Consider the following 56017-nt stretch of genomic DNA (forward strand, 5'->3'; position numbering starts at 1 on the left):
TTAATCGCCAGCTTTTGCCACAAAAACGGCTGAATATCCTCTGTTAACGTCAGCGGCCCCAGTGCCGTATCCATAGCGGCAGTTACGGCATTGCTGTGAGCCTGTGCGGCGCTGTTTAGCGGTGCCAGTACACTCTGGCCACAGCCGGTATGTAATACGCTGTCAGCTTGTTTTAATGCGCCGTGGGTGGTAGTTAAAAACCATAAGCCCTGCTGTGGCGCCAACAACGGCAGCACCTGCTCTATACTGCCCATGCCATTGTGGCTCAGTACCAGTTGCGCATCGGCGGTTAAATGCGGCAGTAGTGTTGTTACGGTTTCTAACACCGCATAGCTTTTTACCGGCACGAATACGGCGCTAAGCGGCGGCGTAGCCGGTAAGAACTGTATCGGCTGCTGTTGAAACTGCATATCGATAGTCGCAGGCTGGCGCAGCCATAACCTTACCGGGTTGCCGGCCAGTTGTAAGCGGCAGGCTGCCAGTAAGCCAATGGCGCCCCGGCCAACGACTGTCCAGCTTAGCGCTGACGACGCGGACGTATTTGGTGCCACAGGGCGCGTACCAGGTAAAAACATACTACGCCGGCAATATCGGCCAGCCAATCCCACCAATCGCCGTTACGCCGGGTAAAGTTGTGCTGGGCTAATTCTACCGCACCGCCATAAATACCCAATAACAGGAATGCCGGCCAGGGGCTGAGTTTAAAGCCTTTCCACAGCAGGGCAGTGAGAACAGCAAAGATACCGAAATGGGCAATTTTGTCCATGTGAGCAAAACCGCCGCCAATCCGGTGACCGCTAAGCTCAGCCAAAAAGCCGGCCGTAGCCAGCACAAAGCACAATACGCATACCCAACGATAAAAAACCTGCGACACAGCTACCCCCTGTCAGAAACGGCGCTCGGATTGTAGCAGTTTTCTGGTTATAATCACCAGCAGACAGAAAGGCTTATGTTAAGGAGACTTTTAATGCCCTCATTCGATATTGTGTCAGAAGTAGATCAGCAAGAAGTGCTGAATGCAGTGGAAAACGCTAACCGTGAATTAACCACCCGCTTTGATTTTCGTGGCGTGCAGGCAGAGTTCAGCTTGAAAGAAAAAGTCATCACCATGAAAGCGGAAGCAGAATTTCAGCTGCAACAAATGCTGGAAATTTTTCTCGCCAAAGCTGTTAAGCGCGGTTTGGATGTGCGCTCATTTAAAGAGGGTGATGTAGTACACTCCGGCAAAACCTACAGCCTGAGCGTCAGCTTGCTGCAAGGTATTGAGCAGGATATGGCGAAAAAACTGGTGAAGCTGATTAAAGATAACAAAATGAAAGTGCAGGCAGCCATTCAGGGCGACCAGGTACGGGTAACCGGCAAGAAACGCGACGACCTGCAAGAGGCCATAGCGCTTATTCGTGGCGCAGAATTAGAACAAGCCTTCCAGTACACCAACTTCCGTGACTAAGCAACGCTCAGGATGTTTTAGCCATCCGGAGCGCTGTTGACTTTTATATTCGCCACGCTAAACTGCACGCGGCTCCGACAGGGAGCCGCTTTTTCTGGTGCTGCAGTGAACTGCAGGTAAACGGGAATCTGGTGTAAACCCAGAGCTGCCCCCGCAACGGTAAACAACTGAGCTGTACTCAGAGCCACTGTCGAAAGATGGGAAGGCGAGTGCAGGCGTAAGCAGGTTGTCAGCCCGGAGACCGGCCGGAAAAATCCTTCAACCAGACTAAATGTGCGGCGGGCACGTTTTCGGAGCTTACATGTTTAAACCTGCTTTGGCGGCCGTATTGGTCGCATCCTGTTTTCCGGCTATTGCTGAGAACATCGAACATATCAGTATTTATGCTAACCGCACCGCCACGCCGCAACAAGACGTGCTGGCCAGTGTAACAGTGCTGGAGCGCGATGATATCGTTGCGCGCCAGGCCAGTGATTTACCGGCCCTGCTGGCGCAACTGCCGGGTATTAATTTATCCCGCGACGGCGGTCGGGGCCAAAACAGCGGCTTGTATGTTCGTGGCGGTAATGCCGGCCATACCTTAGTGGTGATTGATGGCGTGCGCAGTGCTTCTGCTACCCTGGGTTATAAAACGCTGTCGATGCTGCCGCTGGAGTTGATTGAACGTATTGAAGTAGTGCGGGGGCCGCGCGCTGCCTGGTATGGCTCTGATGCGTTATCGGGTGTTATTGCTATTACCACACGGCGCGCCGGCGCAGTTGAACTGAATGCCAATATTGGCAGCTATGGCCAGGCCGGTACCGACATCAGTGTAAGCCATACCTCAGAGCAACTGACATTGGGTGCCACGGCCGGAGTCAGCCGTGCTGATGGCTTTAATGTGCGTGAAGATGCCGATCCGGACCATGATGGCTACAACCAAAAATTTATTAAAGTAGCGGCAGATTATCAAACCGGTCTTGGGCTGTGGACTGCGCAGGCCGATGTTAACTCCGGTTTCTACCAATTTGATACAACCTGGGGCAATGAAGATGAAGCGGATACATTAAACCGCGCGTTTTTACTCGGTTGGCAGCACCAATCGGGGCAATGGCAGCACCAGGCTCAGTTAAGTCGTAATCTGGACAGCGACACCACCTTTGGTCCGGACTCACGCAGCCCTTTTGTAACAGAGCGCGATGAATTTAACTATCAGGCCGCTACGGACCTGACGGATAAGTTAGGTTTTGTTGGCGGTGTCAATTGGTATCAGGAACAGGTGGATAAATCGGCTACCGCTTATGAGCAAACCAGCCGTATGAACCGTGCGGTTTTTGCCGGCCTGAATTATCAACACGACGCCTTACAGCTTGAAGCGGCGGCACGCCGCGACGTGATTAACCAATATGGCGGCCAGAATACCTGGCAATTGGCGGCCGGTTATCAGTTAGCAGAGCATTGGTTAGTAAGAGCAAGCCGTGGTTCGGCGTTTAAAGCGCCGACCTTTAATGCCCTTTATTACCCGGGGTTTGCCAACCCGGAGCTTAAACCGGAAGAATCTGTATCGGATGAAATTGCCGTGGTTTATCAAGCTGATGCACTGATGGTGCAGTTGGCATGGTTTGACCGCGATGTCACCAACCTGATCCAGGGCACAGAGCGGGCGGAAAACGTGCTGTTAGCGACCATTCAGGGCTTTGAATTCAGCCTTACTCAACAATGGCAACAGTTTAGCAGCCGGTTCAGTTACACCTGGCTTGATACGGAAAACGGTACTACGGGGAAAAAGCTCGAGCGGCGGCCGGAAAATACCATCAATTGGCGTGGCAGTTATGACGCGGATCTGTGGTCGGTATTTATTACCTCTGATTATCAAAGCTCTACTTATCAGGGCGCTTTTGTCAGTGTGGCGGACTTAGGCGGCTATACGTTGTGGGGTTTTGGCGGCAGTTATCAGCTTACACCGCAATTGGCTGTCCGTGCCAATATTAACAATTTGTTTGATAAGCAATACCAGAGCAGCGCCGGCTATGCCACTGCAGGTACTAATTTTGCTGTTAGTGTCAGCTATACGCCGCAGTAACAGCGGTAGTCGTTAACAAAGCGTGCTGTGGCCAACGTGGTCCGGCGCGCTTTTTTATTGGTCTACATATCCGGATAGTGCAAATAGTCATAATAACGCTGTGGTTCTATAGTGCGGCCAAGCAGTTGCCATAGCTGCTCTGCCAAAGCCGGATGGCGCTGATAAAACCCTTTGCTGAACACCAGATAACCGGTGGTTTCATACAGCGGCGGATACACCAGCTGCAGCGGTTTACGCAAGCTTTGCCGATCAGCACCGGCCACGCCGTTTACCTTACACAGTGTAGTGGTGGCATCAACCCGACCGGACAACACCAGCTCTAACGCCTGCTGCTGCGAATGCACCGGCACTACGCTGACGCTGGCCGGATAATCCGGGTTAGAATGGCCAAGCGGTCTTGATACCACTAAAGTACTCTGCGGTTGCGAAATCTTATGCTGAATATCGTTATCTGCCCGATGCACCAGGCAAGTAGCATGGCTGCTCATGGCGCGGGTAGGGTCCGGTTTACCGTCTGCGCCGGTAGGGTAAACGGCAAAACGGCGGCGCTGTGGTAAATAAGTCGCTACCAGCGCATCTACGGCATTTTGCTCCAACTTTTGCAGGCAACGGCGCCACGGAAAGCGAACGAACGCCAGCTTGATATTACCGGCTGCTGCGGCACTGGCTTGTAAATGTTCAATGGTCACGCCCGGCAAATAGGCCGCGGTATGGCCTTCGCCGGTGTAATAGGGCAGCAGTTGTTTATCTTCGTAGCAAAATGTCAGTGTGACATTGTGTTCTGCCCGCGGCATAAATGACAGCAGCGGACCAAGACAGAGCAGCAACACCATACGGTAAGTCATAGTATTCTCGTTTATTGCCAACTGGCATTGCGCTGTGCCGTTGTGTCATCAGGGCTTTAGTAATTTAGTATAGTGCTGCCTGAATTTTGCCATCTTCGGGGCCACCACCAGTTGGCAATAGCCTTGCTCCGGGTGCTGTAAAAAGTAGCCCTGATGATACTCTTCTGCCAGATAAAAAGCGGACACCGGACTGAGCTCCGTTACAATTTTAGCGTTAAACACTTGTTGTGTAGCCAGTTCGGCCAATATTTTTTCTGCGCTTTGTTGCTGCTGCGTATTGTGATAAAAAATTACCGAGCGGTACTGGCTGCCGACGTCATTACCCTGGCGATTCAGCTGTGTCGGATCGTGCAGGCTGAAAAACACCAGACACAATTGTTCAAAACTGATAAAGCTGTCATCAAATTCTACCTGTACCACCTCGGCGTGGCCGGTATTACCATCACAGACCCTACGGTAATTGGCATCGTCAGCGTTGCCGCCCATATAGCCGCTTAATGCCTGAATAACACCGTTAAGTTGGTTCATTGCCGCTTCCAAACACCAAAAACAACCGGCACCAAAGGTTGCAGTTTGTATCGCCATTGTGTTTCTCCGCTGGTAAAACATTGAATGTACCTTAATCGTCGCAGATGCACCAGTATGCTGTCCGGCTGCTACAGATAGTGCAGCGGGGGGGGGAGGGGGGGGCGCCGGATTGATCCCGTACCCGGGCTGCAGCGTAAACAGATGCTATAACCTTTTAAACAAGAACTGTATTGTGACAACGGCAATTATCAGGCCGCTATGCCCGGCGGGCCAACCAACTGTGTCGGCGGCAGCAGCATGAGCGCGGCCATAGTAGTAATTGGTGCCGGCGGGGGTATTGGTTTGGCGCTGGTGCAGCATTATTTGCAACAAGGCAACACAGTGTATGCGTTTAGCCGCAAGGCTGCGCCGCTTGCGCTAAGTGTTGATAAGCTGCATTGGTATCGCGACAACGCGGGGGATAGCGCAGCAGACACAGAGCGCAGAGCCGCGTTGTTGGCGCAGATTTTCAGCCAGGTTGTCAGTTATGTATTTGTCTGCAACGGTGTGTTACATGACGATGGCACTATGCCGGAGAAAACTATCCGCCAGCTCGATACTCAGGTATTGCTGACACGCTTACATAGCAACGTTGCGGTACCGGCGATGTACCTGCAGCAGTTATTTCCTTATTTGTGTAAGAGCCCTGCTGTACGTGTACTGGTGCTAAGCGCTAAAGTCGGCAGTATTAGCGATAACCGCCTGGGCGGGTGGTACTGTTACCGGATCAGTAAGGCGGCGCTGAATATGTTGGTAAAGAATGTCAGCATTGAAGTGGGCCGGTTAAATAAAACCGCCGCTGTGGTGAGTGTGCACCCGGGCACGACCGATACCGCCTTGTCACAGCCGTTTCAGACAAATTTGCCTGTGGGGCAACTGCAAAGCCCTGCGGCAACAGCGCAGCGCCTGGCGCAAGTGGCGGCTAATGTGCAGCTGGAACAGAGCGGTGCCTTGCTGAATTGGGATGGTACAGTGTTGCCATTCTAACGGCGATAAAATAATAAAGGCGCCGTTTGGCGCCTTTATACATCAGATAAAACACATCAGGAAGGATGCACCTCATCAGCGGCATGTTCATCCGGCGCTTCGTTCTCCAGCCTATGCAGCTTTTGTTCTAAGCGCTTGGGAGAGCCGGTATTACGTGCGATAACCATATAGGTTACCGGTACCACGTAGATGGTCATCAGCGTGGCCAGCGCGACACCGGAGAAAATCACCATACCAATTACCATCCGGCTTTCTGATCCCGGTCCACTGGCTACTATCAGCGGTATGCTGCTCATAGCAGTAGTAAAGGCCGTCATCACAATCGGTCGTAAGCGCTGCGTGGCAGCTTGCTGGATTGCTGTACTGAACTCCACTCCGGCGTCACGCAACTGATTCGCAAATTCAACGATTAAAATACCGTTTTTCGCCACCAGGCCAATCAGCATCACCAGACCAATCTGGCTGTAGATATTTAGCGTCATACCACTGAAATGTAAGCCTGATAACGCGCCCACCAGCCCCAGCGGTACTGTGATCAGGATCACCAGTGGATGAATAAAGCTTTCAAACTGGGCGGCCAGCACCAGGTAAGTGATCAGTAAGGCCAGGATAAACACCATCAGCGTGGAACTGCCACTTTCCTGAAACAGCAGCGATTCACCTTTATAATCGATGCCTACCGTGTCCTGAATTTCCGTTTTAACGATATTCTCCAGATATTCCAGTGCCTCACCCAAGCTGTAACCCGGCGCCATACTGGCGGTCAGCGTAATGCTGCGCATCCGGTTGTAGCGGTTTAAACTGGACGATGTTGCCTCTTCACGCAGGGTAACTAAGTTATCCAACGGGATAAGCTCACCGGAAGTCTCCGAGCGCAAATACACATTGGTAATGCTACCGGGTTCGGCGAAGTCTTCATCCAAACCTTCCAGAATCACGTCGTATTCTTTACCACGGTCAAGGAAGGTTGTTACCCGCCGCCCGCCGAGCATGGCCTCCAGCGAGCGGCCAATAGCACCAACAGATATGCCCAGATCGCCGGCACGCTCGGTGTTAATTTCCACCAAAACCTGGGGTACCGTCTCTTTGTAATCGTGATCCAGCATCAGAATATTCGGGTTCTCCGCGGCTTTGTTGATTACAATGTCACGCCAGCGCGCCAGTTCTTCGTAGGTATTGCCCTGCAAGACAAACTGGATCGGCCGGCCGCCACCGCCGCCGCCGCCCAGGCCGCTGCGCATAAAGGTAAAGGCGCGAACGTCGGGGATCTCATTCAGCTTTTTGCCCACTTCACCCATTAATTCCTGGGTACGGCGTTTACCGTTGTGCCAGTTTTCAGTGCCGACAATAGCTACGCCGCCGCTGTTACCCCAACCCGGCACCCGTACCAGCAGTCGGTTAAATTCGCCCTGCTGATAATAGGGCATTAAAACATCTTCAATCAGGCGCATATTGCGGCTGTTGCTGGTATAGCTGGCGCCTTCTGCCGGGCTCATCATAACGAAAAAGGTGCCGCGATCTTCCACCGGTGCCAGCTCTGCCGGCAGCAGTTTTACCAACATATAGCTGGCAACAAAGCATAACGCCACTACGACCATGACCGGCCAACGTGTACCACAAACTACATCCAATTGCCGACGGTAGGCGTTTTCCAATTTATGAAAGGCGGCGTGCAGCCATAACCCCAGCTTGCTTTCCCGCTTTTGATGGGTGAGTAGTTTGCTGCACAGCATAGGCGACAATGTCAGCGCCGTGACACTGGAAAACGCTACTGCAGCGGCGATAGCCAACGCAAATTCAGTAAACAGTTTACCCAGCTGGCCCTGCATAAACACCAGAGGGACAAACACCGAAATTAATACCAGGGTGGTGGCTATAACCGCAAAACCCACTTCGCGCGCACCGCGGTATGATGCCACCAGCGGATGCTCGCCCAGCTCAATACGGCGGTAGATGTTTTCCAGCACTACGATAGAGTCATCCACGACCAAACCAATGGCCAATACCATGGCCAGTAAGGTCAGCAAATTAACGGAGAAATCCAGCGCAAACAGCACGGTAACAGCAGCTACCAATGCCACCGGTACAGTGATTGCCGGGATAAAGGTGGCGCGGATATTGCCCAAAAATAAGAAAATAACCACCACGACCAAAAACATGGCGATGCCAAGGGTTTTATAGACTTCCTTAATTGATTCGGCGATAAATAATGATGAGTCGTAACCCGGTTCAATAGTGGTGCCGTCCGGTAAGCTAGCCTTAATGCGCTCCATTTCGGCGCGAGCGTTACGTACTACCTCCAGCGTATTGGCTTTTGACTGTTTAATAATACCAATACCCAGCAGGTTTTTACCGTCGCCGCGAAACTCGCTTTCTTCGTTTTCGGCAGTTAACAGTACTTCGGCTACTTCACCTAAACGTACCAGGTAATTATTGTCGCCGCGCTTGATAACCAGCCGGCGAAAGTCTTGCTGAGTTTTATAAGTGCGTACCACGCGTACGGTAAAGTCGCGTTCTGTCGACTTAATATTACCCGCCGGCAGCTCAACGTTTTCTGCGCGCAGCACTGCTTCAATATCTTGCACGGTGACGCCGCGGGATGCCATCGCATCACGGTCCAGCCAAATCCGCATAGCGTAATCACGTGAACCGCCAAGTTGCAGACGGGCCACACCGTCGACCACGGAAAAGCGCTCAACAATGTAGCGGTCGGCGTAGTCGGTCAGCTCCAGCGACGTCATGGTTTCACTGTTTAACACAAACCAGGCAATGGTATCTTCATCATCGCTGGCCTTAGACACTTCCGGCGGATCAGCCTGATCCGGCAAGTTATTCAGCGCCCTTGATACACGGTCGCGCACGTCGTTAGCGGCTGAGTCGATATCACGCTCGACATTGAACTCAATTGAAATATTAGAGCGGCCGTTACGGCTGGTGGAGTTAATGTTTTTAATGCCTTCAACACCGCTGATGCGGTCTTCCAGCAACTGGGTAATTTTTGACTCGACAATCTCTGCCGAAGCCCCGGGGTAATTGGTACTGATGCTGACAATAGGTGTATCAATATCGGGGTATTCACGCAGTGGCAGCATGCTAAAGCAAACAATACCAAACACGATAAGCAATAAGTTAACAACCGTAGCAAAAACCGGCCGTTTAACCGAGGTATCAGATAGCCACATAATTAGCCTCCGACACGGTTAATGGTGACACCGGAGCGCAGTTTCTGAATACCTTCTACTACCACTTCGTCGCCTTCTTGCAAGCCGCTGAGAATTTCCACCCAGCCAGGTTCGCGCTGGCCAATAGTCACTTCCACTTGTGATACGGTGTTGTTGTCAGCAACCAGATAGACAAACTGTTTTTGTTGTTGCGGTACCAGTGCCTTTTCCGAGATTTGCATTGCCATGCGGTTGTCCAACTCAAGTTTGACATTCAATAGCATGCCCGGGCGCAGGCGTACGTCTTTATTTGCCAGGGTGCCATGCACCGTTACGGTGCGGGTAACCGGGTCCAGCCGGGTGTCAATGGCGCTAACCTGACCACTAAAACTGATATTGCCGTATGCGGCATTGGTTACAGTAAGTGGCATACCCGGCTTGATATCCGCCAGATAGTGTTCCGCTACGCTAAAGGCGACGCGCAGAGTATTTAAATCGTCCAGAGTGGTTATAACGGTACCGCTATTGATATAAGCGCCTTCGCTTACCTGGCGTAAGCCAAGATATCCGGCGAACGGCGCGCTGATGGTCATTTGCGCCAGTTGTGCTTTGGCACTGTTTAACTGGGCTTGGGTAGTATTAACGCGGGTAATTTGCTCATCCAGCAGGGACTGCGCGGTAGCCTGGGTGTTGGCCAGATTTTTTAACCGGTCTAACTGGCGTTTTTGCTCTGACAGGATGCCTTCCAGTTCTGTTACTCTGGCGCGTTCATCAACATCTTGTAATTTGGCAATAACTTCGCCACGCTGCACCGCTTTGCCTTCACGAATGTTCAGCTCGGTAATAAAGTCGCTGGTTGGCGCAATTAACTGAATAGACTGATTGGCAATACCGGTGCCCAGCGAATTTACGCTACGGATCATCGGTTTGGTTTCCACTTTGGCGGTGCTGACTGCCACGGCAGTAGCTGCGCGTCGGTTGTCAGTTTGTTGTGCCGGTAACCAATACAAATAACCGATAAACACCAATAGAGCGATTAAAATCACCCAAATTAATTTTGAATGTAATTTTGCCACAGTAACCCCGTGTAACACCTGATAATAATTTCTGCCTTATTGTATGGAAGAAACACCCTATTAGATTTCCTGTTATCGCAGTAGCAGCGGTGTTGGTCGATTCATAGCCGTCACTTTGCACAGATAGCGGCACAATTTAGCAGCAAAACGCTGAAATATTGTGCAAAGCGTGCCATCATAAGCAGTATCAGCAGCTACGGGTATAGAGCAGATGCAAGCTGTGAAAATTCAGGGCCAGACCAGCCGCGGCGGTGCAAAACTGATGCTGTTCAGTACACTTGGTTTAGTTATGCTGCTGCTGAGCCTGATGTGGGTACAGCAGCTTGGTGTAATGCATGCTATTGCCTTTGTTGCGGCCTTATTGGGCATTTTTGCCGGCTGGGCCAAGTTGGCAGAGCCGCAGTATTTTCTGCAGTACGATGACAAGGCTGTACACTACTTCCATCGTCACGGTAGCTGGAGCTTGCCGTGGCATAGTTTTTTATACAGCGGAGTACCGCAGTACCAACAGCAGCGACTGGGTTATATTGGTTTTAAAGTAACTGATTACGATAGTTTTTTGGCGCAGTTGCCACTGCGGTTGGCGGTGCGCCTTATGACCGAACAACGGGCTCTGTACATAGAGGCTGTACGGCAAAGTTGCAACAGCGGCCAATGCGCCGGCGAATTGTTGGCAGAAAACAGTCATTTTCGTACGGCAGAGCAACAATATAACGGTATTAAGGCGGCGTTTGCATGGCGCATGCAACGTTTATCTGCTGCTACAGGCTTCGATGTTTTTGTGCCGGTAAGCTTTGACGGTAACGACAGCGAAAATTTGTGTCGGCAGATTAATCAGGCCAGACTACAATTAATACAAAATACAGTCACCTAGACACTCCGGGCTGTCTGTATCATAATATTGGCATTATCGGATATTACGTAGGCTAGTGAATGAATAATTACGAAAAACCTTTTTTGGTTAGTGGTCGTAACACACTGATCCACAAAAATAAAAAGTTGGATTTAGTGTTAGTAAATGACGATGATGATCCTGCTGTTATCGTGACACGGCATGGCGTTAAGATTTTTACTGAAAGCGTACCGGCCAATCGCGGTGAAGCCAAGGACCGCTATATGGAAGTCGTGGACATCTCCAGCTCGGACGTATTTAGCGAAGTGAAAACGTTACTGTTTATCCAGGCGATCAATAATAAAGAATATAAAGTTGATTACAGTAAAAAAGGCACAGATTTGTTTATCCGTATCCATCAGGAAAACTATATCTGATCTTTCCGGCTGTAATAGCCCTGCAACATTAAACAGGGCTTGCCTTTAGGGCGGTTATTTGTTTCATTAGTTGAGCTTTCTTGCAGTAAACAAAAGTGTGATGCCCTATGCAATTTACCGAGCACAATAATAGTATAAAAATAACCGTGCCTGTCACCTCAGACGCGTTAAGCGCCCATGACGTAGCAACTCAACTGCAAGCGGCAGGTTTTGGCCGCTGTCTGGTTATCCAAGACCAAATAACCAATCTGCTGGTGGAATATCAGCAAATTCAAAAGAAAATTAAAGATAAGCTGCAGCCGGAAGGCACCTCGTTAACTTACCGTATTGCCGAGAAGCGTGATGCAGAGCTCAGCTTTGATATTGCTGAAGACGCTATGTCTGCTGCGGCTGTGATCACTGCTGCCTGGGGCGGTGCGCCGGTGTCGGCCAATGTGCTGGTTAAAGGCGCACAGGAGGCCGGCATAGTATTTGGCTTTAGCAAAGAACATATTATTAAATTGGTAACCCATGCCAGTAAAGGCGATCCCGGTAGCAAAGTTAAGCTGGTTATTGCCCGCGGCCGCAATGTGGTCAATGGTGAGAATTCCCGCTTTGAGGCGTTAATTCCTGATATGGAAAGCCGGCGCAATAAGCCGCTGTTACAATCTGACGAAAAAGCCGATTTGCGCGATTTTGGTGTGATACCGGCTATCCGTGCCGGCGAGCCGTTAATGCGGCGTCACCCGCCCACTGCTGGCGTCGATGGTATGACCGTAACCGGTACGGCGTTACCGGCAACGCCAGGCCAGGTTATAGACTGGAATATTGCCGAAGGCAGTGAGTTATCTGCAGCAGACCCGGATGTATTACTGGCGGCGCGGGATGGTTTACCCAGGGTTATTGAACACGGTGCTACGGTTGATGAAGTTTTTACCGTAAAAAATGTTGATTTAGCCACCGGGCATATTATTTTCCGCGGCTCTGTGGTGGTAAACGGCGATGTAACCGAAGGCATGAAAGTGATAGCCGGCGGCAATGTATTTGTTAAAGGCTTTGTTGAAGGTACGCTGATAGAAGCCGGCGGCGACATTAAAATTGGTGGTTCAGTTATCGGCCATCAACTGCCAACAGCAGAAAAAGACAGCGAATACAGTACAGAACTTAAAGCCAAAGGCGATATTCAGTGCAATATTGCCCAATATGCCCGGCTGACGTGTGATGGCAATGTGTATGTGAATAAACAGATGATGCACTGTGCTGTGGAAGCCGCCAAGGTGTATGCCGGGCCGGAAGATAACCCGAACGGTAAACTGATCGGCGGATATTTTTATCTTGATTACGGTATCTTTACCGGCAACTTGGGCGCGCCGTCCAGCAGTAATGTACTGGTTGAGCTAAACCGGCTGATTGATCCGATAACAGAGAAGCAAGACGTATTGCGCGCCAGTATATCGGCAGCAAAAACTGATATGCAGGATATCCGCGAGCAGTTGGAAAAGCTGAAAAAAATTGAAGGCAATGCCCAGATTGAGCTGCGCCGGCAACAGTTGCAAACTGACTTTGATGAACATAAAAGCGTTGCGCTGGCGCTGATTGAAGACGTGAAGCAACTGGAGCAACAACGCAAAGAAAAACTGGCGGCGACGCTGATAGTGGTTCGCCAGCAGCTGTTTTCCGCTGTAGAGGTGCACTTTGGTAAAGATTTGATCCGTAGCCGGCGCGAATATGGCCCGTCTAAGGTATTGCTGATTGACGGTAGTCCTGCCATTGAGCCTTTCTTCTAACTCTGTTTCGATAGTTTGCAGCTTAGCTGCGGCATGGCGCAGTGCCTTTGCCGCCGCACTGGCTTAAGCTTTAACCGAACAAGCAGCCGGACAAAAGTGGTGAAACGTTTTTATATCCTGATAATACTGTTATTAGCAGCGCCGCTGCAGGCGGCAGAGTGCAATATGGCTTTTGCACACGGTATTCTTATCGCGCCTGAACATATCCGTATTATGCAAAATAACCGCACTCATGTGCAGATTAACGCCGATGAACAACTGTTTATCCGTGGCGAATGGATAACGCTTAACGCTGAAGAAACGGCCTTACTACAGCGTTACAGCCAGGGCTTGCGTAAATTTGTACCGGAAATTGTTAGTATTGCGGTCGACGGCGTTGAACTGGGGTTATCCAGTATTGAAGCGATGTTTACCGGTATTGGCAGCAGTGCCCAGCAAGCGGAGTGGCGCGAGCTGGTGCGCGAAACCACCTTTCAATGGATGTCGCGGTTTGTCCGCACCAACGAGCATTTCTATTTGGCCCCGCAAAGCCTGAACGAGCTGGATTATTTTTTACACGGCGAGCTGAAACCACAGTTGGATAATTTGGCCAGGCATACAGTTGGCGCCGTATGGGGTGCCCTGCGTGATGCGCTGCGCCATTCTGATAATAACTTTGAGCGCTCAGACAACCAGGAATGGCAAGCGGTGGGCGCGCTGGTGAATAAGATCAACTCCGGGCTGGACGCCAAAGCGGTAGAGCTGGAAGAAAAATCGGCGCTGTTTTGTCAGCGGATGCAGGAGTTGGATAAGATAGAGCTGCAATTGCAGCAGCGGGTGCCGGCGCTGCTGGATTACGATGTAGTTGCAGAAAAAGACTAGCGCTTAAACTACGCCATATTCTTCGCCCAGCACCGGCGGCATAGCGTTATCTACTTCGTCGTTAATCGCATCGACGGTTTTTTCAGCTTCTTCCAGTGAGCTGACTTCGGCGACATGAAACAAGGCTTCACCTTCATTTACCAGCGGCAGGTTGTTGCGGCCGATAACAATACCGTCAAAGCTGGCGTGTACGGCTACTTCAAAATCAGAGTAGGGCGAGTAAATATGCGCCAGCACATCGCCGGTTTTAACGGTTTGCCCCAGCCCGACATAGTAACGGGCTATGCCGTCATGCTCGGCGCGTACCCAGCTGCTTTTCTTGGAAAACAGCGATTTGGTATTCGGCCGCTTGCGCCCGGCCCGCAGCATACCTAAATCTGTCATTACGTTTAAAATACCGCGCACACCAACATTAATCGACTGCTCATCAAAGCGCAGTGCTTCGCCGGCTTCAAACAGTAGGATAGGAATGCCGAGGTTGTTGGCGGTGCCACGCATAGTACCGTCGCGGCTGGCGGCTTTAATAATAATCGGCGCATTAAACACTTCAGCCATGCGCAGTGCGACCTTATCCTTGGCGCTGGCCCTTACCTGCGGCAGGTTAGAGCGGTGGATAGCACCGGTGTGCAAATCAATGGCATGGCTGCAGTTTTGCAGAATTTTGTCGGTAAACTGAAATGCCATCCGGCTGCCGAGCGAGCCTTTTTCACTGCCGGGAAAACTGCGGTTTAAATCGCGCCGATCGGGTAAATAGCGCGATTGCTGCACAAAGCCGTAGGTGTTTACTATCGGCACCACAATTAAGGTGCCTTTGAGTTGATTCAGCCGTGGCAGCTTCAGCAGGCGGCGGCAAATTTCCACGCCGTTAATTTCATCGCCGTGCAAGGCTGCCGTAACCAGCAGCACCGGGCCCTCTTTACGACCATGGATCACATGAGCGCCGATATTCAGCTCAGTGTGGGTGTACAGCTTACCAAAAGGGATATCTACCACGGCACGGCTGCCGGGCGGAATACTGCTGTTACCTAAGGTAAAAGGTGCTCTGCTGCTGGTTTGCATTAGCCGGTTCCTTTGGTGTTCAGTTTGCGCCGCGTTTTATGGCTGGCTACTTTTTGCTCCAAAAATTCAATGCTCAGGCTGGCAATGTCTTTGCCGGTAGCCGCCTCAATGCCTTCCAGCCCCGGTGAGCTGTTCACTTCCATCACCACAGGGCCATGGTTAGAGCGCAGTAAATCTACCCCGGCCACATTTAAGCCCATGGTTTTAGCTGCCCGAATAGCGGTGCTACGCTCTTCTTTACTCAGGCGCACCACAGACGCTGAGCCGCCGCGGTGCAGGTTAGAGCGAAACTCACCGGCTTTAGCCTGACGTTTCATCGCGGCAACTACTTTGTTACCCACCACAAAGCAGCGGATATCGGCGCCGTTAGCTTCACGAATATATTCCTGCACCAAAATATTCGCGTTTAAGCCCATAAAGGCTTCTATTACACTTTCCGCGGCGGTACGGGTTTCTGCCAGCACCACACCTATGCCCTGGGTGCCTTCAAGTAACTTTATCACCAGCGGCGCACCGCCTACCATGTCAATTAAATCGGGGATATCGCCCGGTTTATCGGCAAAGCCGGTGACCGGCAAACCTATGCCCTGGCGCGCCAATAGCTGCAAGCTGCGCAGCTTGTCGCGGGCGCGGCTGATGGCTACCGATTCATTTAAGCTGTACACCCCCATCATTTCAAACTGGCGCAGTACAGCGGTGCCGTAAAAGGTGATGGAGGCGCCAATGCGCGGGATCACGGCATCAAAGCCGGTTAGCACTTCGCCTTTATGGTGAATAGAAGAATTGCTGCGGTTAACATTCATATAGCAGGTAAGCGGATCTATTACCTGGACTTCATGGCCGCGGGCTGTGGCTGCTTCCACCAGACGTTTGGTGGAGTACAATTCTGCGTTGCGCGATAAAATCGCAATTTTCATGCGCTCTCCGATAAGCGGTAATCTAAGTGGCTATTGTAAAAGTGTCCGCCGCGCCGGGCAGCAACAATACTGCTGTTTAAACTAAATAATTCAGTTGCTTTTTTCGGCCACAGCTAAACCGGCACAGCTATAACGCTACAGCTGTGTCGCTGCAGCTAGGCCAGCAAAAATAACGAGCCTAAGCCGAGAAAGGCAAAAAAGCCAATGACATCGGTAACCGTGGTCAGGATCACTGAGCCGGACAGGGCCGGGTCTATATCCAGCTTTTCCAGCCAAATCGGGATCATTACACCGGATAAGGCAGCCACCACGATGTTTATCACTATCGCCATGCCGATAATGCCGCCGATAATCCAATCACCAAACCAAAAATAGGTAATGGCGGCGATCACCAGTGCCCAGAGTACGCCATTAATAGCACCAACCCCCAGCTCTTTGCGCAGCAGCGTCATATAAGTTTTCGGTGTAATTTGCTCCAGTGCCAGGCCGCGGATCATCAGGGTCAACGTTTGGCTGCCGGCAATGCCGCCCATGCTGGCCACTATCGGCATAAGTACCGCCAGCGCCACAACCTGCTGCAGTGTGGCTTCAAATAATCCTATGGTCCAGGCGGCTAAAAACGCTGTTAACAGGTTAATGCCCAGCCACAATGCACGGCGTTTGGCACTGTTAAATATCGGTGCGAATAAATCTTCCTCTTCGTCCAAACCGGCGGTGTGCATAAACTGGCTTTCGAGACTGCGCCGCACGTTTTCCAGTGCTTCACCTATGGATAGCCGGCCCAGCAGCTTACCTTCGGCGTCGGTGACCGCCAGCGCGGTATAACCGGAGCGTGAGACAATATCCGAGCCTTGGTCCAGCTCCATTTCACCGGCGACTACCGGCGCATCTTTATCAATAAAGGTTTCTACCGGCAAATGGCTGCCCAGACCCAACAGCTGGGTGGCATGCACCAGGCCAACATAGCGGCCGGTGCGGTCTACCACAAACAGGGCATCATGGTATTCAGCGTCCTCCGCCAATTGACGGAATAAACGGATAGCGTCACGTACTTTGGCATTTTTATTGATGATCAACATGTCGTGGTCGGCATAACGGCCACATTGATCTTCGTCATACGCCAGGGCGGTATCTAGCCAGCGGCGCTGGCTTTCGTCCAGCCGCGAACAGGCATAGTCATAGATGCGCTGCGGCAGCTCGTCCAGCAGCTCAATCAGATCATCAACTTCCATGCCTTCAACCAGACTGCGCAGTTGCTGCTCGTCCAGTTGTTTAAAGATGTTTTCCCGCGCATCAGAGCGCATATAGGTTAGCGCAGCTACCTGATCATCCGGATGCAGGCCCAGCCAAGTGCTTACCCGTTGTTCAACCGGCATTGCCTCCAGCGCTATGGCAATTTCTTCCGGTTCCAGTTGGCTTAGTTTGTCGCTCAGTTGTTCAGCTTCATTCTCATCAAAGCTGTCGCGGACAATTTCTTCAATATCCAAAGCCTGGTTTTCAGCCATATACAACTCCCTGGTCCGTGCTTACTGTGGTTACCACCAGCCGCGTATTTTAAACCAAATCAGCCCGCTAATGCCGCCTAAAGCCATAGCAGTTAATACCATAAAATAGCCGTTGCTCATTTGCAGCTCCGGCATATAAATAAAATTCATGCCGTAGATACCGGCAATAAAGGTCAACGGGATAAAAATAGTGCTGACAATGGTTAATACTTTCATCCGTTCGTTAATCTGGTGCGAGGTCGTTGACAGATAGCCCTCAACCAGGTCGCTAAGCTGATCGTAATACAAATCGGTCATGCTGTGCAGCCGTTCAAATTTCTCGTAAAAGTCGCGGATATCCGACGTGTTAAAATGACGCAGCAGCGGATTTTGCTCTTCATACATAGCGTCGGAAAATATGTCTTTCTGATAGGCCAGATTACGATTAATTTTGCGCAGCACCGAGCGGTATCGCATTATGCGCGCCATATGCTCATCATTGCCACGGTGCAGCATAACATCTTCAAGCTCGCTCTGTTCATCTTCAAAATTAATCAGTTTTTCCAGATAACTGGCCGATACCGCCAAAATCAGTTGTTTTACCCAATCAGCAACGACATTGCTGCTGCCGTTGCTGCTGAGTTGAGGTTCCAGTTGCCTCAATAACTGCGGGTTATGACAATGCATGCGGCTGATTAAAACTTGTTTTGAATACAATAAATTAATCTGGGCGCTGCTGGTGTATTCAGTAAAATCGGCATCGGCATAGCCGCGCATAATCAGCAGGCTAAAGTCCGGTTGCGCTTCCAATTTTGGCGGGTGGCGCTGGCGGCTGAAATCTTCCGCCAGCGTAGGGGCTATGGCAAAGTGCTGTAACACCTGTTGTATTTCTGCGGCGCTGGCATCGTTCAGGTTTATCCACAGCCGGGCATCGGCCGGTAACGGTGCCGCCAGCTGAGCAGGCAGTTGTGTCACAGTGCTTTGCTGCCAGCTGTTGGTTTCCGGTTCAAAATAGCTAAGTAAAATCATACTGTTTCTCCAACTTCGGCCAGCGTTCAGGCTTATGTTACAGCATATGCATAAAAGCCTGTTACGGGCAAATACGTCAGGTGGTGCTTTTTCTACGCCGGTTAGTACAGTGCCGGGCAAAACCGGCGGCTAATAATCGCTATAATGCGAATCATTCTTTTTTGAGCTTTGGATTGTTGTATGCAAAAGCTGCTGTTGTTGTGTTTATTGTTGGTTACGCTGCCTGGCGAGGCATCGGATAAGTTAATTCAACTGATTGAGTATATCGGTGCTGATTATAAAGAGGCAGTGCAGCAAGGCGAGGTGGTTAATGCCGCCGAGTTTGCCGAGATGCAGGAATTTGCCGCGCTGATCCCGGCGCAGTTAGCGCCGGAGCAAAAGGAGCTGCAACAACAAGCTGTGTTACTGCAGCAACTGGTGGCTAACCATGCCGCTGAAGCTGAAATTCAGCAATTAACAGCCACAATGCGCAAAGCGGTTATTGCCGGCATGCCGGCTATTGCACTGCCACAGCAGGCGCCGGACCGCACCCGCGGTAAAGCGTTGTATCAGCAAAATTGTGTGGCTTGTCATGGTGATACCGGCCATGGTGATGGCCAGGCAGGTGCAGCGCTGGACCCGGCGCCAACCGATTTTCATGACACTGAGCGTTATAACGCCCGCAGTTTATTCGGCTTGTTTAACACCATTAGCCTGGGCGTGGCTGATACCGGCATGCTGGCCTTTTCACATCTGGATGCACAAAGCCGCTGGGATCTGGCGTTTTATGTCGGGGCTATTGCCAGCGAAGCCAAACCGGCCAAAGCCGTGCCGTCGGTGCTTATCAGCAAAACCGCGATCGCTAACTTATTAACGGCTACCCCGCATGATGTTACTCAGCAATATGCAGAGCATGGTGACGCCTTAATGGCGTTATTTCGCTCTCAACCAGAGCAGTTTTTTAATGCTGCTGAGGCATCGCCGTTGCAAATAGCCCACGACAAGCTGGATTTATTGCCGCCACTTTTACAACAGCAGCACTACACAGAGGCATATAACCTGGCCGTATCGGCGTATCTGGATGGCTTTGAACTGGCAGAAAACAATCTGGCGGCGGTAGACAATGCGCTAAAAGACCAGATTGAACAGCGTATGCTGCAATTGCGCCGGTTAATTAAGCAGCAAGCCGCAACTGCGATACTACAGAGAGATATCAGCGAAATACAACAGTTGCTGCAGCAAGCACAGCAGGCACTGGATGAAACCGAACTGGCGCCATTTAATGTGTTTTTACTGGCACTACTGATTTTATTGCGCGAAGGATTGGAAGCTTTGCTGGTTGTCGCGGCGATATACAGCGTGGCTGTTAAAACACAACAACCACAACTGAAACGTTCTGTGCATTACGGCTGGATAGCGGCATTAGCGTTGGGGGCATTTACCTGGGTGCTGGCCAGTTATGTTATTACGCTCTCCGGTGCCTCACGCGAGCTGACCGAAGGCTACACCGCGCTGCTCGCAGCCGCCATGCTGTTTTATATGGGCTTTTGGATGCACAGTAAAACCTCTGCTGCGCAGTGGCAGCAGTTTATCGGCCGCCAGGTGAATAAGGCCATGACATCGGGTGCGTACTTCGGCCTGGCCCTGGTGGTTTTTTTAGCGGTATACCGCGAGGTGTTTGAAACCATCCTGTTCTATCAGTCTTTGTGGCTGCAGGGCGGCAGTGCCCATCAATTAGCTTTTGCCGGCGGCATTGGCGCTGCATTGTTGGTGTTGCTGGTGGTGGGGCTTGCCTTGTTTAAATTTGCACTTAAACTGCCGTTAAAGGCCTTTTTCGGCAGCACAGCACTGCTGATGATAGTGCTGGCGATGATAATGGTGGGTAAGGGCGTTATGGCGTTGCAGGAAGCCGGCACTATGCCAATAAGCCCTTTGCAGCTGCCAACCGTAAGCTGGTTAGGCATTTACCCAACCGCTCAGGGCATAGCAGCGCAGGCAGTATTGCTGTTGTTGGCACTGGTATTGCTGCTGCAGCAGCGTTATCAGCGTAATGTCTGAGCGTTTGGCCGGGCACCGTAGCGGCAGATAAAGCATTTTATTTACAGCAAATTAACGGGCATAATGCGGCGCTTTGTAGTTAAGAAACAAGGAACACCATGAAGTACCTCGTTAGCGCCCTGGCGTGCTGTTTAGTAACAGCCTGCTCTTTTATTGATACGGACGTTGAATTTAAACCTGAACAAGGCGAAGAGCGGCGCTACCAGGTATACAGCACGGCAAATATCAGCGTGGATACCGGCCGGCGTACTGAAACGCTTAAAACAACCGCGCACCAGTTGCTGCGTTACAAAGTAACCGATACCGGCGCAAACAGCCGCTTTGAAGTGCATATCGATTATATGCAAATGCGCGACGGCCAGAGCAGCGGTGTCAGTAGTTTAGACCCGGCTGAGCGAAACCCGGAGATGCATGCCATTTTCTCGCAAGGTTTTGAGTTTACGGCCAATTTAAACAGCGGCAACGTAACCGGCTTTAGCGCGCTGAATAAACCGGTGTGGCAGGCATTGCTGGCTGATCGCGGTGCTGAGCTGGAGCAGGAAATGAAAAAGCTGTTTGGCTCAGCGGCGTTTATCAGCAAAGTGCCGGCAACGGTTGGGGCCACAGTAAAGTTGCCTGCTTATCAGGGGCAGACCGATGCTACTCTGACTGTGCTGCAGCTAACCGACACTCATCTGCTGGCTAAAGTAGAGAGTGAACAGGCTGACGGCAAATTTTACGGCCATATGCTGCTGGAGCGCGAGCGCGGCTGGTTGGTGCGCTTAGCCCTGGTAGCCGAGGTGCCGTTTGAACGTTACGGCTATAACGGCACATTGCGCAGCAATGTGCTGATGCTGGAGCAGCAGGTGCACACGGGAGATCTGAGCCAACGCTTTAAGTTTGAACATGACTTTGCCCCCTTTGAGTATGAACAACAGCCGGCGTTGCTGGCGGATGAAGCTAATAAAGCCTTAACGCCTGATGCGGTATTTCCGTTTGATGCCGGTTACTTTCAGCAGCAGGAACATCAGCTACATCTGGTGTATCAGCATGATTTTACTGAGCCGGCTGCTGCAGGAGAGTTTAGTTTAAGCAACATTGTGGCCCGTAATGCAGAGGGCGTTGCGCTGCCGTTGCAACTGGGCGCAATGGGTAGTTACAGCTACCCGGAGCAGGATGGTTTATACAAATCTGTGCGGCAAAACCTGCTGCTGGGTTGGAATGCACCGGATGAACTGCTACAGCAGGTTACGCAGTTTAGTGCTACCGCAGAGTATACAGCGGCCAAATTGGTGCCGCTGAGCCTGGTGCCGGATCCGGCCAAAATGGTGACGGCACAGTACGAAGATTTGCAACTGGAACTCTCTCCGGTACCGGGCGAGCCGCTCAGTTACCGCTTAGCCATCCGGGGTAGTGATAAGCATTGGTTGCTGCGGCGTTATGACGGCGCCGAAGGGGCCAGCGTACAGTTTGCCCGGCCACAGTTTTCCCGACAGCAGAGTGCAGCACCGGATTGGCTCAGCGCGCAAGAGCAAACTATGCTGGCGCTGGCATCGTCGCCATATCATGAAAATATCGTGCTGTTTACTTTTAAACAGCTGCCGCCGGCGCTGACGCTGTATGTTAATGCTGTGTCGGACAGCAGCGTGTTTCGTAAAGACATCACCTTTATGCCGGCAGAGCAATATGAACAACATGCTGCTTATCCACCGGCGCATGAACAGCTGTTATATAACGAAGACAGGTTTGATGGTTTTTATGATGAGTTTAAAGATACGGCGCCGGCACAGCCAGATCCGGCTTTGCTTGAGCCGCAAATAGTTAACCGCTATGGCTTAAGCCTGCAACTTACAGCTGAACAAGCTGCTGTGTGTACCTTAAGCATTACCGATGCGCCAAAGGTAAACGGCCATGCACTGCAGTGGACCCTGCTTAAAACCAGCAGTAATGTCAGCGGTGCGCCGGATAAACATGCGCGCTATGTACTGAGTACGGCTGATGGCATCCGGCGCAACTTTTACGATATCAAGCTAAGCAGCAGCTTAAGCTGTAGTGGCACACCGCAATGGCACACTGTCGATTATCAACCGGAACAAAACTGGCTGATAGATATTAACCGCATGCCGGATGTGGATATCACGCAAAGTGTGGCGGAATTTATGCAGCGTTACCGCTTTTTAAATGCACAGGGCCTGGCGTTAGCACCTTTGGTGTTACCAAACCAGGTTGATGATTTTTATCAGCAACCACTGCAACTGGTATTACAGGACGACCGCTGGTTTGCTTTATGGGGCCGCAGCCAGACTATTGAGCAGCTGACCGTAAGCGGTGAGCCGGTTAACAAGCAATGGCACAGCCAGTTGCCGGCTTTACCTTAAGGAGCGTCAGATGAAACCTATATTAATACTCTGTGCGCTGCTGCTATCGCTTAGTTTATCGTTTAGTGTGTCGGCAGAGCGTATTTTGCTGGATCAGCAATGGCAACCAAGCGATATGCCCGGCGAAGTGATGTATTACCTGAAGCAGCCAGCTGAAGAGAAAAACGGTGTATGGCCGCTGCAGTTATTTCATCTCTCAACAGATAAACCGTTTTTTAACGGCAGCTTAAACGGACCTGATTTAGCCGGACATTATCTGGTCGGCGATTTTGAGTTCTTCTACGACAATGGCCAGTTGTCCCGCAGCGGTAGCAGTAACGCCAATGGCAGTTATCACGGTACGCACCGGCACTATTGGGAAGATGGCACGCTAAAGGGCGAATATCAGTACCAAAACGGCCAACTTACCGGTGAGCAAAAAACCTGGCATAAAAATGGCCAACTGCATCGCCGTGAGCAGCGCGTTAACGGGGCTGAACTCGGACTGGCAGAAAGCTTTCACGCGAACGGCCAACTGAAATCACGCGCGACCTATGGCGCCAATGGTATAGAAGGGCTGTATGAGACTTTCCATGATAATGGCAAACCGGAGCAGAGAGTTAACATGGTGGCCGGTGAATATCAGGGAGAACGGTTGTACCGGGCCAAAGACGGTTGGTTGATTTCTCAGCAGCATTATCTTAGTGGTAAGCTGCATGGTGAAGAGCGTACTTATCAGGCTGAAGGCATTTTGCGTTCGGTCAACAACTATCAACAGGGCCGTCAGGTAGGTTTGCAGCGGTACTACAGAGGGCCGGGGTTGTTAGATGAAGAACGCCTGCTTGACAGCGACGGCCGTGAAGTACAGCGTATTAAGTATAACAGCAAGGGCAAAGTGACAACGCAAGTTGATACGCAGTATCCGGAGGGCAGCGTAGTTGTTACTGAACAGCAGTTTAATGATGCCGCAAAGCTACACTACAAACGTCAGCATGACAGCAAGCGTAACTGGAGCCTGCGTGAGAACTTTAACGACGCCGGTGAGCTTATCTACCGCGAGGAGCTGATAAATTATCAATATCAGGGGCTTTATATTGGCCCTGGCTGGGGGGATGGCGTTAAACGGGTGCATTATGTGGACGGTAAAATGCATGGCTCTTACCGTGAAGAGTCGGAAGATGGCAGTAACCATATCAGCGGGCAATACCGGCAAGGTGTTAAGGTAGGCAAATGGGTAACAAAAACCTATGGCAGAACGCTGACTGAACAGTTTAATCAGCTGGGACAGCAAGAGGGAGCGCAAACAGATATTGCCGCCGATGGTACGATACTAAAGCAAGAGTACTATAAAAACGCCAGGCTGCACGGCGATTATTTACAGCTGGATATTGATGGTAAGTTACTGGCCAAAGGTCGTTATGTAAATGGTCAGCGCGAAGGCGACTGGCAGTTGCAGGACGCAGACAGTCAATATCGTGCGCAGTACAAGCGGTGGCAGGGCAGTTTTAAAGCCGGACGTGAAGTAGGCAACTGGCAAGCTTTTTCTGTCAACGGCCACTTGCTGGGGCTGATGCAGTATGATGATAAAGGCCGGATACAAGGCAAGGTTTACAGTTTTAACGAAGATGGCAGCTTGATCAACATCGACGAGTATGTCGATGACCAGCTGCATGGCCCATCGGTGTTTTATTACCATGGCGAGCCTTCTTCGGCCCGCAGCTATGAGCAAGGCCGTCTTATCCCGGTGGAATAAAACGCGATAAAGCAAAAAACCGGCACTTTGTGCCGGCTCGGGCCGGTTTTTCTGCTTCTGCTTGTCGAATTTATCTGTAGTTATCCGATTAGATGCAGACAGCCTGCCAGGCTGTATTGTCAGCTACTATTTGTAGCGACTATCTATAACGCCTATTCATAACTGCTATTCGGAGAAACTGCATGAGCCGCATGATATTTGTTAACCTGCCGGTAAAAGACTTAACCGCCTCCATGGCGTTTTATACCGCGCTGGGTTTTAGCAACAACCCGCACTTTACTGACGACACCGCTGCCTGTATGGTTTGGAGCAAGGAAATTTATGTAATGCTGCTAACCCACGACAAGTGGCGCCAGTTTACCAACAGGCCCATTCCTGCAACGACTTCCAGCGAGGTGATGCTGGCGTTGTCATGCGATAGCCGCGACGCAGTTGATACCATGAATACTGCAGCAAAGCAGGGCGGTACGGCAGATATTAACCCTGTGCAGGATTTGGGCTTTATGTACAGCCGTGCCTTTACCGACCCGGATGGTCATATTTGGGAACCGTTCTGGATGGACCCTGCCGCTGTTCCGGCAGAATAAGGCTGTTTTTGTGCTGCCGGCGTTATTGCCTGCAGCTCAGTTGTAAAGGAGTAAAGCATGCAATGGCTCGAACTGCGGCTACCGCCGGTAGCGTTGGTCATAATACTGGCTGGCGCCATGTGGCTGCTGGTAGCAGTTAACCCGGCACTGGCTATTGTGTTGCCGGCGGCTGTTGCTGTAGCCACCGTTTGTGCGTTGGCCGGCGCTGCGGTGGCGCTGCTGGGGGTTTATGCGTTTAAACAGGCCCGCACCACGGTAGATCCGCGCAACCCGGACAAGGCAGAAGCGCTGGTAGTAGCCGGCATTTACCGGTTAAGCCGCAACCCGATGTATTTGGGCTTTTTACTGCTCTTGCTCGGCTTTGCCTGTTACATGCAGCATATGCTGCCGTTTTTGTTACTGCCGCTGTTTGTGCTTTATATCAACCGTTTTCAAATCCGGCCGGAAGAGCGCTATATGCAGCAAAAATTCGCTGCTGACTTTAGTGCTTACTGCGCCAAAGTACCGCGCTGGTTGGCACTGCAATTTTGGCTGCCCGGGTTGTTGTTGCTAAGCGGTTATATTTTGCTGGCTGTTTGTCTCTTTTAGGATACGCTGCTATAGTATGCACATTACGCTGAGTGTGGATTGCTATGCCGGAGATTGACGCTTTTTTGGGCCTTTCATTCTGCTTGTATTTCTTTGATAACAAGCAGCATAAATTACCTCACATACATGTTAAGTACGGCAGCCATGAGGTAATTATTGCCATTGAAACGGGCAAATGTCTGGAAGGGTATTTACCGAATAAACAGCGTAAACGGGCAGAGAGCCATATTGCAGCACACCGTGTGCAATTAATGGATATGTGGCATAAAGCGGTAAAGGGACAAAATCCGGGTAAGTTGGAGGATTTATGTTAAAAATCATTGATGTAGATTGGGTTGCTGATTATACACTTACGCTGACATTCAATGACGGCTTTGAGGGCCTGGCCGATTTATCGGCGTACTTTTGTAATCCCCCTTTTTCTGCAATAACAGACTTTAAGAAGTTTTCTTTAACCGCAGAAGGTTCCTTAAACTGGAGTGGTAACGAATTATCTGCTGCTACGTTGCGTGATGCAACGCAGGGCGGGTATAAGGCATCGGATTTAAGCGTTAATGTTATGGAGATTGAACAGGTTATTAAGCAAGCTTCCTGGGACTCTATGCAAGAAGGCCGGCCTGATATTTTGCAGGCGGCCATTCGCGCTTACGTTGAACAGTTTGGCCATAGTCAGGTTATTGCTAAAGCAGGTATTAAAAGCCGTACCAGTGCTTACCGCTCACTTAAACCGCAAACCACGCCAAGTTTTGCTACTTTGGTTCAGCTTGGACATGCCGTGATTGAATTGGCAAAAGATCGCATCTCCCCGACGCCTGCACTTAAGCTGTAAGGATTTTTTTTATGAGTAAAGTTGTAATCGTAACTGGTGGTGGCCGGGGCATTGGAGCGGCTACCTCTGAGCTGCTGGCATCGAAAGGATACAGGGTTTGTGTCAATTATCGGGCAGATGCTGCAAGTGCGAATGCAACGGTTAGCAACATTACAGCATCAGGTGGTGAAGCATTTTCATTTCAGGCTGATGTATCCAATGAAAGTGACGTAATCGCTTTGTTCGATGCCACTGGTTGTCTTTAGTCACTGCAGGACACAGCCTGCGTAGCGGCGTTTAAATACGCTGAAGAAACAAAATGCATTATTAGCTACGAGCGCACGTTCTTCAGACCTGTGTTCACCGCCTGAAAGGTGGTTAAAATACACTTTATCCGCGGTTCAACGCGCTGTGTTGCTGGTATACAGCAGAATTTGAAGCCCTCTGCGCAGCTTTTCAGCTACTGCAGGCTGTGTTAGGTAACTCAAGGAAGAACGACATGAAATTTGTGATGATTTACGGCCCATCCGGCATCGGAAAAGAAAGTGTGGGTCGTGAACTGGCGAAGCGAAATGGCTGGCACTTATTCCCGCAACATCTGGCTTTTGACATTGCTTGCGCTGTTGTTGGTTTCGGCAATAATGGCTTTGAGAAATACCAGCGCAAAATTTGCCTGGAAGCATTCAGAGCGCTTCTTGAAAGAAATGTCTCTGGTATTGTGTTTACTTTTTGTTATGTGTATCCAGCCAGCAACTATTTTATCGATGGCCTGTTTGAGCTACTGAAAGAGTTTGAAATCGAGGCAGATTTTGTCCGGTTGTCCTGCGATTTTAATGAGCATGTGCGTAGAGTGACCAGCGAAAGCCGGAAAAATACAAACAAGATTCAGTCCAAAGAATACCTGGAGAACTATCTGAGCAGGTTTGATTTTTCAGTAGATATTGCCGGAACAAAAACGTTCCATCTCGACAACACAGAACTAAATATACCAGAGTCGGCGGTTGAAATTGAAAGACGCATCGTCACATAGATAGAAATCAGCAGCCAACAGCAAGTGAAGAGGCAGTTCCGACAAACTGCCGGCCTGTGCCATAAATGGTTACTGTTGTGCTTATTAATGCAGCAACTTTTGCGCTAGCAACGCTGATAAAAGTTATGCAGCAGGCGAGGCATTGACCAAAATGCTGCGAGATAAAAGTGCTTGCGTTACATTTAGCCAGCGCAATAGACTGAAGCAATTTTGCAGTGTTTGGGAGCTGCTGCTAAATGCTTAAAACGGATGATCTGGTTGATGATTAGAATAGCAACTATTGACGATTTAAACGGTGTGCTTAAGCTGTATAAAGAACTGCGTCCGACAGATCCTGATTTAGAACCCAATTTAGCCAGAGAAAAATGGGCGGAAATAATCGACGACACGCAAACAGATATTATTGTCGCTGAGGTAAATGGTGAGTTGGCTTCTACCTGCGCATTGGGCGTAAATAACAGTATTGCTAATGGCGCAAGACCGTTTGCAATTATAGAACACGTTGTCACTGCGGATAAATTCCGCCGGCAAGGACTAAGTCGGCTGGTATTACAGTTTGCAATATCGCTGGCTTGGCAGAAAAACTGCTGCAAAGTTATGCTGCTGTCCGGTGAGGCGTTAAAAAATGCTCATTCGTTATATGAATCAGTGGGTTTTAAAGCGGGTATAGAAAAAGGTTTTGTTATAAAGCCATCTGCTTAACAATGATCATGTGACTATTGCCAGATTAGTCTTCCTTGTTTTTATACTGTTTTTATGATGGCAGTGCAGTAAGAAAGAGAACCGTATGCATAAAGATGTTTTGACTTTTTGGTTTAAAGAATTAGATCCCAAGCAGTGGTGGGTGGCAGAGCCTGGTTTTGATGCGCTGATTAAACAGCGCTTTTTACCACTGTTGCAACAGGCTGCGGCGGGGGAGTTATTTAGTTGGCGCGAGAGTGCTGCGGGGCGCTTGGCGGAAATTATCGTGCTGGACCAGTTTTCGCGCAATATTTACCGTAACACTGCTCAGGCTTTTGCGCAGGATGCAATGGCGCTGGTGCTGGCACAAGAAGCCGTTGCGGCCGGTGCGCTGGCGCAGCTGAATGCCGATGAGCGTAACTTTTTGTTAATGCCCTATATGCACAGCGAATCGTGCGCTGTTCACCAGCATGCAGAGACACTGTTTAAGCAATTTGCCCCGGCAAATAATTATCAATTTGAGCTTAAACACAAAGTGATAATTGACCGCTTTGGCCGTTATCCACATCGCAATGCCATTTTAGGCCGTACGTCTACAGCTGAAGAAATTGAGTTTCTTAAATTGCCGGGTTCGGCGTTTTAGCCGCGCCAGCGATTGGGCTGGCGGCGGCTTCAGGTGTGCTGTTTGGGTATTTAGCTATAGTTAAACAAGTGGTTATTTTGTCCCAAATCTCTGGTGTTCTCCAAGGTTTGGCTGTTCGCCTTTAACCTTCGCCTGCACTGTTTTAAACATTTTTACCATAGCGCTGCTGTCGCTGTCCCAATGCTCGCCTTTTTGTACTTTGATTTCCAGCATACCGACATTGGGCGAGTCTTTACCGTCAGGAAACCAAGCTGCAACAAACGGGTTCCAGTACTTATTAATCAGCGTTTTATCATGAATAGCGCGACCGATACCGGTCAGCGATACAAACATCTGGTTGTCAGGATCAGCGAAGGTTAAACAGACATCGTGGTCACGCTCTATTTCCAGCACTTTTTCCGTGGACAGATCAGTATAAAACCACAGTGTGCCGTCGTATTCATCCTGCACTAACACCATAGGGCGGGATCGTAGCTCATCACCGTGGCGGGTTGTAAGCATTGCTGTTTTTATCTGTTTAATAATATGCCATATTTTTTGCTTGTGCTCTGGGCTGGACATATCTCCTCCTGTGTATTTAATGGAACAAGGTGATTTCTTAACCGGCGCTAATGTTTCAAAATCACATAAAGTGCATGGATAATGCCGGGGATAAAACCGAGCAGCGTTAGCAGAATACTTAGCCAAAAATGCCCTTTCAGGCCAACTTCGAGAAACACCCCAAGTGGCGGCAGCAGTATTGCGAAAAGGATTTTAATAGGATCGGTTGCAGTAACGGCCATAACAGGCTCCTTAGCTTGTAAATCAGAAGTTCTGTATAAGCTAAGCACTATTTGTGCCGTTTGGGCAGAGAGTGCGGCCAGCAAGCGTGTTTTGTAATAAGGCAATGTGCCGCAGCGCCTTGCCCGGTTGGGCTTAGCTGATACCACAACAAAAATGCATGGCTGGTATTTATGCAGGTAACAGGTGGGTTGTCTGACGGTTGCCGGTGAAAGCACAGCACTTTTTATCATGTAGTTTGCAAACTTTACCGGCGCCGGTTTTATTTCCGCCCTGCAAATTCGGTAAAAAAGCCGGTCATTGGACCGGCTGGTTGGTTTTACACGTTGTTGGCTATCAGGCTTGGGTGGCGGCGATATACTCGTCTACCAGTTGCTCTAATACATCCAGCGGTACGGCACCGTTTTTCAACACTACGTCGTGAAAGGCGCGGATATCGAATTTATCACCCAGCGCAGTTTTAGCTTTTTCGCGCAGTTCAATAATTTTAATCATACCAATTTTATACGCCGTGGCCTGGGATGGCATCACGATATAGCGTTCTATGGCTTTAGTTGCGTCGGTTTCGGAGTTGGGCGTATTCTCGGTTAAATAAGTAATAGCCTGCTGGCGTGTCCACTTTTTCGCATGAATACCGGTGTCGACCACTAAACGGCAAGCGCGCCACAGTTCCATGGCTAAACGGCCAAAGTCGGAGTAGGGATCCTGATACAGGCCAATCTCTTTTGGCAGCAGCTCGGTGTATAAACCCCAGCCTTCAATATAAGCAGTATAACCACCAAAGCGGCGGAACTTGGGCAGGTCTTCCAGCTCTTGGTTTATCGCCAGTTGCATATGGTGGCCCGGCAGGCCTTCATGGTACGCCAGTGCTTCTAACTGGTATTTCGGCATATCAGCCATGCGGTACAGGTTAGCGTAGTAAATTCCCGGCCGGCTGCCGTCCATAGACGGTTGTTGGTAAAACGCCTTGCCGGCGCTTTTTTCCCGAAACGGCTCAACAGCTTTAACAATCATGTCGGCCTTGGGGGTAACCAAAAACAGCTCGTCAAGCCGGCCTTTCATATCGTCGATAACACGGGTGGCTTTGGCTAAATATGCAGCACGGCCTTCGTCGGTATCCGGGTAGTAAAATTGTTCGTCATCGCGTAAAAAGGCGAAGAAATCCTGCAGGCTGCCGTCAAACTTTACCTGTTGCATAATAGCGCGCATTTCGCCATGAATACGCGCCACTTCGTCCAGACCAATTTGGTGAATTTGTGCCGCGGTTAAATCGGTGGTGGTAGTGCGCTGTAACGCATTATTGTAAAACGCTGCGCCGTCTTTAAAGCGCCACACGCCATCGTCGGTACCGGCTTGTTGCTCCAGGCCTTGCAGATAACGGATCAGTGAGGTGTAGGCCGGTTTAACACTGGTAAGCAGCGCCACTTTGGCTTCATCTAACAGCAGTTTTTTCGCCTGGTCGTTCAGTGTCAGCTGGTTTACTTTTTTGGTAAAATCGGCCAGTAAGGTGCTGTCTTCGCCATTCTCAAACGGGGCACCCTTAATAACATTTTCACTGGCGGAGATCACCAGCGGAAAGACAAACTTCGGCGCAATAATGCCCGCAGCTGCGCGGTTTTCCAGTTGTTGTTGCAGCTGGTTAAACAAGGTTGGCACCGCATTTAAGCGGGCAATATAGGCCTTGGCATCGCTTTCGTCGCTGATAGTATGCTGGTTGATTAACAGTGACGGTACCTGCGAGTGGGTGCCAAACATTTGGTTAACCGGGTAGCTGTATAAGCGCCATTTGGCGTCGTCCAGCGTTTGCTGCAGTTCTTGTTGCATCAGCAGGTAGCTGACACGGCTGTTGCTGTCCAACTGTTCAATATCGATGGCGTGCAGCATGGTTAAATGTTGCTGCGTTAACGCCAGGCCGGCTTGATGGTGCTCGTCAGATAAGTCCTGCCACTTGTCGTAATCGTCTTTAATGCCCAGCCGGGTTTGCTGCACCGGGTTGCGGCGTATATTGTCCATAAAAATTTGTTCGAACAGCGCATTGGCTTTTTCGGATTCAGTTTGCGTGCTGACAACGCTTGCCGGCGCGCTTTGCTGCGGGCTTGAGTTTTGCTGCGGGCCGCAAGCCGCCAGCAGGGCGATGCTGATGGCGGCGGGTAATAGCGCCAGCCGGGTAAAGGTGGTTGCTTTCATTGGTATACCTGTCGTTGTAGTTAGAATAGTCACCTCATTCTACCCGCCTGACACAGGATGAAAAGGTAAAGTGTCGCGTTGCTATGTTAATCAGCCCCGGAAAAAACGGGGCTGCCTGTTATAAACAGCGCCAGATAAACAACATCAGATAAACAGTGTCAGTAAGTCGTTCAGATAACGCGCGCCGTGGTCGGTAATTTGCCAATGGCTGTCGGTTACCGTCAGTAGCTGTTTTTGCTCAGCTTGTGCAATAGCGCTGCTGATGCTGCTAAGCGGTAAACCGGTGTAGGCGGTAAAATCGGCAATCGGGCAGGGCTCAAGCAGGCGAAAACGGTTCATAAAAAATTCAAACGGCCGATCTTCCGCTGTGACCTGTTCGCGGCTGTCCATATAGCCGCGGCTGATATCCATATAGCCTTTAGGGTGCTTAATTTTTACCGTACGTAAAATAGCATTGCGTGAGGGCAGGGTAATTTTACCGTGCGCGCCACAGCCAATACCTAAATAGTCACCGTAGCGCCAGTAATTCAGGTTATGCCGGCACTGCTGGCCTGGCTTGCTATAGGCCGAAATTTCATACTGCTGATAGCCATGCTGTTGCAATAACGCCAGGCCCTGCTGCTGAATATCCCACAAGGTATCGTCCGGCGGCAACACCGGCGGGCGTGAGGCGAAGGCGGTGTTGGGTTCAATGGTAAGCTGGTACCAGGACAAATGCGGCGGGGCTAACGCTATAGCTTGTTGTAAATCGGCCAGGGCACCGCTGATATCCTGCTGTGGCAGGCCGTGCATTAAATCCAGGTTAAAGCTTTGCAACGCCCGGCTGTTTAGCAGCGAACCGGCCAGCTGTGCAGCGTTAACCGCTTCGTTACTGTCATGAATACGTCCCAGCGCCTTTAACTGGGCTGTTTGAAAGCTTTGCACGCCGATAGAAAAGCGCGTAACGCCGGCGGCAACATAGCCGGCAAAGCGCTCTGCTTCTACGGTGCCCGGGTTGGCCTCCATAGTGACTTCCATATCGGCATCACAGCGCAAGCGCTGCTTAACACCGGCCAGTATTTGGCCAATGCCGGCAGCAGAGAATACACTGGGGGTGCCGCCACCGATAAAAATACTGCTCAGGCTGCGGCCGCTAACCAGTGCCAGATCCTGGTCTAAATCGGCCAGCAGGTGGGCAATATATTCCTGCTCCGGTATGCCTTGTTTTACCGCGTGCGAGTTAAAGTCGCAGTAAGGGCATTTTTCAATGCACCAGGGAATATGAATATACAACGCCAGTGGCGGTAACTGCAGTGCCACGGCTTAACCTTGCGGCCGCGTAAGCTGGCTGAGTAACTGTGCTAAGGCTTTACCACGATGGCTAAGTTGCTGTTTACGCTCGCGGCTCAGCTCTGCACTGGTGCAGCCTTCTGTGGCAACATAAAACACCGGGTCGTAACCAAAGCCGTTATTACCTTGTGGTGCCAGGGTAATTTCGCCGTGCCAGATACCATGGCATACCAGCGGCGTTGGGTCTTCGGCATGGCGTAAATACACCAGCACGCAATGAAACTGCGCGCTGCGCTGCGGCTTGGGCACATCTTTTAAAGCCTGCAGCAGTTTGGCAATATTATCGGCGTCTGTGGCAGCTTCACCGGCATAGCGCGCTGAGTATATACCGGGCGCACCGCCTAAGGCATCCACCGCCAGGCCGGAGTCATCGGCAATGGCCGGCAAACCAGTGGCCAGGGCGGCGTGGCGGGCTTTAATAATGGCGTTTTCAATAAAGGTCAGCCCGGTTTCATCGGCATCGCTTACTGCCAGCTCGCTTTGCGGCACTATTTGAAACTGATACGGCGCCAACATCTGTGACAACTCTGCCACTTTGCCCTTGTTGCCGGTGGCAAGTACAATTTTTTTTGTCATAAGTTTTTGTTTAATCTACGTAAAAGGTTTGGTCGAAGCTTAACTGCTCTGAACGGTTGCCGCTGATAATGCTGATAGTAAAGCTGAAGCGTTGTTCATGCCGGAATGGCAACTGCGCCAGATAGTATATCGCATCCCCCTCTGTTACCTGGCTAAACTCCAGTTTGCGCTGGCGGCCCTGTAAGTCTTTGGCGACACCGCTGATAGCAACCTGCTGTGCTTTTTGGCTGGTTTTATCCAGTACCGAAATATTAATAATGCCATTGTACTTGCTGCGCTGCAGTTGGTATTGCTGCGCTACTTCTGCTGTCAGTAGCGGGGCAGGAAAGGCGATATAATGCACATCCCAGTCACCCAGTTGCTTTTTCTGTTCGGCTGCAGTGCTAAAGCTAACGGTTAAGCCCAACAATAGGGCGAGAATAATGCGACTCATAGTTCACCTCGGTTATTAGCTCAGGGAGTTAATTATAGTGGCTCAAGCGGTTGCCAGCAGGTTTTTCACCAGCAGCGGCAGTTGTTGCGGCGCCAGAATAAGCAGGGTTTTATGCCGGCCCAGCTCGCCTTTTTCAATGACCACCTGTGATTTGGCCACCTTAAAACTTTTGGCGACAAATTTCAGCAGGTGGGCATTGGCCTGGCCGTCTACCGGCGGCGCGGTAATGGCGACTTTAATTTCATCGCCATGCAGGCCCACCCAGTCATCGCGGCTGGCTTTGGGCTGAATATACAGCTTTAAGCGCAGATCCTCTCCGCTAAACTGCGCTGCCGTCAAAGGCCCGGAAACCAACTGCTAAACAGAATATTTAAGAACTGCAGGCCCACCAGCACCACTAACACTGACAAATCCAGCCCACCCAGCGGTGGTAAAACACGCCGTATCGGCCGCAGCAGTGGCTCGGTCAGCTGATGCATTACATGCTCTACCGGGCTTCTGCCCTGGCTAAACCAGCTTAGCAGAGCGCGGATCACTAAAATCCAGAACAGTAAGGTGAAGATCTCTTTCAGCAGGAAAATCAGCGATAAAATCAGGCTGGGTACCAGTGCCACCTGGCCGGCTTGAATCAGCTGCAAAATAACCAGCTTGGCCAGCATTACTGCGTATGCCAGCACCAGGGTTGCGGTATCCAGGCTACCAATGCTGGGAATAATACGCCGCAGCGGCAGTACCAGCGGGTTGGTGGCTTTTACCACAAACTGACTGAACGGGTTGTAAAAATCGGCCCGTACCAGTTGCAGCCATAAACGCAAAATAACAACCATCAGATACAGACTAAAGGCGGTATCAATAAGAAATAGCACAGCTTGCATCGGGCTCTCCGGATATTACAACAATGACAAACTCAATATAGCGACTGAAGCAGCTACCCCTGTAGCTACAAACGCCTGGTTACAAACACCTGATTACAGACTTTGCGCCATTTCCTGCGCCCGCTTAATAGCAGCATACATGGCGTCAGAAACCATTTTTTCAAGCCCCTGGTTGGCAAAAGTGCTGACTGCCTCATGCGTAGTGCCGCCTTTAGAGGTCACCTGAGCGCGCAGGTCGGCAAAGCTGTGTTCGCTCTGCAGTGCCATGGTTGCGGCGCCAAGCGCAGTTTGTGCCACCATTTGTTTGGCCTGTGCAGCATCAAAGCCCAACTGTTCTGCCACTTGCTGCATCGCCTGCATAAAGAAGAAAAAGTATGCCGGTGAGCTGCCGGTAACAGCAATCACATGGTCAATTTGTGCTTCGCTGTCTAACCAGACATTCATGCCGGTGCCGCTGAACATATGATCAACAAAAGCTTTTTCATAATTTGAGCAAGCGGTAGGGAATAAACCGGTTACGCCCAGGCCAACCAACGACGGCGTATTTGGCATAGCACGCACTAAACGCACCTGGCCCAGCCACTGCTGATAACGCTGTGCGGTAATGCCGGCTGCCAGGGTTACAAACAGCTTTTCAGCGATTTCCGGTGCGGCGGCAATTAAGCTTGCGCACAGCTCCTGCATCATCTGCGGTTTTACGGCTAATACGATAACATCGGCTTTTTTAACCGCTTCTATGTTATCCAGCGTGGTGTGAATGCCAAAATCTGCCGCCAGAGCAGTGAGTTTGGGCTGGCTGCGGTTAGCAGCAATAATGTTGTCTGCCGGATAACCGGCGTTGACCATAGCGGCAATAACGCAGCGCGCCATATTACCGGCTCCGATAAAGGCGACCATATTGTCATTCATCTGTGTGTTCATTCCTTGTCGTAGTCCCGTGCACCAAAAATTGCGGTGCCTAATCGTATCATAGTTGCGCCGTATCGCAGAGCCTGCGGCCAATCATCTGACATGCCCATCGATAATTCAGTGGCGTGCGGGTAGTGTTGTTGCAGGCTGTTTGACAGCTGCTGCATAGCCACAAACGCAGCTTCGCTTTGCCCTGGCGCCGGTATCGCCATCAGGCCTTTTAACTGCAGCATCGGCAGTGCGCTGATCTGATGCGCCAGTGGCAGCATCTCAGCGGTGCTAATGCCGGCTTTGCTGGCTTCGTCACTGATATTAATTTGCAGCAGCACCTTAAGCACACCCATCGCCGGTGGGCGCTGCGAGGCTAAACGTTGCGCTATTTTCAACCGGTCAAGGCTGTGTACCCAGTGCGCGTGTTCGGCCACCAGTTTGGTTTTATTCGACTGCAACGGGCCGATAAAATGCCAGACAATATCCCGGTATTGCTGTAATTCAGCGGCTTTTTCCGCCAGTTCCTGCGGATAGTTTTCACCAAAATGACGTTGGCCGGCGTTATAGGCCGCGACTATGGCAGAAGCCGGTTTGGTTTTACTGACCGCGATCAATTGCAGCTTGTCCGGTGCTATGGCCAGCGCGCTGCATTTTTCGTTCAGGTTGTGATAGGCGAGGCCCAGTTGTTCTGCTATGTTATTCATATTAATTGGCAAAGCGGAGTAAAAATTGTCATGGATATTACCGAATTATTGGCCTTTAGTGTGCAACATAAAGCGTCGGATTTACACCTTTCAGCCGGTGTACCACCACTTATCCGCGTCGATGGCGACGTGCGTAAGCTGAATATTCCACCCTTGTCACACAAAGAAGTACATGCATTAGTGTACGAGATTATGACCGACAAGCAGCGCAAAGAATACGAAGAAAACCTCGAATCAGATTTTTCTTTTGAAGTGCCTAATTTAGCCCGGTTCCGGGTTAACGCTTTTGTACAAAACCGCGGCGCTTCTGCGGTGTTCCGTACTATCCCCAGTGAAGTATTAACGCTGGACGATTTGGGCGCACCGGATATTTTCAAAAAGATTGCCGATAACCCGCGTGGTTTAGTGCTGGTAACCGGACCGACCGGTTCGGGTAAAAGTACCACCCTGGCGGCGATGGTCGATTACATTAATACCACGCGGCACGACCATATTCTGACTATTGAAGATCCGATAGAATTTGTGCACAACAATAAATCCTGCCTGGTTAATCAGCGCGAAGTTCACCGTGATACCCACAGTTTTAGTAATGCACTGCGCTCGGCACTGCGGGAAGACCCTGACGTAATTCTGGTAGGTGAATTACGGGATTTGGAAACCATTCGCTTAGCCATGACTGCGGCTGAAACCGGCCACCTGGTGTTTGGCACCTTACACACTACCTCAGCACCAAAAACCATCGACCGTATTATCGACGTGTTCCCGGGCGAAGAGAAAGACATGGTGCGCTCAATGTTGTCTGAATCGCTGCGTGCGGTTATCTCGCAAACGCTGCTGAAAAAGGTTGGCGGCGGCCGTATTGCGGCGCACGAGATTATGGTGGGTTTACCGGCCATTCGTAACCTTATTCGTGAAGATAAAATTGCCCAGATGTATTCAGTGATCCAAACCGGTGCTGCGCACGGCATGCAAACCATGGATCAATGTCTGGTGAATTTGGTAAACCGGGGTTTGGTGTCGCAAAAAGATGCGGCGGCCAAGGCACAGGACAAAAACACTTTCGGCGCCATGGGCAGGATATAACAGCTTATGCAACTGGATGACTTTCTTGACAAAATGGTGGCAGAAAAAGCCTCCGATATGTTTGTCACCGCCGGTATGCCGGTGGCGGCGAAGATTAACGGTGAGTTACTGCCGATAGATGAAACGCCGCTAACCGATGCGGCGTCGTTAAAGCTGGTGTTGTCGGCTATGAACGACAAGCAGCAGCAAGAATTTATGACCAGCAAAGAATGTAACTTTGCTATTGCCAATGAGCTGGGCCGTTTTCGGGTATCAGCTTTTTGGCAGCGTGACTGCGCCGGCATGGTGGTGCGCCGTATTGTTACGCAAATTCCGAATGTAGACGATCTGGGCCTGCCGCCCATTATGAAAGAAGTGATCATGTCCAAGCGCGGGTTGGTGCTGTTTGTCGGTGGTACCGGCACCGGTAAATCAACCTCGCTGGCGGCCTTATTGGGCTATCGCAATAAAAATGCCAAAGGGCATATTCTTACCATTGAAGACCCGATTGAATTTGTGCATGAACACCATAAAAGCTTAATTACCCAGCGCGAAGTGGGCATTGATACCGAATCGTTTGAAGCAGCGCTGAAAAGCTCGTTGCGCCAGGCACCGGACGTGATCCTGATCGGTGAAATCCGCAGCCAGGATACGATGGAGTATGCGCTGTCGTTCGCCGAAACCGGTCATTTGTGTATTGCTACCTTGCACGCCAACAACGCCAACCAGGCCATAGATCGTATTATGCATCTGGTGCCAAAAGAGATGCACCAGAAGCTGTTGTTCGATTTATCGCTGAATTTACGCGGTATAGTGGCGCAGCAATTGGTACCCACGGCGGATGGTCATGGCCGCGTGGCTGCCATTGAAGTGCTGCTTAACTCGCCATTAATTGCCGATTTAATTGCCCGTGGCGAAATGGGTGAAATTAAAGCGGTAATGACCAAGTCACGTGAACTGGGCATGCAAACCTTCGACCAGGCGTTGTACGATCTGTATCAGCGTGGTCAAATCAGTTACGCCGATGCACTGCACCATGCCGACTCGCCAAACGATCTGCGTTTGATGATCAAGCTGCGTAGCGGCGACACCAAAGGCGCTGGTTTTCTGTCTGGCGTAACAATTGAAGGCTTTGAAAACAAAGACGAATAAGCGGTTATAACCTCCGGAGGCGGAACATGAGCATTGCACAAATTATGACCCATCGTAACCGCCTGGTGACTACCGCGGCTGATGCCAGCCTGGCTTCGTTACGTGAGGTCTTTGCTAAAGCCAGGTTTCAACATGTGCCGGTGGTGGACAGCAGCAACCGGCTGGTGGGTATAGTGTCGGTAAAGGATTATTTTCGTGAACTGAGCCCGGTAATGGACTCGGCAACCGAGCCAGCTGTTGGCTTGTTGATCCGCAGCCGCAAAGTGCACCATGTTATGGTGTCGCCGGTCTTTACTATTACTGACACCAGCACGGTAAAGCAAGCAGCCGCACTGTTATTGCAGCACAATATCAGCTGTTTACCGGTTGTAGACGGCCAAAAACATTTGCTGGGGCTGGTATCGTGGAAAGATATATTACGTGCAGCGTTAACCAAACCGGTGACTCCGGCGGGTTAACCGGCCTGCTGATAACGCTTGTGTAAAATGGTCACCCGCTCGACATAGGCTTGAGTTTCGGCAAACGGAGGGATACCCTTATAGCGCCGCACATTACTGCTACCGGCGTTATAAGCCGCCAACGCCAGCGCCATTTCTCCATTGTACTGTTTTAACAGCTGCGCCAGATAGCGGCTACCCCCGGCGATATTTTGCTCCGGCGCGGTAGAGTTGGCCACGCCCAGCTGGGCGGCAGTTTGTGGCATCAGCTGCATTAAGCCAACAGCACCTTTACGTGATACTACCGCCGGGCGAAACGCTGATTCGGCATGGATCACTGCGCGGATCAGCGCCGGGTCCAGCTGATGTTCAGTTGCCGCAGCAACGATTAGGCGGTTATAAGGCCTGGTATAGAGCGGGGTAGTGTGCCAGTTCACCTTTGATAACGGGTCGCAGGCAAAGCAATCAAACCGCATCACCTGATAGGACCGGTTTAGCGGCTGGCGATCAGAAAATACCGCGGTGCCGTCGTTTTTTAATGATTTATACACTGCCACTTGCGGCAGGGCTTTGCGTTGCGGTTGCTCCGGCAATACTTGTGGCCGGTCGCCGGGCGATAATTTCAGCTGTCTTTTACTGTCAACCTCGCCGGATTGGGCAGCAATACAGGTTAAACTGCAGCAGAAAAAACAGGCAAATGTAATAAAGCGCAGCACTGATGTCAGATCCGTTTCGACAGGGGATCGCAAGTAAAGCACTAAGCCGGCGAAATCTCAAGCGGCGGTGTAATTCCGCTGCGGGTTTCGGTAAACAGGCTCAGGTAAGGTATAATGGCGGCAATGAGAGTTACGATGGTTATACATGCAGATTGAAATAACAAATTTGCCGGCAGCGCAGGTAAGCTGTGCTAACTGCCGTGCCAGTTGTTGCCGGTTGGAAGTAATGATTATTTCTGATACCGGTGTGCCGGCAGAGCACATAGCGGTTGACGCCAGAGGCGGCGAAACCATGCGCCGGCTGGCCGATGGTTGGTGCTCGGCGTTAGATCGCGACACCTTCGACTGCACCATCTATGATAACAGGCCATGGATTTGCCGCGAGTTTGAAATGGGTTCGTACGAGTGCCTGGATGAGCGTTCGGCACACCACGTCTAAGCAGCCGCAACCACTCAGGCTGATTTATCGCGGTGCAATTGACGATTTATCCACCACAGTACAGCGCCGACACATACCACCACCAGCGGCAGGCTGATACTTTGCCATTTACTGACATTAAGCCCGGGTAACCAAAAGCTTAACGCTTGCAGCGCCTTGTCAGCTAACTGCACGGCATAATAGCTGATGGCAACCAGTGACAAGCCTTCGACCATCTGCTGCATATTCAGCTGCAACTTAGCGCGTTTATCCATTGAGGCTAATAATTGCTGATTCTGTTGCTCTAACTTTAAGTTAATTCTGGTACGCAACAGCTCGGTTGAGCGGCCCAGCCGGCCGGACAGCGCATTTTGCCGGAATACCACCGACTCACTGGTACGAAATGCCGGCGTTAAGCGCCGTTCGGTAAAATCCTGTAACGACAATAAGCCTTCTAACGGTGTTTCATTTAAGCCTTTTATCCGGTCCAGCGTAAGTTGGTAATAGGCCGCCGTGGCTTGCAGGCGTGAGCTGGTTTCGGCAATTAAATGCTCGGTTTGTGCTGCCATAGTGGTAATTTCATTTAACAGCCGCTCGTCATCGCTGCGTTGGTGCTCAATACGCTGGGTAATATCAGACAGCTGTTGCTCCAACAGATTAAGCTTGGCCAGCGCCTGACGCGACATTGGCCAGCCCAGCAGCGACAGTTTACGGTAGTTGCCCAGGTCAAACAGCTGCTGAACCAAACGGCCCAAGGCTGCCGGGCTTAATCCCTGATCCAGCAATAGCATACGGCCGGCGCCTTCGGCATGTTTTTGAAAGTCGGTCCAAATGCGCGCTTTTTGCCCGGCTAACTGGCTGCTGATACAGTTATCCGGATTAAACAGCTTATCAATATTGCCGTTAACTTTAAGCTGTGCCGGGGTAACCACACTCAGTTGCACCACACGGAAAATTTGCCCCGGTATTTCATCTAACCAGGTTTTGTGCGGTAAAAAATCCAATGGATCGTCAAACAGCTGTTTTTCGCTGCCGGGTTGAATAAATACATAGCTGGAAAATTCGCCGTGTTTTTCAAAGCGCAGCGTGCCGCCAAACAACGGCAGGTTAATATCGTGGTCGGTTTCACTGAAATGGCTGCCTTGAGCTCTGGCCATTTGCTGCATAAAGCTCAGCTCACTGCTGCGTGACGCCGGCGACACCGTCAGCATAAACTGGCACAGCCGGCAAGGCGCTGTTAACGCCGGAAAAGTGCGTTGTTGTAACTCTTTATCCAGTACATCGCGCAGTGGATGGCTGCGGTTATGTAGTCCGGTCATATTAATGCTCCCAGGTATGAGAAAATGCGGGGAATGAGCACAGATACCGTTACAGTGCATAAGCAGATACTGTGCCAGCGACACTACAACACTATTGTTGCGGCATAACGGCTATTAATTTGCCGCTAACATATTGCCGGATAATGAAATTCAGATGACGCTGCGGTGTCAGCCTCAGGCGCAGACTATTGCTGTCGGCCGGTATTTTGCCCTGTAATAACGCAAGAACGACGCATCAGAGTGCAGCGCTGCTTACCTTAGCCATGTCCGGCAGGCTACAATAAACGCCTTACCCTTTACCGTGTTTCTGTTCAGGTTTTACATATTATGTCGATATCCGTTAATCGCCCCTTACTGGTGGCGGTTGTCAGTGTGCTGTTGGCAATGCTGACTATTCAGTCCGGAGCCTCTGTTGCCAAGCAGCTGTTTCCGCTGATTGGTCCTGAGGGCACTACCGCACTGCGGCTGGGGTTTTCCGCCCTGGTGTTGTGGCTGGTATTCCGGCCCTGGCGCAGCTTGCCTGCCGGCCGGCGGGATTGGCAAGCCATCATTATTTATGGCGTGTGCCTTGGCGGGATGAATATTTTGTTTTATTTAGCTATTGCCCGTATTCCACTGGGTATCGGCGTGGCGCTGGAGTTTACCGGGCCTTTGGCGGTGGCGCTGTTTTCCTCCAGGCGTAAGCGTGACTTAATCTGGGTTGGCTTTGCCATAGCCGGTATTTTATTACTGCTGCCGGATATGCGTGGCGTGGATGCGCTGGACCCGGTGGGCGTGGTGTTGGCCCTGGCGGCGGGAGCGTGCTGGGCCGGTTATATCTTATTTGGTAAAAAAACCAACTCACAGGCATCAGGTGGTATTACGGTGGCGCTGGGCATGACAGTGGCAGCGGCCTTTCTGGTGCCGATAGGTGCCATAAGCCAGGGTATGGCGCTGCTAAGTTGGCAGGTGTTGCCGTTGGGGCTGTTAGTGGGGATTTTGTCCAGCGCTTTGCCATATTCATTGGAGATGGTGGCGCTTAGAAATATGACATCGCAAAACTTCAGTGTGTTTATGAGTATGGAACCTGCCATAGCGGCCCTGGCCGGTTTTTTGATTTTAGCCGAGCTGCTGACAGTATGGCAGTGGCTGGCTATTGGCTTGGTTATTCTGGCGTCGCTGGGTAGCTCGTTAACGCCGGCGACAAAACAAACAGCAGAAACTTGATCCAGCGCTAAGTGAACGGCTACCTTTTTCGTTATAACTGCTAACCTGTTTGGAAACGGAGACTGTTATGGCCATTACTACTGTTGCCCAATTAATGACGATAGATCCGCTGTGTGTAACGCGGGATGCCAGCTTGAAAGATGCGCATGATTTAATGCGCGAGAAAAATATCCGCCATATTCCGGTGATTGACACTAAAGGCGAACTGGTGGGCATGCTGACGCAAAAAATTATGGTCGCTAAAGTTATGGGCCTGATGGCGCAGTATGGCGCCACTGCGCTGGAGCGTAAGGAAAAACAGCAACTGGTGGCTGATATGATGGCAACCGATTTTGCTGCAGTAACACCTGAACAGTCGTTAAAAGAAGTGGCCGGCTTTTTTGTCAAAAATCGCCATGGCTGCATGCCGGTGGTAGACGAAAACAATAAGCTAAAGGGTATTTTAACCTCGTCGGATTTTGTCCGGCTGGCGGCGGAATTATTGGAGAAGCAATAAAAAGCCAGCGTTACAGCTGGCTTACGGGTAATGTTCGCGCCGGTTTACTCACGCCAACACGCCGTAAACCCATCCATGGGGGCTCGTCTCACGCATCCATGCGTTCAACGGTTGGCTTAGAGTAAACCTCTGCTCGCTTGCAGGTTCCGTTTAGTCGGCTACTTAACACCCATTTCTTTTAATAGGTTATCAGCACCGTCCAGCTGCATCTGCCACAGCATAAAACGATGATCTACCTGAATAGAGCGGGTGTTGTCCGGGTTGTAATCCCAGTCAGAAATAATCGAGTCCAGGGTGCCGTCGAACGCCAGGCCAACCAGTTCTGCTTTGCCGTTCAGTACCGCTGAGCCAGAGTTGCCGCCGGTAATGTCCAGGGTTGCGAGGTAATTTACCGGCACAGAATTTAAGCTCTCCACTTTGTACGGGCCGTATTGTTTGGCTTTAATCGCATCCAGCTGCTTTTGCGGTGCGTTAAATTCACCTTCACCGGTAGCTTTGGCCGCAATACCACGCAACGTGGTAAAGGCTGCCCAGGCATTGCCGTCTTCATTGCCATGGCCACGGCCTTTAACATTACCGTAGGTTACGCGCAGGGTGCTGTTGGCATCCGGGTAAACGGCCTGACCTTTAGACTGCATAAAGGCAATTTTTGCCCGCATATAGCTGGCATAGGCTTGTTGAATTTTACCGGCCAGCTCTTCTTCTGCCGCCTCCTGCTTCAGGTGCCACTTGTGCAGCGCCACCGCAGCTTTAACAAAGGCATCGTCGCTTTGGGCAAACTGCTCCGGAGTCATCTCCAGTAGTGCGGTACGTTTTTCCGCGTCCGATAAGCCGCTGTTAGCGTACCAGCTGTTAATCAGAGCGCTGAGCTGCTGCTCGCTCATGCCATCTTTAATGCCCATAACCTTATCAAACTCCGCATCACGCAGTTTTTTCGGCTGAGCGGCGTATTTACTCAGGTTGTATAAATCGAGCGCTTTTTCTACGTTCTCCGCAAAGCTACGCGCCATGCCGGCAACAAAACCTTTGTAGCGCGGTAAGTCACGGCTTTGAAAGCCGGCTTTACGTTCGGCGTCCGGCTTGGTGCTCTCTTCAGCTAACCGGTACAAAGCGCCGGCGACCGTTAACAGCCGGGGTTTGGCGTTATCCAGCAGATAGTTTTTGCGATCTTTTTCCTGGCGTTGTTTCAGCAGCTTTTCGATAGTTTTTAAATCATCGGCATAAGCCTTTTTATTATCACGGCTGCTGTTAACCCACTTGGTTAGTTCTGCATGTTCTGCCGTTTTGCGCGCCAAAAAATCACTGCCGGCAAAGCTGTCGAGCATGCCCTGGCGGTTCTTCATATAGTTGTTTAGCCCGGCCACGCGGCTGGCATATTTCAGCTCAGCGTCTTTATCATTCGCTGTTTTGCGACCAATAATATCCAGGGTGTTTTTAAAGTGGGCAACGGTATTGGGGTAGGCCCATTCAAAGGTCTCGCTAACCTCTGTTGGCAGGCGGTGGCGGTTAGTGCGGCCCGGGTAACCCAGCGCCATCACAAAATCGCCTTCTTTTAAGCCGTCTTTGGCCAGGGTTAAGTGATAATCCGGTTTATAGGGTACGTTATCCACGCTGTAATCAGCTGATTTACCTTGTGGGCTAACATAAGCGCGGTAGAAGCTGTAATCGCCGGTGTGGCGCGGCCACATCCAGTTGTCGGTATCGCCGCCAAATTTACCCACGCCTTCAGCCGGTGCGTGCACTAAACGCACATCTTTAATTTCCAGCTGCTTAATCAGGTAAAATTCCAGGCTGCCGTAGTAGGCCGCTACAGTACAGCGATGGCCTTCGTCTTTCTCACATTCTGCCACTATGGCTTTCTGGTTGGCTTCAATGGCATCAATACGTTTTTTGCCACTCAGTTTGGCGGTGGCGGCATCAATTACTTTATCACTGACATTATCGACCGCCTTGGTCACAAAAATACGGCTGCCAGGCGCGGCAGCAACTTCATCCGCTGTGGTTTTGGCTAAAAAACCGTTCGCCAGCAAATCGTTCTCCGGCGTGGAATTATGCGCAATACTACCGTAGACACAGTGGTGATTAGTGGCAACCAAGCCATCAGGCGAAACAAAAGAGGCGGAACAACCGCCCAGGCTGACGATGGCCGCTGCCGGGAATTCAGTGAGTTTCGTTAAGCTGGCCGGGTCCAACTGCAGGCCGGCGGCTTTTAACTCGTTGGCAATTTGCGGTAACTGCTGTGGCATCCACATGCCTTCATCAGCGATTGCAAAACTACTGGCTAAAGCCAGCATTAAAATGGATTTTTTCATAGCGACTCTTTTTATTGTAATGTTAACAGAAGTGTTAAACGTAAGACGGGGCTTATAGTCTGTGTCCGGGCAGGGCTTGTCAAGATACAGACAAAGGCTGTTACATTTTATTGCGATGATTGTGCCGGGCGCTGCGCTGTAAAGCAGGCGCCCTGGCTGACTTATGGTGAGTTAAACCAGCAAGGTTGGTTCTGCCCCTGGCGTTTCGCCCGGTACATGGCGGTATCGGCCTGGCGTAGCAGTTCGTCACAGTCGCGGTCGCCCTGAAATAATACTAAGCCTATGCTGCAGGCGCATTGATGCATGCAATTGTCGGTAAGCGGGTAGGGTCGGGATAATTCCTGGCTGATTTTCGTCGCGATAAGCTGCATATGTTGTTTGCTGCGTGTAGCGTTGGTGTCAATATCTCGCAGCAGTACAATAAATTCATCACCACCAAACCGCGCCACGGTATCGGCCTGGCGCACGGCATTTTGCAAGCGGCAGGCTACTTCAGCCAGCAGGCTGTCGCCCATTTTGTGGCCATAGATATCATTTACCGGTTTAAAGTTATCCAGGTCAATAAACATCAGGCCACAGTAGTGCTGGCTGCGCTTGCTTGCTGCCATGGCCTGTAACAGGTGTTCTTCCAACAGGCGCCGGTTGGCCAGCCCGGTTAAGCTGTCATAGAACGCCAGCCGGCGGATTTGCGCGCTGCTCAGGCTGCGGCTTATCGCCAGCTCTGCCAAATTGCCGTAGGTTTTAATTTCCTGCAGCAGTTCTTCTGAGGGTTCGGCCGGCTGGTGGTGATAAATGGCAAAGGTACCTAACACTTTGCCATGGGCATTTTTTACCGGTTGCGACCAGCAAGCTTTAACATCTGCCAGTTGCGCCAACGCCTGATAAGGTTGCCAGTATGGGTGGCTGTGGATATCGGCCACTATCACGGTTTCACCGGTACTGGCGGCGGTACCGCAAGAGCCGACACCGACGCCGATAGCAATGCCGTCCAGCGCCTGGTTGTAGGCATCCGGTAACGAGGGGGCGGCGCCATGACGCAAGGTTTTGCCATCTTCATCCAGCAGCAAGATAGAACACAGCATGTCGGGGTGCAGCAGCTCTACCTGAGTTACCAAGTTATGTAATACCGTTTTTAGCGCTGCACCTTCACTGATCTGGCTTAAAATCTGATTTTGTAATGTCAGTTCCCGGGTACGCTGCAATACTTGTTGCTCAGTGTGTTGCAGGTGTAACTGATAACGCCGGTTAACCAGACTCAGCTCAGTGATTTGTTGTGCCAAAGAGGCCAACATATTCAGCATCGCCGGCAGCTTGGCTTCGTCGACAATAGGCACTTCGGCCAGCGCTGACAGGTATTCGTCAGTATTAAAGCCGGCTTCTGCAGCCTGAGCGCTAAAGTAAGCCGGATCGGGTTCTTGCAGTAAAAACTGGCCGATAAACAAGTTGGCGATATGTTCGCCGTCGAGAATAATCGGCGCGGCGCAGTCGGTCAGGCCGTTGCGGCAGCGATAAATAGAATAGTTTTTACCCTGCTCCAGTTGCAACGCCAGATCGCGGTCACTTTCCAGGCAGCGTTGCAGTGTCGGCTCTGACTGACGATGAAACTGAACGCAAGCCCGTTGCCAGCGGGAGGACGCCAGCACTTTGCCGTGCAAATCGATCAGCGCAATGGGAATGTCCATCACCTGTAAAAAGTTTTCGAACAGCTGATTTAACAGGGTAAAGTCGAGCGCAGCTACCAGTTTACCGGTAGCTGTACTTTCAGGTGCGGGCAAAGCCTGGTTCCAGTTTGTGGCCAAAGGGTCCAGCATTTGGATCAGGTTTGCTCCGCGATGCAGATGCGGCGATTTCGCTGTCATGACGCTTCAAGTGTAGTTAGCTGAATGTCACTGCGCTACTGCTACAACAAATGAATTCTGGTTGCTGCTGTAAAGCGAAACTGCGCCAGCCTGCCCGTTGGTCTGACGATTATTGCTCCGGCAACTTTACCGGTTTGCGCCGAAAGCCAATGTGATATGCAACTTGCTGCGCCACTATAGTGTGTTCACCCTGACGGATCAGGCGAAAGCCAACATCTTTGGCCAAAATAATGCCGCGCGGATGCCCTTGCAAATAGCCGTTTAACCGTTCAATTTGCCGCATCATACCGGCTTCGTCTTCTGCACCGGTATCGTGATAACGGCCTACAATAACACGTTCGATATGCTGCACTTCACTGAGATCAAGTGCTGCAGTTGCATTTTTAGCCAGGTTCATATTGTGCTCCTGAAGAAAGTGCGCCGCAGATTATGCGACGCATTAGGGGGGGTTACTGCAATTTAGCTTTGTCCAGCTCGGTTCGTGCTGCGGCGGCATCTGCTCTGGCTGCTTCAACCGCAATGGTCTTAGCAGCTACATCATCTTCTGCTGTTTTAACTGCACGTTCGTCTGCGGCTTTTTCGTCCTCGCTTGTCGTGCTGATCTGCGCTCTGGCAGCCTGAGTGTTCTGTTTCGTTCTCAGATTGCTTTGCGCCAGGCGTAAATCAGCTTCTGCACTGTCGAGCAGCCGGTTTTTCTCTTCCACCGCGGTAATAGCTGCAGGTACGCCGGATTTTTCTGCCAGTCGCTTGCGTTCGGTTGATTCAACCTGTTTCGGCGACACATTACCGGCAATAATATCCAGCACCCGGGATAACCCCTCCGGTGTTCCGGCCTGGGCTGCATGCACCGAAACATGATACTTTGCCGAATTATCACTTTTGCGGGTGTTTTCCTGGTGAGAGGCAACACTGCCGGACATCTCAACGCTGGCTTTAAAAAAGCCCCAGCCTACACTGGCCGTACCTTTTGACGCAAAAGAGCGATCTTCGGTGGCGGTGGAAGATTCAGAAGAGCGCACTTCCATATCAAAGGTAATATCCACCTGATCCACCATTAACGCCGGTACATTGACAATCGCCAGCACCGGCACCTCCAGGGCGACACGTTGTTCATCCATAATGTCGTTACCCAGAGCATCTTTGCCGGTGACAACATGGCGGGTAAAGGAAAAATCAGCATTTCTGGTTTTATCGCCATCAAAGCCAACATCACGGATAAATTCATAAGTAGAGCGGGCCAGTGATAATTGTGCATCACAGGCTGCTTTTAGCGGTGTACCAATCAAATCTTGCATTGGCAAGCCGGTAAAGTGGTTTCGCATATCTTCTAAAGCCATTTTTCTCTCCTTGCTGCTTAACAGCAATTGAACGTGAATTTAGCTGCAACAGCGGTATGTAGTTGCAGTGTTAAGCCAGAATTGCCTGGCCAGAGTTAAGGTAGAGCTGGCGAAGGTTGAGAATCAGCGGGAAAAACTACCGGGGGCTAAATGCGAATAAAAAAAGCGGACCCGGGCCCGCTCTATGCACCAGCCGCAGGTAAACTATTCTGCCGGCGCGGTTGAGTCGTCAGGGGGATTATCAGTGTTTAAGCGGGTTGGATGTATGCTGGCGTTGAATTTGTCTATTACACGCATAACCGCCTCCGGTGCATCGTGAGACTTAAATTTAACTTTAAAATCAATGATATCTTTTGCCCTTTGCGTAGCATCTGAACTGCTGTTGGCTACAGTAACAATAAAATGTGGCAGATCTGAACGGGAGTTCAGTCCGGCAGCAATATTATCTGCCGTGCTGTCAGTATTAGTTTGGCCATTATCAATACCGGTAACCTGAACTGAAAAATCTACCTCCATTTCATCGAGGAATAAGCCTTTGCCATCTGATACCGCAATCCATGGCATAGTAATAACATGTTCTTCATCCAGCTGAATGACAGCTGTGTTGGGTTTAAAGCTGCCATCTTCCTGTTCGGTAAAATACTGACTGATCAAGTTTTGATAATGGCTAAGTGCCATATCGCTGGCACAATTTGCGACGTAATTCAGACCTCTGATTAAGCCGTCTAACAGCTCGGGTGTTACATGGTGCTTCTTCTCTTTTTTAAAAAACATGGTGATCTCCAACATTAATAGTGAGCTTGTTAAGCTATTAATTTGGCCGGGGTTTTCTAACGCGGAAGTACTTCACCGGTAATTATTCGATGGTTTGGTTATAAATGTTTCACTTTTATTGTATTTGTTTATTTCTGTGTGGTTTTACCCCCTGAACTAATTCACATTTAATTTATTTCTTTAGTCGGCTCAGCATGAAACTATATAGGGTGTCAGGGCGACGCATTAAATGAATAATAATGAAAATTTAACGACGTTTGATATCGAGCTGGCCAAGCTGCCATTTTTTCTACAGGAATTGATTGATTTGTTGGGACAAGAGGAAGCGTTGAAATTCGTCAGTTTATTTGGCGGACAATGCAAATATATTCCGCATAACCCTCAGCGTTCAAAATTACGCCATGAGTTGTCGCTGGATGGGTTGGAAAAGCTCGCCAAAGTAATGGGAGGAGTAGAGGTTGAAGTACCGATGTTGGTGCACTTTGAAAGGCAGGTTAGAAATCGGGCCATTGCCAGTGCATTAAAGCAGGGTACAAGCCGCAGTGTTCTGGCGCGGCAATATGGCTTAACAGTTCGGCAGATTGCTAATATTAAGCGCGATATGCGTTTATAAAAAACGGTGCCAAATTTGGCACCGTTTCAACGATGGTTCTTTGATACTTTACAACGTTAACGCCATATTGTTTCAGTATGTTCGTAATTACAACGTTGCCTGAACCCAGCTGAGATCTGCTGGCAGTGGGATCAGACCGCTATTTTTACCCTTCCTGCCAAATACACGGGTATGGCCGTGCAAAACTTGTACTTGAGTCAGAAAAACTTCTGCAAAACTAATAGTTTCTTCGTTGTGATCAGCCGATTCACACGCATCAATATAGACGCTGCCCGTGTATCCGTTAGGGAAAATACTTTTAATGTTGTCAAAAAAATCTACTGCATTGACATAAAAGTCATTTTTTCTGTCCCCTATTACCGGGTTATTGTCATCACCATTGTATGCGCCATGTGCGATAACGAAAAGATTTTCTCCCGGTAAAAGCTGCGGGATTTGATTGAAAATTCTATAAATTTTACCAAAAATCTGTGGATTATTGCTGGACGAAATCTGAGCAATATCTACCAGCTTTTGGTCATCAGTGCAGACGATTATAATCATGAGAATATCCTTAATAAGTAATCAAATGTTAACAGGTGCGGTTCTGATTGAGCCGCTGGAACACTTTATTAAGGAGTCTGCGATGGGCGAACCATGAACAGCTTCCCTGGCAGAAAGCTATTCTGTGGGAGAAAGGGTTATTGATGCCGTTGTTGCAGCACCTTGACCACGTCATTCAGTTCGAGCTGTTGGCTGCGTAGCAGTACCAGCAGGTGAAAGATAAGATCAGCGGCTTCATTGGCCAGCTCTTCTTTGTCACCGGCCATGGCAGCCAGGGCAGACTCTACGCCTTCTTCACCGACTTTTTGTGCAATGCGCTTTACGCCTTTGGCAAATAAGCTGGCGGTGTAGCTGCTGGCCGGATCGCTTCCTTCGCGCGCTTTAATCACTTGTTCCAGGTCATACAAAAACGCCAGTTGCGGACTGTTGGCGCTGCTATCGTGCCAGCAGGTTTCGGTACCGACATGGCAGGTGGGGCCTTGCGGCAGTGCCAGCACTAAAATGCTGTCGGCGTCGCAGTCGCTGTCGATGCTAACCAGTTTCAGTGTATTGCCCGAGCTTTCACCTTTGGTCCACAGCCGTTGTTTGCTACGGCTGAAAAACGTCACCTGACTGCTTTGCAGCGTGTGCTCAAGCGCCTGCGGGTTCATATAGCCTTGCATCAGCACTTTACCGGAGATGGCATGCTGCACTATGGCTGGCAGTAGTTGGTTCCCGGGCCAGTTTAGCGCTTTGATTTGTTCTTCGTTCATAAGTAACCTTTTTATCATGGCCGGATACTAATACCATCGGCAATCAGTTTCGCCTTTAAGGCAGCAATCTCAATAATACCTTTATGAAATACACTGGCCGCCAGGGCGCCATCAACGTCGGCCTGTTCAAACACATCGGTAAAGTGCTGCATAGTACCGGCGCCGCCGCTGGCGATTAGCGGCACTGTACAAATATCGCGGATGCTTCTTAGCTGGGCGATATCATAACCCTGGCGCACACCGTCCTGATTCATGCAGTTAAGTACTATCTCGCCGGCGCCACGGCTTAGCACCTCAGTAACCCAATCGCGGGTTAGCCATTGGGTCTTCTGCGTGCGGCTCTCGTCACCGGTAAACTGGTATACCTGATACTGACCTGATACGACATCAAAAAAGCTGTCGATACCCACCACCACGCATTGCTGGCCAAAGTTGTGGTTCAGCTCGTTGATCAGCTCTGGCCGTGCCAGAGCGGGGCTGTTAACAGAAATTTTATCGGCGCCCATCTCTAATATCTTCCCGGCATCGGCCACCGTTTTAATACCACCGGCGACACAAAACGGAATGTCGATCACTTCTGCTATGCGGCGCACCCAGCTTTTATCGACCACGCGGCCATCGCTCGATGCGGTAATATCATAAAATACCAGCTCGTCGGCGCCGGCTTCGGCATAACGCTGTGCTAATGGCACTATATCGCCGATAATTTCATGGTTACGAAACTGTACACCTTTAACCACTTTGCCATCGCGTACATCCAGGCAGGGAATTAACCGTTTTGCCAGCATGCTATGGCCTCCTCAAGCGTAAATTTACCTTCCAGTAAGGAGCGGCCCAAAATAACCCCGGCCACGCCGCTGCCAATTAAAGCGCGGATATCGTCCAGCTTGCCAATGCCGCCGGAGGCTTGCCACTGAATTTGCGGGTAATTAGCGGCTAACTCTTTATACAGCTTCACGTTAGAGCCGGTTAAGGTGCCGTCTTTGCTGATATCGGTGCACAGCACATGTTTCGCACCGGCGGCGATATAACCATCCAGCACCTGCTCCAGCGTAATGTTAGATTGTTCAATCCAACCGTGTGAGGGCAGGGTTTTCTCGCCGTTAGCATTTATTGCCACGTCCAGCGCCAGCACAATTTGCTCGCCGCCGTATTTGCGCACCCAGCCTTGTACCAGCCCGCTTTGGCGAATAGCCAGGCTGCCGATAACAACACGACCGGCACCGGCGTCGAGTAAATCAATTAAGTCCTGCTCGCTGCGCACACCGCCGCCAACCTGAATATGCAGCGGTGAGGCTGTCATCAGTTCGGTTAATAACTTCAGCTGGCGTTTAGTGGCATCTTTAGCGCCGGATAGATCAACAATATGCAGCCAGTCGGCACCGGCCTGGGCATATTGGTTTCGCAGGCCAAGCGGGCTGAAATCATATTGTGTGGTGTTGTCGTAACGGCCCTGATACAGCCGCACTACTGTACCGTCAATTAAGTCTATTGCCGGAATAATCATAATTGCCACTCCAGAAAATTCTGTAATAAACGCGCCCCGGTTTTGCCTGAGCGCTCGGGGTGAAACTGCGCGCCCACCACATTATCTTTGCCGATAACCGCAGCAAAATCGCTGCCATAATGGCACAGTGCCAATGAATGCCGGCCAGGCGCGACGGCAAAGCTGTGGACAAAATACACATAATCTGTGACAGAAAAACCGCGCATTAACGGGTGGTCGCTGATGCTGTGCAGCGTATTCCAACCCATATGCGGCAAGCGCAAACCGGCGCTTTGCATCGGTAGTACTTCAGATGGAATAAGGTTTAAACAAGCTACATCGCCTTCCATACTGTGGCGGGTAAGCATTTGCATACCCAAACAAATACCCAGCAGCGGTTGTTGCAGGCTTTGTAAGGTGTCAATCAGCTCAACCTGTTGCAGTTTGGCCATGGCGTTATGCGCCGTGCCTACACCCGGCAGCAGCACTTTATCTGCCGCTTTAATTACCTTGGCATCGCGGCTGATGCTGGCGTCTACGCCCAGGCGTTTAAAGGCAAAATACACCGAGCTGATATTGGCGCAGCCGGTATCAACAATCACCAGTTGCATCAGAGCACTCCTTTTGAGCTCGGCAGCGCTTCGCCGGATACGGTAATGGCCTGGCGCAGTGCACGGCCAAAGGCTTTAAACAGGCCTTCTACCTTGTGGTGTTTATTGCCTTCGGTAATGCTTAAGTGCAGTGTCATTAGCATGGCATCGCTTAACGAGCGGAAAAAGTGCGGCACCATCTCCAGGGTTAAACCGCCGACGCTGCCGTCGCCCAGTTCACCGTTAAACACAAACAGTGGCCTGCCGGATAAATCCAGCACGCATTCGGCGCGGCATTCATCCATCGGTAGTACAAAACCAAAGCGGTTAATACCACGCTTGTTGCCCAGCGCCTGCTTTAATGCCTGGCCCAGCGCCAGCGCGGTGTCTTCCACGCTGTGGTGATCGTCAATATGGTAATCGCCGGTAACCTTTACCTGCAGCGAAAAACCGCCATGGGTGGCAATTTGCTCCAGCATATGGTCAAAAAAGCCAACACCGGTGCCAAAAAAGTTATTGCCGCTGTTATCCAGATCAACACTGATTTCAATGTCGGTTTCGCGTGTGGTACGGCGCACTGTGGCTTTACGGCCACGGCTTAGCAGCTGTTTGGTAATCTCGTTCCAGCCCAGGGTGTCGCGGTTATACTGAAACGATGGCAGGCCCATGTTCTGTGCCAGCTGCACATCAGTTAGCCGGTCACCAATCACACAGGAGTTGGTAAAGTCGATTTTGCCCTGCTGCAGATAGTCTTTTACCAGCCCCAGTTTCGGTTTGCGACAGCTGCAGTTGTCACGCTCAAAGTGCGGGCAAATCAGCACGTCATCAAAGGTAATGCCTTGTGAGGTGAGCAATTGCATCATTTTGTCGTGCGGCGCATCAAAGGTTTCGCGCGGGAAGCTGTCGGTACCCAAGCCATCCTGATTAGTTACCATGACCAAACGGTAACCGGCGGCCTGTAGTTTTAATAACGCCGGCACTAAACCAGGCTCGTAGGCCAGTTTTTCCAGGCTATCGAGCTGCTTGTCAACCGGTGGCTCTTCTACCATGGTGCCGTCGCGGTCAATAAATAATATAGGTTGGCCACTCATGCGCGTTCTCTCTGTGTTGTTTGCTGTAATGCTGCCTGTTGCAGGGTTGTTGCTGAATCAAAGTAGTCGTCCATTACGCTGTATAATGCCTGCATTTCTGCCGGGCTGCCGATAGACACCCGCACCACCTGCGACAAGCCCAACTGCCCGGATTGATTCCGAACTAAAATGCCTTGCTGCGCCAGCGCTGCTACGCAGGCTGCCGCATCGTCTACTTGCAGCAATACATAGTTGGCGTTGCTGGGCCACACTTTACTAATGCCGCTGCGCTGCCTGGCATAAGCGCTAAACTCGGCCCGTAGCGTGTTTATCGTGGTTACTGTGCTTTGCATCAGCGCGACAGACTCTGCCGTTAAGGCTTGGGCGGCAATTTGCGCCACCGGTTCGGCCAGCGGGTAGGGCGCGATCATTTGTTTCAGCGCATTAATAATATCCGGCGCGGCCAGCGTAAAGCCACAGCGCAGGCCTGCCAACGCAAAGGCTTTAGACAGGGTGCGCAGTACGACTAAATTCGGATATTGCGGCAGTAAATCAACCACTGAGGCCTGCGGCGCAAATTCAATATAGGCTTCATCCAGCACCACTAAAGCGCTGTCTTTGTAGTGTTCCAGCACTGCGATGATTTGCTCACGCGGGATTAAATCGCCGGTGGGGTTATTCGGGCTGCAAATAAACACCAGTTTGGGCGTGGTAGAAAATAACGCGGCTAAATCCAGCTCAAAATCGGCCGTTAGCGGCACTATATTCACCGGCACCTGGTTACTTTGCGCGCTGATGGCATACATGCCGTAAGTTGGCGGGCAGATGCTGATGCTGTCTTGTTTCGGCTCGCAAAAGCTGCGGATCAAAAGCTCAATGCCCTCATCGGCACCGCGGCTTACCAATACCTGTTCGGGTGTTACACCGGCATAGGCCGCATAACTGTCAATCACCGCTTTGGGCTGGCATGACGGGTAGCGGTTAAAGCTGCCGCTTAAGCTATATTCCGGTGCCAGCGCGTTTTCATTGGCATTAAGCCAAATAGCGCCGCCGCTCATGCTGCTGCGGGCAGAGGCGTAAGGTACTATGGCTTTT

The 56017-nt window shown here is 50.8% G+C and carries 59 protein-coding genes and 1 riboswitch (2 of these 60 running past the window's edge); of the genes, 25 read left to right on the top strand and 34 right to left on the bottom strand.

The window, feature by feature from the left end; all coding sequences use genetic code 11:
* On the bottom strand, positions 1 to 551 hold the 5' portion of the coding sequence (locus ACTZWV_RS15225; protein ID WP_444787361.1) for a ketopantoate reductase family protein. The gene continues 352 nt to the left of window position 1, outside the view; 551 of the gene's 903 nt are visible here — the first part of the coding sequence; its start codon is at positions 549 to 551; its stop codon lies beyond the left edge, outside the window.
* Positions 518 to 874 carry a VanZ family protein gene (locus ACTZWV_RS15230; protein ID WP_444787362.1) on the bottom strand — a complete coding sequence of 119 codons (357 nt, stop codon included), beginning with the start codon at positions 872 to 874 and terminating at the stop codon, positions 518 to 520. The genes ACTZWV_RS15225 and ACTZWV_RS15230 overlap by 34 nt, the downstream gene beginning before the upstream one ends.
* Positions 875 to 967: 93 nt before the next feature.
* On the opposite strand from ACTZWV_RS15230, the gene ACTZWV_RS15235 reads away from it, so the two are divergent.
* Positions 968 to 1450, top strand: a complete 483-nt coding sequence (locus ACTZWV_RS15235; RefSeq protein ID WP_305551540.1) for a YajQ family cyclic di-GMP-binding protein — start codon at positions 968 to 970, stop codon at positions 1448 to 1450.
* A gap of 78 nt (positions 1451 to 1528) precedes the next feature.
* Positions 1529 to 1714, top strand: a riboswitch (cobalamin riboswitch).
* Between the two features lie 37 nt (positions 1715 to 1751).
* Positions 1752 to 3512 carry a TonB-dependent receptor domain-containing protein gene (locus tag ACTZWV_RS15240; protein ID WP_444787363.1) on the top strand — a complete coding sequence of 587 codons (1761 nt, stop codon included), beginning with the start codon at positions 1752 to 1754 and terminating at the stop codon, positions 3510 to 3512.
* Positions 3513 to 3574: 62 nt separating this feature from the next.
* On the opposite strand, the gene ACTZWV_RS15245 is transcribed toward ACTZWV_RS15240, so the two are convergent.
* A complete protein-coding gene (locus ACTZWV_RS15245; RefSeq protein WP_444787364.1) occupies positions 3575 to 4357 on the bottom strand; it encodes a substrate-binding periplasmic protein in 783 nt (260 codons plus the stop codon).
* Positions 4358 to 4405: 48 nt separating this feature from the next.
* On the bottom strand, positions 4406 to 4942 hold the full coding sequence (gene msrA / locus ACTZWV_RS15250) for a peptide-methionine (S)-S-oxide reductase MsrA (protein WP_444787365.1): 537 nt from the start codon (positions 4940 to 4942) through the stop codon (positions 4406 to 4408).
* A gap of 240 nt (positions 4943 to 5182) precedes the next feature.
* On the opposite strand from msrA, the gene ACTZWV_RS15255 reads away from it, so the two are divergent.
* Positions 5183 to 5911: an SDR family NAD(P)-dependent oxidoreductase gene (locus ACTZWV_RS15255; protein WP_444787366.1), complete on the top strand. Its 729-nt coding sequence runs from the start codon at positions 5183 to 5185 to the stop codon at positions 5909 to 5911.
* A gap of 56 nt (positions 5912 to 5967) precedes the next feature.
* Here the strand turns inward: ACTZWV_RS15255 and ACTZWV_RS15260 are convergent, their stop codons facing one another.
* A complete protein-coding gene (locus tag ACTZWV_RS15260; protein WP_444787367.1) occupies positions 5968 to 9093 on the bottom strand; it encodes an efflux RND transporter permease subunit in 3126 nt (1041 codons plus the stop codon).
* A gap of 2 nt (positions 9094 to 9095) precedes the next feature.
* Positions 9096 to 10148 (bottom strand): efflux RND transporter periplasmic adaptor subunit, encoded by a 1053-nt coding sequence (locus ACTZWV_RS15265; RefSeq protein ID WP_444787368.1) that lies wholly within the window; start codon positions 10146 to 10148, stop codon positions 9096 to 9098.
* Between the two features lie 211 nt (positions 10149 to 10359).
* Between ACTZWV_RS15265 and ACTZWV_RS15270 the strand changes: the two genes are divergently transcribed.
* The 4 genes from ACTZWV_RS15270 to ACTZWV_RS15285 all read left to right on the top strand — a co-directional run bounded on the left by ACTZWV_RS15270 (position 10360) and on the right by ACTZWV_RS15285 (position 14044).
* Complete coding sequence (locus ACTZWV_RS15270; protein WP_444787369.1) at positions 10360 to 11022, top strand: DUF2982 domain-containing protein; 663 nt, start codon at positions 10360 to 10362, stop codon at positions 11020 to 11022.
* 59 nt (positions 11023 to 11081) lie between these two features.
* On the top strand, positions 11082 to 11417 hold the full coding sequence (locus ACTZWV_RS15275; protein WP_444787370.1) for a hypothetical protein: 336 nt from the start codon (positions 11082 to 11084) through the stop codon (positions 11415 to 11417).
* Positions 11418 to 11524: 107 nt separating this feature from the next.
* On the top strand, positions 11525 to 13183 hold the full coding sequence (locus ACTZWV_RS15280; RefSeq protein ID WP_444787371.1) for a FapA family protein: 1659 nt from the start codon (positions 11525 to 11527) through the stop codon (positions 13181 to 13183).
* A gap of 99 nt (positions 13184 to 13282) precedes the next feature.
* Positions 13283 to 14044 carry a DUF2884 family protein gene (locus ACTZWV_RS15285; RefSeq protein ID WP_444787372.1) on the top strand — a complete coding sequence of 254 codons (762 nt, stop codon included), beginning with the start codon at positions 13283 to 13285 and terminating at the stop codon, positions 14042 to 14044.
* A gap of 3 nt (positions 14045 to 14047) precedes the next feature.
* Here the strand turns inward: ACTZWV_RS15285 and ACTZWV_RS15290 are convergent, their stop codons facing one another.
* The 4 genes from ACTZWV_RS15290 to ACTZWV_RS15305 all read right to left on the bottom strand — a co-directional run bounded on the left by ACTZWV_RS15290 (position 14048) and on the right by ACTZWV_RS15305 (position 18533).
* On the bottom strand, positions 14048 to 15103 hold the full coding sequence (locus ACTZWV_RS15290) for a succinylglutamate desuccinylase/aspartoacylase family protein (protein WP_444787373.1): 1056 nt from the start codon (positions 15101 to 15103) through the stop codon (positions 14048 to 14050).
* The gene (gene rimK, locus ACTZWV_RS15295; protein ID WP_444787374.1) at positions 15103 to 16020 is read right to left on the bottom strand and encodes a 30S ribosomal protein S6--L-glutamate ligase; all 918 of its coding nucleotides are present in this window, start codon (positions 16018 to 16020) and stop codon (positions 15103 to 15105) included. The genes ACTZWV_RS15290 and rimK overlap by 1 nt, the downstream gene beginning before the upstream one ends.
* A gap of 155 nt (positions 16021 to 16175) precedes the next feature.
* Positions 16176 to 17525: a magnesium transporter gene (mgtE, locus tag ACTZWV_RS15300; protein WP_305551526.1), complete on the bottom strand. Its 1350-nt coding sequence runs from the start codon at positions 17523 to 17525 to the stop codon at positions 16176 to 16178.
* A 30-nt stretch (positions 17526 to 17555) separates the two neighbouring features.
* A complete protein-coding gene (locus ACTZWV_RS15305) occupies positions 17556 to 18533 on the bottom strand; it encodes a magnesium transporter CorA family protein (protein WP_444787375.1) in 978 nt (325 codons plus the stop codon).
* A gap of 180 nt (positions 18534 to 18713) precedes the next feature.
* Here ACTZWV_RS15305 and ACTZWV_RS15310 point away from each other — a divergent pair, with 180 nt between their 5' ends.
* From ACTZWV_RS15310 to ACTZWV_RS15360, 11 genes are all read left to right on the top strand, one after another.
* Positions 18714 to 20570 (top strand): FTR1 family protein, encoded by a 1857-nt coding sequence (locus tag ACTZWV_RS15310; protein ID WP_444787376.1) that lies wholly within the window; start codon positions 18714 to 18716, stop codon positions 20568 to 20570.
* Between the two features lie 98 nt (positions 20571 to 20668).
* Complete coding sequence (locus ACTZWV_RS15315; protein ID WP_444787377.1) at positions 20669 to 22927, top strand: hypothetical protein; 2259 nt, start codon at positions 20669 to 20671, stop codon at positions 22925 to 22927.
* 10 nt (positions 22928 to 22937) lie between these two features.
* Positions 22938 to 24659 carry a hypothetical protein gene (locus ACTZWV_RS15320; protein WP_444787378.1) on the top strand — a complete coding sequence of 574 codons (1722 nt, stop codon included), beginning with the start codon at positions 22938 to 22940 and terminating at the stop codon, positions 24657 to 24659.
* A 182-nt stretch (positions 24660 to 24841) separates the two neighbouring features.
* Positions 24842 to 25246 carry a VOC family protein gene (locus ACTZWV_RS15325; protein WP_444787379.1) on the top strand — a complete coding sequence of 135 codons (405 nt, stop codon included), beginning with the start codon at positions 24842 to 24844 and terminating at the stop codon, positions 25244 to 25246.
* 57 nt (positions 25247 to 25303) lie between these two features.
* Positions 25304 to 25834 carry a methyltransferase family protein gene (locus ACTZWV_RS15330; protein WP_444787380.1) on the top strand — a complete coding sequence of 177 codons (531 nt, stop codon included), beginning with the start codon at positions 25304 to 25306 and terminating at the stop codon, positions 25832 to 25834.
* A 44-nt stretch (positions 25835 to 25878) separates the two neighbouring features.
* Complete coding sequence (gene dhiT / locus ACTZWV_RS15335) at positions 25879 to 26148, top strand: type II toxin-antitoxin system toxin DhiT (RefSeq protein WP_444787381.1); 270 nt, start codon at positions 25879 to 25881, stop codon at positions 26146 to 26148.
* Entirely contained in the window at positions 26142 to 26663 is a 522-nt protein-coding gene (gene dhiA / locus ACTZWV_RS15340) for a type II toxin-antitoxin system antitoxin DhiA (protein ID WP_305551518.1), read from the top strand. Before dhiT ends, dhiA begins: the two co-directional genes overlap by 7 nt.
* 11 nt (positions 26664 to 26674) lie before the next feature.
* On the top strand, positions 26675 to 26908 hold the full coding sequence (locus ACTZWV_RS15345; RefSeq protein WP_444787382.1) for an SDR family NAD(P)-dependent oxidoreductase: 234 nt from the start codon (positions 26675 to 26677) through the stop codon (positions 26906 to 26908).
* A 233-nt stretch (positions 26909 to 27141) separates the two neighbouring features.
* On the top strand, positions 27142 to 27672 hold the full coding sequence (locus ACTZWV_RS15350; RefSeq protein ID WP_444787383.1) for an AAA family ATPase: 531 nt from the start codon (positions 27142 to 27144) through the stop codon (positions 27670 to 27672).
* Positions 27673 to 27933: 261 nt separating this feature from the next.
* The gene (locus ACTZWV_RS15355; RefSeq protein ID WP_444787384.1) at positions 27934 to 28374 is read left to right on the top strand and encodes a GNAT family N-acetyltransferase; all 441 of its coding nucleotides are present in this window, start codon (positions 27934 to 27936) and stop codon (positions 28372 to 28374) included.
* Positions 28375 to 28459: 85 nt separating this feature from the next.
* Positions 28460 to 28996 (top strand): DUF924 family protein, encoded by a 537-nt coding sequence (locus tag ACTZWV_RS15360; protein WP_444787385.1) that lies wholly within the window; start codon positions 28460 to 28462, stop codon positions 28994 to 28996.
* Between the two features lie 72 nt (positions 28997 to 29068).
* Here the strand turns inward: ACTZWV_RS15360 and ACTZWV_RS15365 are convergent, their stop codons facing one another.
* From ACTZWV_RS15365 to ACTZWV_RS15410, 10 genes are all read right to left on the bottom strand, one after another.
* Entirely contained in the window at positions 29069 to 29557 is a 489-nt protein-coding gene (locus tag ACTZWV_RS15365) for a pyridoxamine 5'-phosphate oxidase family protein (RefSeq protein WP_444787386.1), read from the bottom strand.
* Positions 29558 to 29604: 47 nt separating this feature from the next.
* Complete coding sequence (locus ACTZWV_RS15370; RefSeq protein WP_046553786.1) at positions 29605 to 29778, bottom strand: YqaE/Pmp3 family membrane protein; 174 nt, start codon at positions 29776 to 29778, stop codon at positions 29605 to 29607.
* Positions 29779 to 30112: 334 nt separating this feature from the next.
* Positions 30113 to 31963, bottom strand: a complete 1851-nt coding sequence (locus ACTZWV_RS15375) for a DUF885 domain-containing protein (protein ID WP_444787387.1) — start codon at positions 31961 to 31963, stop codon at positions 30113 to 30115.
* A 144-nt stretch (positions 31964 to 32107) separates the two neighbouring features.
* Entirely contained in the window at positions 32108 to 33262 is a 1155-nt protein-coding gene (gene hemW, locus ACTZWV_RS15380) for a radical SAM family heme chaperone HemW (protein ID WP_444787388.1), read from the bottom strand.
* Between the two features lie 3 nt (positions 33263 to 33265).
* Positions 33266 to 33868: an RdgB/HAM1 family non-canonical purine NTP pyrophosphatase gene (gene rdgB, locus ACTZWV_RS15385; RefSeq protein ID WP_444787389.1), complete on the bottom strand. Its 603-nt coding sequence runs from the start codon at positions 33866 to 33868 to the stop codon at positions 33266 to 33268.
* Positions 33869 to 33878: 10 nt separating this feature from the next.
* Positions 33879 to 34301 carry a DUF4426 domain-containing protein gene (locus ACTZWV_RS15390; RefSeq protein WP_444787390.1) on the bottom strand — a complete coding sequence of 141 codons (423 nt, stop codon included), beginning with the start codon at positions 34299 to 34301 and terminating at the stop codon, positions 33879 to 33881.
* 42 nt (positions 34302 to 34343) lie between these two features.
* Complete coding sequence (yggU, locus tag ACTZWV_RS15395; protein WP_444787391.1) at positions 34344 to 34640, bottom strand: DUF167 family protein YggU; 297 nt, start codon at positions 34638 to 34640, stop codon at positions 34344 to 34346.
* Positions 34637 to 35176 carry a YggT family protein gene (locus ACTZWV_RS15400; RefSeq protein WP_444787392.1) on the bottom strand — a complete coding sequence of 180 codons (540 nt, stop codon included), beginning with the start codon at positions 35174 to 35176 and terminating at the stop codon, positions 34637 to 34639. The genes yggU and ACTZWV_RS15400 overlap by 4 nt, the downstream gene beginning before the upstream one ends.
* Positions 35177 to 35269: 93 nt before the next feature.
* The gene (gene proC / locus ACTZWV_RS15405; protein WP_444787393.1) at positions 35270 to 36085 is read right to left on the bottom strand and encodes a pyrroline-5-carboxylate reductase; all 816 of its coding nucleotides are present in this window, start codon (positions 36083 to 36085) and stop codon (positions 35270 to 35272) included.
* An 8-nt stretch (positions 36086 to 36093) separates the two neighbouring features.
* Positions 36094 to 36780: a YggS family pyridoxal phosphate-dependent enzyme gene (locus ACTZWV_RS15410; protein WP_444787394.1), complete on the bottom strand. Its 687-nt coding sequence runs from the start codon at positions 36778 to 36780 to the stop codon at positions 36094 to 36096.
* Between the two features lie 30 nt (positions 36781 to 36810).
* On the opposite strand from ACTZWV_RS15410, the gene ACTZWV_RS15415 reads away from it, so the two are divergent.
* The 3 genes from ACTZWV_RS15415 to ACTZWV_RS15425 are packed head-to-tail and all read left to right on the top strand — an operon-like array spanning position 36811 to position 39452.
* Positions 36811 to 37863, top strand: a complete 1053-nt coding sequence (locus ACTZWV_RS15415) for a type IV pilus twitching motility protein PilT (protein WP_173499547.1) — start codon at positions 36811 to 36813, stop codon at positions 37861 to 37863.
* Positions 37864 to 37869: 6 nt separating this feature from the next.
* Positions 37870 to 38994 carry a PilT/PilU family type 4a pilus ATPase gene (locus tag ACTZWV_RS15420; RefSeq protein ID WP_444787395.1) on the top strand — a complete coding sequence of 375 codons (1125 nt, stop codon included), beginning with the start codon at positions 37870 to 37872 and terminating at the stop codon, positions 38992 to 38994.
* A 26-nt stretch (positions 38995 to 39020) separates the two neighbouring features.
* Entirely contained in the window at positions 39021 to 39452 is a 432-nt protein-coding gene (locus tag ACTZWV_RS15425; protein WP_444787396.1) for a CBS domain-containing protein, read from the top strand.
* Here the strand turns inward: ACTZWV_RS15425 and ACTZWV_RS15430 are convergent.
* On the bottom strand, positions 39449 to 40147 hold the full coding sequence (locus tag ACTZWV_RS15430; protein WP_444787397.1) for a lytic transglycosylase domain-containing protein: 699 nt from the start codon (positions 40145 to 40147) through the stop codon (positions 39449 to 39451). The genes ACTZWV_RS15425 and ACTZWV_RS15430 overlap by 4 nt on opposite strands.
* Positions 40148 to 40292: 145 nt before the next feature.
* On the opposite strand from ACTZWV_RS15430, the gene ACTZWV_RS15435 reads away from it, so the two are divergent.
* Positions 40293 to 40586 (top strand): YkgJ family cysteine cluster protein, encoded by a 294-nt coding sequence (locus ACTZWV_RS15435; protein WP_444787398.1) that lies wholly within the window; start codon positions 40293 to 40295, stop codon positions 40584 to 40586.
* A 14-nt stretch (positions 40587 to 40600) separates the two neighbouring features.
* Here ACTZWV_RS15435 and ACTZWV_RS15440 read toward each other — a convergent pair whose 3' ends face one another.
* Positions 40601 to 41884, bottom strand: coding sequence for a DUF3422 family protein (locus ACTZWV_RS15440; RefSeq protein WP_444787399.1), 1284 nt, complete (start codon positions 41882 to 41884; stop codon positions 40601 to 40603).
* A 327-nt stretch (positions 41885 to 42211) separates the two neighbouring features.
* On the opposite strand from ACTZWV_RS15440, the gene ACTZWV_RS15445 reads away from it, so the two are divergent.
* Positions 42212 to 43090: an EamA family transporter gene (locus tag ACTZWV_RS15445; RefSeq protein WP_444787400.1), complete on the top strand. Its 879-nt coding sequence runs from the start codon at positions 42212 to 42214 to the stop codon at positions 43088 to 43090.
* A 67-nt stretch (positions 43091 to 43157) separates the two neighbouring features.
* Positions 43158 to 43586 (top strand): CBS domain-containing protein, encoded by a 429-nt coding sequence (locus ACTZWV_RS15450; RefSeq protein WP_444787401.1) that lies wholly within the window; start codon positions 43158 to 43160, stop codon positions 43584 to 43586.
* 158 nt (positions 43587 to 43744) lie between these two features.
* Here ACTZWV_RS15450 and ACTZWV_RS15455 read toward each other — a convergent pair whose 3' ends face one another.
* The 5 genes from ACTZWV_RS15455 to ACTZWV_RS15475 form a co-directional block, all read right to left on the bottom strand.
* On the bottom strand, positions 43745 to 45898 hold the full coding sequence (locus tag ACTZWV_RS15455; protein ID WP_444787402.1) for a S46 family peptidase: 2154 nt from the start codon (positions 45896 to 45898) through the stop codon (positions 43745 to 43747).
* Positions 45899 to 46059: 161 nt separating this feature from the next.
* On the bottom strand, positions 46060 to 47757 hold the full coding sequence (locus ACTZWV_RS15460) for a PocR ligand-binding domain-containing protein (RefSeq protein WP_444787403.1): 1698 nt from the start codon (positions 47755 to 47757) through the stop codon (positions 46060 to 46062).
* Positions 47758 to 47866: 109 nt separating this feature from the next.
* A complete protein-coding gene (locus tag ACTZWV_RS15465; RefSeq protein ID WP_444787404.1) occupies positions 47867 to 48154 on the bottom strand; it encodes a hypothetical protein in 288 nt (95 codons plus the stop codon).
* A gap of 52 nt (positions 48155 to 48206) precedes the next feature.
* Positions 48207 to 49094: a DUF2589 domain-containing protein gene (locus tag ACTZWV_RS15470; RefSeq protein ID WP_444787405.1), complete on the bottom strand. Its 888-nt coding sequence runs from the start codon at positions 49092 to 49094 to the stop codon at positions 48207 to 48209.
* Positions 49095 to 49298: 204 nt separating this feature from the next.
* Complete coding sequence (locus ACTZWV_RS15475; protein ID WP_444787406.1) at positions 49299 to 49868, bottom strand: DUF2589 domain-containing protein; 570 nt, start codon at positions 49866 to 49868, stop codon at positions 49299 to 49301.
* Between the two features lie 229 nt (positions 49869 to 50097).
* On the opposite strand from ACTZWV_RS15475, the gene ACTZWV_RS15480 reads away from it, so the two are divergent.
* A complete protein-coding gene (locus ACTZWV_RS15480; protein WP_444787407.1) occupies positions 50098 to 50481 on the top strand; it encodes a Mor transcription activator family protein in 384 nt (127 codons plus the stop codon).
* 87 nt (positions 50482 to 50568) lie between these two features.
* On the opposite strand, the gene ACTZWV_RS15485 is transcribed toward ACTZWV_RS15480, so the two are convergent.
* The 7 genes from ACTZWV_RS15485 to hisC all read right to left on the bottom strand — a co-directional run.
* Positions 50569 to 51024 carry a hypothetical protein gene (locus ACTZWV_RS15485; RefSeq protein WP_444787408.1) on the bottom strand — a complete coding sequence of 152 codons (456 nt, stop codon included), beginning with the start codon at positions 51022 to 51024 and terminating at the stop codon, positions 50569 to 50571.
* A gap of 137 nt (positions 51025 to 51161) precedes the next feature.
* Positions 51162 to 51776: a bifunctional phosphoribosyl-AMP cyclohydrolase/phosphoribosyl-ATP diphosphatase HisIE gene (gene hisIE, locus ACTZWV_RS15490; protein WP_444787409.1), complete on the bottom strand. Its 615-nt coding sequence runs from the start codon at positions 51774 to 51776 to the stop codon at positions 51162 to 51164.
* A 14-nt stretch (positions 51777 to 51790) separates the two neighbouring features.
* Positions 51791 to 52564: an imidazole glycerol phosphate synthase subunit HisF gene (hisF, locus tag ACTZWV_RS15495; protein WP_444787410.1), complete on the bottom strand. Its 774-nt coding sequence runs from the start codon at positions 52562 to 52564 to the stop codon at positions 51791 to 51793.
* Positions 52546 to 53283, bottom strand: coding sequence for a 1-(5-phosphoribosyl)-5-[(5-phosphoribosylamino)methylideneamino]imidazole-4-carboxamide isomerase (gene hisA / locus ACTZWV_RS15500; protein WP_444787411.1), 738 nt, complete (start codon positions 53281 to 53283; stop codon positions 52546 to 52548). The genes hisF and hisA overlap by 19 nt, the downstream gene beginning before the upstream one ends.
* Positions 53280 to 53873 carry an imidazole glycerol phosphate synthase subunit HisH gene (gene hisH / locus ACTZWV_RS15505; RefSeq protein ID WP_444787412.1) on the bottom strand — a complete coding sequence of 198 codons (594 nt, stop codon included), beginning with the start codon at positions 53871 to 53873 and terminating at the stop codon, positions 53280 to 53282. Before hisH ends, hisA begins: the two co-directional genes overlap by 4 nt.
* Positions 53873 to 54943: a bifunctional histidinol-phosphatase/imidazoleglycerol-phosphate dehydratase HisB gene (gene hisB / locus ACTZWV_RS15510; protein WP_444787413.1), complete on the bottom strand. Its 1071-nt coding sequence runs from the start codon at positions 54941 to 54943 to the stop codon at positions 53873 to 53875. The genes hisH and hisB overlap by 1 nt, the downstream gene beginning before the upstream one ends.
* On the bottom strand, positions 54940 to 56017 hold the 3' portion of the coding sequence (gene hisC / locus ACTZWV_RS15515) for a histidinol-phosphate transaminase (RefSeq protein WP_444787414.1). The gene runs 38 nt beyond the window's last position; only the last 1078 of its 1116 coding nucleotides appear in the window; the start codon falls outside the window, past its right edge — the gene reads right to left on this strand; its stop codon occupies positions 54940 to 54942. Before hisC ends, hisB begins: the two co-directional genes overlap by 4 nt.

This window comes from Rheinheimera sp. NSM (genome assembly GCF_052380015.1).
Classification (GTDB): Bacteria; Pseudomonadota; Gammaproteobacteria; order Enterobacterales; family Alteromonadaceae; genus Alishewanella.

Bases quoted from the DNA above. Each gene is read 5' to 3' on its own strand.
- hisA (WP_444787411.1), bottom strand. From the start codon at position 53,283: ATGATTATTCCGGCAATAGACTTAATTGACGGTACAGTAGTGCGGCTG.
- ACTZWV_RS15280 (WP_444787371.1), top strand. From the start codon at position 11,525: ATGCAATTTACCGAGCACAATAATAGTATAAAAATAACCGTGCCTGTC.
- hisIE (WP_444787409.1), bottom strand. From the start codon at position 51,776: ATGAACGAAGAACAAATCAAAGCGCTAAACTGGCCCGGGAACCAACTA.
- ACTZWV_RS15410 (WP_444787394.1), bottom strand. From the start codon at position 36,780: ATGAATAACATAGCAGAACAACTGGGCCTCGCCTATCACAACCTGAAC.
- ACTZWV_RS15400 (WP_444787392.1), bottom strand. From the start codon at position 35,176: ATGCAAGCTGTGCTATTTCTTATTGATACCGCCTTTAGTCTGTATCTG.
- ACTZWV_RS15330 (WP_444787380.1), top strand. From the start codon at position 25,304: ATGCAATGGCTCGAACTGCGGCTACCGCCGGTAGCGTTGGTCATAATA.
- ACTZWV_RS15320 (WP_444787378.1), top strand. From the start codon at position 22,938: ATGAAACCTATATTAATACTCTGTGCGCTGCTGCTATCGCTTAGTTTA.
- ACTZWV_RS15235 (WP_305551540.1), top strand. From the start codon at position 968: ATGCCCTCATTCGATATTGTGTCAGAAGTAGATCAGCAAGAAGTGCTG.
- hisF (WP_444787410.1), bottom strand. From the start codon at position 52,564: ATGCTGGCAAAACGGTTAATTCCCTGCCTGGATGTACGCGATGGCAAA.
- ACTZWV_RS15365 (WP_444787386.1), bottom strand. From the start codon at position 29,557: ATGTCCAGCCCAGAGCACAAGCAAAAAATATGGCATATTATTAAACAG.
- ACTZWV_RS15420 (WP_444787395.1), top strand. From the start codon at position 37,870: ATGCAACTGGATGACTTTCTTGACAAAATGGTGGCAGAAAAAGCCTCC.
- ACTZWV_RS15425 (WP_444787396.1), top strand. From the start codon at position 39,021: ATGAGCATTGCACAAATTATGACCCATCGTAACCGCCTGGTGACTACC.
- proC (WP_444787393.1), bottom strand. From the start codon at position 36,085: ATGAATGACAATATGGTCGCCTTTATCGGAGCCGGTAATATGGCGCGC.
- ACTZWV_RS15440 (WP_444787399.1), bottom strand. From the start codon at position 41,884: ATGACCGGACTACATAACCGCAGCCATCCACTGCGCGATGTACTGGAT.
- ACTZWV_RS15455 (WP_444787402.1), bottom strand. From the start codon at position 45,898: ATGAAAAAATCCATTTTAATGCTGGCTTTAGCCAGTAGTTTTGCAATC.
- ACTZWV_RS15360 (WP_444787385.1), top strand. From the start codon at position 28,460: ATGCATAAAGATGTTTTGACTTTTTGGTTTAAAGAATTAGATCCCAAG.
- msrA (WP_444787365.1), bottom strand. From the start codon at position 4,942: ATGGCGATACAAACTGCAACCTTTGGTGCCGGTTGTTTTTGGTGTTTG.
- ACTZWV_RS15470 (WP_444787405.1), bottom strand. From the start codon at position 49,094: ATGGCTTTAGAAGATATGCGAAACCACTTTACCGGCTTGCCAATGCAA.
- ACTZWV_RS15240 (WP_444787363.1), top strand. From the start codon at position 1,752: ATGTTTAAACCTGCTTTGGCGGCCGTATTGGTCGCATCCTGTTTTCCG.
- rimK (WP_444787374.1), bottom strand. From the start codon at position 16,020: ATGAAAATTGCGATTTTATCGCGCAACGCAGAATTGTACTCCACCAAA.
- hisH (WP_444787412.1), bottom strand. From the start codon at position 53,873: ATGCAACTGGTGATTGTTGATACCGGCTGCGCCAATATCAGCTCGGTG.
- ACTZWV_RS15245 (WP_444787364.1), bottom strand. From the start codon at position 4,357: ATGACTTACCGTATGGTGTTGCTGCTCTGTCTTGGTCCGCTGCTGTCA.
- ACTZWV_RS15290 (WP_444787373.1), bottom strand. From the start codon at position 15,103: ATGCAAACCAGCAGCAGAGCACCTTTTACCTTAGGTAACAGCAGTATT.
- ACTZWV_RS15315 (WP_444787377.1), top strand. From the start codon at position 20,669: ATGAAGTACCTCGTTAGCGCCCTGGCGTGCTGTTTAGTAACAGCCTGC.
- rdgB (WP_444787389.1), bottom strand. From the start codon at position 33,868: ATGACAAAAAAAATTGTACTTGCCACCGGCAACAAGGGCAAAGTGGCA.
- ACTZWV_RS15415 (WP_173499547.1), top strand. From the start codon at position 36,811: ATGGATATTACCGAATTATTGGCCTTTAGTGTGCAACATAAAGCGTCG.
- dhiA (WP_305551518.1), top strand. From the start codon at position 26,142: ATGTTAAAAATCATTGATGTAGATTGGGTTGCTGATTATACACTTACG.
- dhiT (WP_444787381.1), top strand. From the start codon at position 25,879: ATGCCGGAGATTGACGCTTTTTTGGGCCTTTCATTCTGCTTGTATTTC.
- ACTZWV_RS15445 (WP_444787400.1), top strand. From the start codon at position 42,212: ATGTCGATATCCGTTAATCGCCCCTTACTGGTGGCGGTTGTCAGTGTG.
- ACTZWV_RS15345 (WP_444787382.1), top strand. From the start codon at position 26,675: ATGAGTAAAGTTGTAATCGTAACTGGTGGTGGCCGGGGCATTGGAGCG.
- ACTZWV_RS15370 (WP_046553786.1), bottom strand. From the start codon at position 29,778: ATGGCCGTTACTGCAACCGATCCTATTAAAATCCTTTTCGCAATACTG.
- ACTZWV_RS15270 (WP_444787369.1), top strand. From the start codon at position 10,360: ATGCAAGCTGTGAAAATTCAGGGCCAGACCAGCCGCGGCGGTGCAAAA.
- ACTZWV_RS15450 (WP_444787401.1), top strand. From the start codon at position 43,158: ATGGCCATTACTACTGTTGCCCAATTAATGACGATAGATCCGCTGTGT.
- ACTZWV_RS15375 (WP_444787387.1), bottom strand. From the start codon at position 31,963: ATGAAAGCAACCACCTTTACCCGGCTGGCGCTATTACCCGCCGCCATC.
- ACTZWV_RS15305 (WP_444787375.1), bottom strand. From the start codon at position 18,533: ATGATTTTACTTAGCTATTTTGAACCGGAAACCAACAGCTGGCAGCAA.
- ACTZWV_RS15465 (WP_444787404.1), bottom strand. From the start codon at position 48,154: ATGAACCTGGCTAAAAATGCAACTGCAGCACTTGATCTCAGTGAAGTG.
- ACTZWV_RS15390 (WP_444787390.1), bottom strand. From the start codon at position 34,301: ATGAGTCGCATTATTCTCGCCCTATTGTTGGGCTTAACCGTTAGCTTT.
- ACTZWV_RS15350 (WP_444787383.1), top strand. From the start codon at position 27,142: ATGAAATTTGTGATGATTTACGGCCCATCCGGCATCGGAAAAGAAAGT.
- mgtE (WP_305551526.1), bottom strand. From the start codon at position 17,525: ATGGCTGAAAACCAGGCTTTGGATATTGAAGAAATTGTCCGCGACAGC.
- ACTZWV_RS15275 (WP_444787370.1), top strand. From the start codon at position 11,082: ATGAATAATTACGAAAAACCTTTTTTGGTTAGTGGTCGTAACACACTG.
- ACTZWV_RS15355 (WP_444787384.1), top strand. From the start codon at position 27,934: ATGATTAGAATAGCAACTATTGACGATTTAAACGGTGTGCTTAAGCTG.
- ACTZWV_RS15435 (WP_444787398.1), top strand. From the start codon at position 40,293: ATGCAGATTGAAATAACAAATTTGCCGGCAGCGCAGGTAAGCTGTGCT.
- ACTZWV_RS15485 (WP_444787408.1), bottom strand. From the start codon at position 51,024: ATGATTATAATCGTCTGCACTGATGACCAAAAGCTGGTAGATATTGCT.
- hisB (WP_444787413.1), bottom strand. From the start codon at position 54,943: ATGAGTGGCCAACCTATATTATTTATTGACCGCGACGGCACCATGGTA.
- ACTZWV_RS15460 (WP_444787403.1), bottom strand. From the start codon at position 47,757: ATGACAGCGAAATCGCCGCATCTGCATCGCGGAGCAAACCTGATCCAA.
- ACTZWV_RS15310 (WP_444787376.1), top strand. From the start codon at position 18,714: ATGCAAAAGCTGCTGTTGTTGTGTTTATTGTTGGTTACGCTGCCTGGC.
- ACTZWV_RS15255 (WP_444787366.1), top strand. From the start codon at position 5,183: ATGAGCGCGGCCATAGTAGTAATTGGTGCCGGCGGGGGTATTGGTTTG.
- ACTZWV_RS15475 (WP_444787406.1), bottom strand. From the start codon at position 49,868: ATGTTTTTTAAAAAAGAGAAGAAGCACCATGTAACACCCGAGCTGTTA.
- ACTZWV_RS15260 (WP_444787367.1), bottom strand. From the start codon at position 9,093: ATGTGGCTATCTGATACCTCGGTTAAACGGCCGGTTTTTGCTACGGTT.
- ACTZWV_RS15325 (WP_444787379.1), top strand. From the start codon at position 24,842: ATGAGCCGCATGATATTTGTTAACCTGCCGGTAAAAGACTTAACCGCC.
- ACTZWV_RS15480 (WP_444787407.1), top strand. From the start codon at position 50,098: ATGAATAATAATGAAAATTTAACGACGTTTGATATCGAGCTGGCCAAG.